Genomic DNA, 57,516 nt, shown 5'->3' with positions numbered 1-57,516 from the left:
TGATCATAGTTTGGCGGATCTTCATCTGTTGTATTTTTGTGTAATGAAAATTGAAGCGGTACAAAATCAATGCCACCACGAGCAAAAGGATTACAACGTAAAATTCTGGCAATTCCCATTAAAATACCCTTGAGAGTTCCATGCACTCGCAAAGCTTGAATCATGTAGCTTGAGCAAGATGGATAATAACGGCAGGACGGCTGAAACAACGGTGAGATAAATCGCTGATAGCCTCGCACAAGTAAAATCAAACCATTCTTAATCATATATATAGGTACTTCCTTTCGAAATAAGACAACAGTTGAAACTAACTATAACTAAAAAATCCAAACTATGGTCAATAAGTCCTTACAAATCGCAAACTGCGACGCGGACTGATTAGACCGCAAGAAGAACAAATACTAACATAGTTTGGATAATAAATATCAAGCAACAGATCGTTCATAGTGTAATCATTGAACAAAATCTAATATATGCCGCCATACTCCAGGGAGCAATACACCAAAAGGATTCCCGCCACCCATGACTCCATAGCCAATCATACTGCCGACAATAAACAGAATGACTCCTGCCAATAAAACGCCGACAATCTTTATTAAACTGCGTAAAATATGATCACTTGAACTCATAGTCTCACTCCTTAAGCAAATACAGCCGATTGTTCTACTGTGTCACCAGTTTCACTATCTACACGATCAACATCAGCACCTAGCAATTGTAGTTTACGATGAAATTGATAGTATCCACGATCTAGGTATTTTAAATTGCGCACTCGAGTGATCCCTTCAGAACGCAAACCAGCTAAGATTAAAGCTGCAGCTGCCCTTAAATCAGTTGCATAGACTTCTGCACCTTGTAATTTTGTATTTCCTTTAATAATCGCTACATTATTATCAATTTTCACATCGACATTCATGCGACGCATTTCTTCTAAATGTTGGAAACGATTCTCAAAGACTGTCTCTACAGTTGTACTGACTCCATCAGCTACTGTTTGAATAGCTGTCATTTGAGCCTGCATATCCGTTGGAAAACCAGGATGAGGCATCGTCTTCACATCAGTGGCCTTGATATATTTAGGACCTACTATACGTAATCCATTGGATTCTTCGGTAATTACCGCACCCATTTCCATTAATTTTGAAATCAATGGTCGATTGTGCTCAGAAATGGCTTCTTCAATTAACACATTTCCCTCAGTCATAGCAGCAGCTACCATGAATGTACCTGCTTCAATACGGTCTTGAACAATTGGATGTGAAACAGCATGCATTTGAGAAACACCTTCTATGCGCATCGTTTCTGTACCAGCACCGTAGACACGTGCTCCCATTTTATTTAAAAAGTTTGCTAAATCTACAATTTCAGGTTCGCGAGCAACGTTTTCAATAACAGTAGTTCCTTTAGCTTTTACTGCGGCCATCATAATGTTTTGAGTTGCGCCCACACTAGGAAAATCTAAATAAATGTTGCTTCCTGTTAATTCATCTGCAATTGCTTCGATATAGCCATTTTTTTGAATAATTTTAGCCCCTAAAGCCTGAAATCCTTTTAAGTGTAAGTCGATTGGTCGCTTGCCAATAGCGCATCCCCCAGGTAATGCGACTTTTGCATGTCCATTGCGGGCCAATAAAGGTCCCATTACTACAATAGATGCCCGCATTTTACTTACATATTCATATGGAGCTTCAACCTCTAGTTCTTTTGTCGCATCTATTGTGATTTCCTTAGTAACTTCGTCAAGTACAACTTCCGCATTTAAATAGCTAATCACCTGATTCATTGTGAAAACATCAGATAGTATCGGTACATTGCTTAATCTAGTTGTTCCTTCTTCAGCCAATAAACTAGCAGCTAAGATTGGTAATACCGCATTTTTTGCCCCTTCAATCTTCACTGTACCGTTTAATTTTCTTCCACCTCGAACGATGATCTCTTCCATTACGTTCCCTCCAAAAAATCGATATAACCGATTTACACATTTTATATGTAGTTAGTTGTTTTGTAATTATTGATAACTTAAAAATATATTTTTACACATAACGATGATTTCCAAAAAGAAAGTACTAAATGTAAATCCCAGTGCTACAGAAGCCATCATAATTGTCATACGAATTTGTGTTTCATGGAATGCTTTAAATAGTTTTTCTGTTCTTAACGAACGTAATGCCCAGAAAGCTAAATAGATAAAAGCAAAGTGTGAAACAATTCGAATAATTGCGTCTATACCATATACTTGCATTTATGTCTTCCTCTCAAAGAAAATCAACAAACGGATTATATCACAGTTTATAGGAAAGTAGAATGTTTTGCTATTCTATAAGACTTTAAAAAAACTTTTAGAAATTGAAAAACCTATATTATCAACTTGCTAGTACAAAAAATGGCTGTGACATAAAACGTCACAGCCACTGAAAACCGCATAATCGGTGTAACTGAAGCAGCTCTTTCGGAAATAAGCCGAACACTTCTGTCATAACCTCTCAATTCTACGTATGCTTTGAAACTTTAATTCGATTCATCGCTCGATGTAAGGCTACTTCCGCTCGACGAAGCTGATCTGCATCGTGTTGCTCTTTCGCTTCTTGAATTCGTTGTTCGGCACGTTGTTTCGCCCGTTCAGCACGCGAAACATCTATATCACGTTCACGTTCAGCTGAGTCAGCGATGATTGTAACAGTATTATCGCGAACTTCTAAAATCCCCCCGTTAACTGCTACCCAGTCAACATGAGTATCTGCATCCGTTCGTCTAATTCTTACTTCATCGATCGCTAGCGGCGCAATAATTGGTGCATGTTTTGGTAAAATCCCTAGCTCGCCTGAAACTGTTTTAGCAACTACGATTGTTGCATGATGATCATAGACTAAACCATTGGGCGTCACTACATTTACATTGAGCACTTCTTTATTTTCCATAGGGCACCTCTTTCTAGTAGCCTAAAGATTTTGCTTTTTCGACTACTTCTTCAATTTTCCCTACGTTGCGGAAAGCATCCTCTGGAAGGTCATCGTATTTCCCTTCCAAAATATCTTTGAACCCTCTTACTGTATCCTCAACTGGTACATAAGATCCTGGCTGACCAGTGAACTGTTCAGCTACATGGAAGTTTTGTGACAAGAAGAACTGAATCCGGCGTGCCCGAGACACGACGACCTTCTCTTGATCAGATAATTCATCCATCCCCAAAATAGCAATAATATCCTGCAATTCGCGGTAACGTTGTAAAAGACGTTGAACCTCAGTTGCTACTTGGTAATGTACATCTCCTACGATCTCTGGTGCTAAGGCACTGGAAGAAGAAGCCAATGGGTCCACCGCTGGATAAATCCCTTGTTCTGTCAATTTACGCTCCAAGTTGGTTGTCGCATCCAAATGGGCAAAAGCCGTAGCAGGAGCCGGGTCAGTGTAGTCATCAGCCGGCACGTAAATCGCCTGAATCGATGTAATTGAACCCTTTTTAGTAGAAGTAATCCGTTCTTGCAATTGTCCCATTTCTGTCGCTAACGTTGGTTGGTACCCAACGGCAGAAGGCATCCGGCCTAAAAGGGCTGATACTTCTGATCCAGCTTGAGTGAAACGGAAAATATTATCGATAAACAAAAGAACATCTTGTCCTTGTTCATCACGGAAATACTCAGCCAAAGTTAAACCAGTCAAGGCAACCCGCATCCGGGCACCTGGCGGCTCGTTCATTTGACCAAAAACCATGGCTGTTTTCTCAATAACGCCTGATTCCTTCATTTCAAAATACAGGTCGTTACCTTCACGGGTACGTTCACCAACACCGGTAAATACTGAAATACCACCGTGTTCTTGGGCAATATTGTGAATCAATTCTTGAATCAATACGGTTTTACCCACACCGGCACCACCGAACAAACCAACCTTACCACCTTTTAAATAGGGAGCTAAAAGGTCGATAACTTTGATTCCTGTTTCTAGAATTTCATTACTTGTGCTTAATTCATCAAAAGCAGGTGCTTTTTTATGAATCCCGCTCTTTTGGGCATTTTCAGGAAAGGGTGCTTCGTTGTCGATAGTTTCACCTAAGACATTGAAGACCCGACCGAGTGTTTCGGTTCCAACTGGGACTGAGATTGGTTTTTCGGTATCCACAACTTCCATGCCTCGTTGCAAACCATCAGTCGATTCCATTGCGATGGTCCGAATGACTCCGTCGCCAAGTTCTAATGCCGCTTCAAGTACGACTTTGCTTTTATCATTTTTATAGACGATCAACGCATTGTTGATGTCTGGTAAGGATTGATCTAATGAAAATTCCACGTCAACAACGGGACCAATTACTTGAACAATCTTGCCTGAACTCATGTTTTTTCCTCCAATCTCGAAATTATTCTAAGGCGGAAGCCCCGCCGACAATTTCTGTTATTTCTTGAGTGATCGCCGCTTGACGTGCCCGGTTATAAGAAATAGTTAAATCACCAATAATCGATTTGGCATTATCTGTCGCAGTTTTCATCGCAGTCATCCCTGCAGCGTGTTCTGCTGTCTTGGCATCGACAATCGCTCCATAAATCAAGCTCTCAGCATACTGCGGCAATAATTGATCCAAAATTGCTTCCTTAGAAGGTTCAAAAATATACTCTTGGGTATATGTTTCTGCTTCGTCAGGATCCAAGTCAGAAATCGGCAGCATTTTTTCCACACGAAATTGACTAGACAACGAATTCACATGGTGATTGTAACAAACGTATAGTTCATCAAATACTTCATTCTCATACATGCTGGTTGTCATAGATACAATCTTGCGTACTTCATCAAAGCTGGGTTGATCAGATAAATTTCGCAATTCGTAGGCTAATTTCACACCACGAGTTTTGAAAAAATCAGCTCCAGTGCCGCCAATTGCCAATAAAACATACTCATCTTGGGAGTCATGATCGTCTTCTAACATTGTCATTGTTTGTTTCAAAATAGAACTATTATAGCCCCCCACTAAACCACCGTCAGAAGTAATTACGATGTAGCCGGTTTTTTTTACTGGACGATTAATCAGCATACTATGGTAGTTAATCCCATTAATATCATGATCAGAAGTCGCAATTTCTTCTAGTTCACTGGCAGTTAAGTGTGTCAGTACTTCACGCACCTTTGAGGCATAAATTTGAAAACGGGCAGAATAGGCTTCCGATTTGGTTAATTTCGCAGCTGATACCATTTGCATCGCATTAGTGATCTGGCTGGTCTTTTTCGTTGACGCAATGCGCGTCTTGATTTCATTTAAGGATGCCATTTAGTTTTCTCACCTCGTTTATGCTGGGTTTTGTTGCATTGCTGCTGCATCAAAAATGTCTTTATAAGCTTGGATTGCTTGATCCAATTGATCCGTCTCAGGCAAATCCTTCGTTTCACGAATCGTAGCAAACAACTCTTGGTTGTTTGCATCCAAGTATTCAAACAATTGATCTTCAAAGTTCAAAATATTATTAACTGGAATACTGTCTAAGAAGCCATGAGTCAAGGCATACAGGATCACTACTTGTTTTTCAACGGGCAGTGGATCATGTAATTTTTGCTTTAATACTTCAACCGTTCGACGTCCACGATTTAATTTTGCTTGCGTAGCCGCATCCAAATCAGAACCAAATTGAGTAAAGGCTTCTAATTCACGGAAGCTGGCCAAGTCTAGACGCAAAGTACCGGCAACCTTCTTCATTGCTTTAATTTGCGCAGAACCACCAACCCGAGAAACAGACAATCCGGCATCAACCGCTGGGCGAATACCTGAATAAAACAAGTCGTTTTCAAGGAAGATTTGTCCATCGGTAATAGAGATTACGTTCGTTGGAATATACGCTGAAATATCGCCTGCCTGTGTTTCAACAAATGGTAAGGCAGTCAATGAACCACCGCCTAATTCATCAGATAATTTAGCTGCACGTTCTAATAGACGTGAGTGCAAATAAAAGACATCCCCTGGGTACGCTTCACGACCTGGCGGACGACGTAATAGTAAAGAAAGTTCACGGTAAGCCACAGCTTGTTTTGACAAATCGTCAAAAACAACTAATACGTGTTTGCCGTTGTACATAAATTCTTCACCCATCGCTGTTCCAGCGTAAGGTGCAATATACAACAGTGGTGCTGGTTGAGAAGCACCAGCTGTAACTACGATGGTGTAATCCAAAGCACCGTATTTTCGCAAAGTTTCAACTTGTGAACGAACAGTTGATTCTTTTTGACCGATTGCGACATAGATACAAATCATGTTTTGACCTTTTTGGTTAATGATTGTATCGATGGCGATAGATGTTTTACCTGTTTTACGGTCACCAATGATTAATTCCCGTTGGCCGCGGCCAATTGGAACTAGTGCATCAATCGCTTTTAAGCCGGTTTGCATTGGTTCGTTGACTGACTTACGCTGCATAACGCCGGGAGCTAATGCTTCCACTGGACGTGTTTTGCTGGTTTCGATTGGACCAAGTCCATCGACTGGTTGACCAAGCGGATTAACCACTCGTCCGATCATGCTATCGCCAACTGGGACTTCCATGATTTTACCTGTACGTTTTACTTTATCGCCTTCACGAATGGTTTCAAATTCTCCTAAAACAATAATACCGACATCATTGCTTTCCAAGTTTTGAGCCATTCCATATGAACCGTTGGAAAATTCCAACAGTTCTCCGCTCATTGCATTTTCTAGTCCGTGGGCACGAGCGATCCCGTCCCCTACGTATGTGACTGTGCCAATTTCTTCCACAGACAATTTATTATCATAGTTTTCGATCTGTTCTTTGATCAATGCACTGATTTCTTCTGCTTTGATGGCCATTCATTTCACCTCTTCTTACTTTTTGCTAAGTGCTGCTCGTAGGCCATTTAATTGGCTGGCGAGGCTGCCGTCGATCACTTGATGATCAGCTTCTACAATGACACCACCAATAATCGATTCATCGACTATAGGGGTTAGATTGGCCGTTTTGTAGCCAAAAATATCAGCGACTTTCGCTTCGATCTCTTGTTGTTTTTCTTCAGAGATAGGTACAGCTGTCGTAATGGTTCCTAAAGCAACTTGATTTAAGCTATCGTAACGGCGTTCGTATTCATCAATCATAAATAAAAGGTCGTCAACTCGATTATAGTCATAAACCACCCATAGGAAGTTGTTGACAACTCCTTCAAAACCTTGGGCAAATTGTTCCATAATCGCTGCTTTTTCATCTCCGGTCAAACGAACATCAGACAAAATATTTCCTAAGTCAGGTACTTCCTTGAAAACTTGACGAATGGTTAATAAATCTTGATAAATGTCATCGATCGCTTGTTTTTCGACCGCCAATTCAAACAAAGCTTTTCCATAACGTTTACCAACTGTATATTTATCAAGCTTCATGCTTGGTTGTTCCTAGTCTATCAATATATTGATTGATTAACTCTTCATGTGCATCGCCAGTCAACTCTTTATTTAAAAGTTTTTCTGCGATTTGCAAAGAAAGGTCTGCCACATCATCTTTTACTGCAGTTAAAGCATTTTCCCGCTCTTCTTTGATTTCAACTTTTGTTCGATCCTTCAAGCGAGTTGCTTCTTCCTTCGCATCCTTAATGATGTTTTGACGGCTCAGTTCACCGTTTTCTTTGGCATTTTTAATAATATCTGCTGCATCACTGCGGGAGCTTTGCAATTGCGTCTCACGTTCTTGCGCTAATTGAGCTGCTTTAATCCGCGATTGTTCAGCAGAGTCTAAATCGTTGGCGATCTTTTCTTCCCGTTTCTTTAAAATCTCGATAACGCTCTTCCAAGCGAATTTTTTTAATAGTAGCAACAGGATCAAAAACGATCCAGTAACAACGATTAAATTACCGAGCGTTGTGTTGGGAGCTTCAGCGATAACTAGATTCAGCATACTCGGTCTTCCTTTCTGAATAGATAGTATTCAAATGACTACATATAAAAGTAGCAACCAACTTCGTTACTCTTAGCCGTTAAAGACCATCAGCATCGCTAATACGACACCCAAGATTGGCACCGCTTCAATCAAACCAACACCGATAAACATCGTTGAACGAATTTGACCAGACATTTCTGGTTGACGTGCCATAGATTCAATTGCTTTTGAAATAACTTTCCCGTTACCATAGCCAGCTCCAATTGCTGCTCCTAAAATTGCGATTCCCGCACCGATATAGTTCATAATTAAAAATCCTCCTAAAGTGTTTGTTTTCTTGTTTACTCTTCGACTTCTATCTGATGACCAATGTACACCATTGATAAAGTGGTAAAGACAAATGCTTGGATACTGCCAATAAATAATGAAAATGCAATCCAGATCATTTCTAGCGGAATTGCAATCGGAATTGCAATCCAACCAAGACTGGTTATCATGCTGGCAATTAAAGACAGCAATACTTCACCAGCGTAAATGTTTCCATAAAGACGAAGGCCCAATGTAATAACATTCGTGAACTCTTCCATAATCTTGATTGGTAACAACATTGGCATCGGCGATAAGAACGAGTTCTTAATATATCCTGCTAAGCCAAATCGCTCTGATGCTAAGAGGTTTGATAGTACTAATACCATCATAGCAAGCCCCATTGTTACAAAAGGGTCAGCCGTTGGACTCTTCCATAAGGATATCTCATTGGGTGTAACAATTTTTGTAACCAATCCGATTTGGTTGGCAACAAAAATGAAAAGAAATAGCGTAAAAGATAAAAGACTAAAGTTACTCACTTCTTTTCGTGGCATATTGTCGCTAACTATTCCTGAGGTAAAATCAACCAACCACTCAATAGCATTTTGTTTCCCTGTTGGCTTCATAGATAGCTTTCTCGTGCAGAAAAACACAATAAAGAAGACAATCAGACAAGTCAATAGGATCATTGTTGTTACAGTCCCGTCAAACCATATTGGACCAATATGAAAAACCCAAGATTTTTCATCCAATCCATTTCACCTCTTTTCCTAGTAACCTAATGCTTGAATACGCCGTATTTGTCATCCCTGACAAAATACTAACGTATACTACCACCATCACTCGCAAATTTCAAAGGATTTTCATGAAAAAAATCGAATAATTCCTATTGCTTTTTCTAATAGAAATTGATCTGCAAAAAAAGGTGATAATATCAAGCATTTTAGCCCACAAAGAGCTATTATGATAATTACTAATCGTATCAAAATTCATAATTAAGTAAAGAAATTCTTTTCAAATATGCGAAAAAGGATATTTAATTATCGACTATAATTTTTTAATGTTCGACTAATTTGACGATCTACATCCTTACGTTTTAGAGTTTCCCGTTTATCATATTGATGTTTCCCTTTGGCTAGCCCAAGTAACACTTTCGCATAACCATCTTTTAAATAGACTTTAAGAGGTACAATAGTCACTCCAGTGTTTTTTGTTTCTCCAATAAATCGTTCGATTTGCTTTTTATGAAGTAGCAACTTCCTTGTTCTTAAAGGATCGTGGTTAAATATATTTCCCTGCTCATAAGGACTGATGTGTACATTATATAAGTACATCTCTCCATTACGAACCCTTGCAAAGCCATCCTTCAAATTGATTCGACTATTGCGAATCGATTTGATTTCTGTTCCTTGTAAAACAATCCCCGCCTCAACCGTATCGATTATTGTGTAATCGTGGCGAGCCTTTTTATTTTGTGCAATTAGTTTCCCTTCACCTTTCGGCATATTTATCCCTACTTTCTACCGCCTTTTTTCTTTTTGGCTACTGATTTATAAAAAGGCTTTTTCCCTTTTGTTTTTTTCTTGTTCTTACGTGGTTTATTTCGTTCTGTTTTTTCCTTGTTATCCTTGTTGTAGGAAGATTTTTCTCTTCTTCGATTGCGAACTGGTGCTTCTAAAGCTGGAATTTCTTCGGCTTCTAATAACTCAAAGTCGATTTCTCGCGTTTCTGGCTCCGCCTTGGCTACTTTAATTTTCACCTTTTGACCAATCTTGAAGGTTTGACGCGTACGTTCTCCCACTAGAGCCAGTTGATTTTCTATAAAATGGAAATAGTCCTGCTTCAATTCATTTAGATGAATCAAGCCTTCTACCGTATTTGGCAATTCAACAAAAATACCAAATTTCGTAATGGAACTGATAATCCCCTCAAACTCTTCACCGACTTTGTCAGCCATATATTGCGCCTTCTTCAAACTATCCACTTCACGTTCAGCGTTGACAGCTCGACGTTCCATATCCGAACTGTGCTTAGCAATTTCTGGTAAAGCCTCTGCCCATTTCTCCTGAACCTCTTCATTACGACTTTTTTCATATGTTCGAATTAGTCGATGGACGATCAAGTCAGGATAACGGCGAATTGGCGATGTAAAATGAGTATAATACTCAGCAGCTAATCCGTAGTGTCCATAGTTATCCTCAGAATAGCGAGCCTGTTGCATACTTCTTAATAGCATCGTATTGATAACAGCAGCTTCCGGCTTTTCTTCTACATCCAAAATTACTTGCTGCAAATCCTTAGGTGTAATACTTTCTTTCGTTCCTTTAACCAAAATACCTAATGCAGCAGCAAAATCGAAGAAACGTTGCATTTTTTCTTCTTTAGGTTGCTCATGAATCCGATAAATAAATGGCAGTTTCAAATCGTTATAATGCTTTGCAATAGTTTCGTTAGCAGCCAGCATGAAGGATTCAATCAGACGCTCTCCGACGCCGCGAGATCGTAGCTCGATCGCCAAAGGTGCTCCGTCTTCGTCAACTAATATTTTTGCCTCACGGTCTTCAAAATTAATTGCTCCACGATTAGTTCGCCGACTCTCTAAGATTTCATGAAGTTCTTTCATTAAAGTAAACATTGGCACTAATGATTCATAACGTTTAATTAACTCTGCATCGGCTTCTTCCAAAATGCCATTTACAGCTGAATAGGTCATACGCTCGGTTGTTTGGATGACACTAGGAAATATCTCATGAGATATTATCGTTCCACTCGTGTCTATCTCCATCTCACAGCTCATGGCTAACCGAGGTACGTGAGGATTTAAAGAACAAATACCGTTGGATAAACGCTGTGGGATCATCGGAATTACACGATCTGTTAAATACACACTCGTCCCACGTTCAAAGGCTTCTTGATCCAACACACTTCCTTCAGTAACATAGTAGGATACATCTGCGATATGAACCCCTAGAAAATAATTGCCGTTTGCTAATTTGCGAACAGTTACGGCGTCATCTAAATCTTTAGCATCAGCACCATCAATCGTTACAATCGTTTGGTCTCTTAAATCACGGCGTCCGACCAAGTCTTCTTCAGCAATTTGGTCAGGTATCGCATCAGCGGCATCTAAAACTTCTTCTGGAAAACTTGTTGGAATACCTTGAGCGACTACAACAGATAAGATATCCATCCCGGGATCATTCTTATGTCCAATTACTTTTTTCACTAAGCCTTCCAAACTGGAAGCGTAACCTTTTTCAGGATAATGCGTCACTTCGACCACAACGATACTTCCATCAACTGGCTGAATCCCTTCGGCAGCTACAAACACCTTAAATGGTGCATTTTTTTTGTCTTTTGGTGTAACCACTCCATACAGATCAGTTTCTTCAACTTCATCTGGTGTATAAGCGGAAAATTCACCAACTACTTGATGGATAGCGCGTTCTTTGATGGAAACTACTCGTCCCTCCGCACCTCTACTGCCAAACGGATCCGCATTTTTTACAATGTCGATTAAAACTGTATCGCCATTCATAGCGTAATTAGTAGCATCACTGGAGACATAAATATCTGGCTCTTCCGGATCGATCGTGACAAATCCAAAACCTCTTTCATTCATACGAAAAATCCCCTCAACCGTTGCCGGCTCAAAGGGTAATTTTATCTTTCCTTTGTTATTAAATTCAATACTTTTCTCTCGCTCCATTTGAGCAATTGTCTGCACCAACAATTTGTAATCAGTACTCTTTTGCATGCCCATATGTTGGGCTAATTCCTCCATGGAAAAGGTCTTCTTCTTAGTGTTTTTAAAGAAGCATAGAATCTCATCCTTAATTGTTTTTCTTGTCATTTTATTCTCTCCAATCAAGACTGGCTAAAAAATCAGCTACATCTTGTTCTAATTGTCTTCTTTCTGGCCCAACGGTAATCACATGACCGCTTTTGGGGTACCAATTTAATTGAAAACGAGTGCCTTTTAGTTTCTCAGCTGTTTTAAAAACTCCCATTGGCTCAATCATAAGATCCTTAGCGGCCTGAGCCATAAAGTAAGGCTGTTGCAGGTCAGGTAATTTCTCATAAGCAAGGCTCGCCTGCTCTTGAATTAAGCTAAACTGCTCTTGAATTAATTCCCGATATGAAGCGATTCGCTTGTCCACCGCTGTTGCCTCACTGCTTTCTAAAACTTGCTTAGCGTATAGTAGAAAGCTTTCCACTACCGTATTTTTTACTGGACTAATTGGTGAACAAAAAAAGCCGCCGCCTACAACTTCAGGCATTTGCTCGGTCAACAGACGGGTTGCAAAAATGCCACCCATTGATAGTCCAAATACTGCGATTTGTTCATAACCATGTTCCTGTAAAAACGAAAGTGCTTTTTTAGTTTCTTCCCACCAGATTATAGGTTTTTGAGTTAAAATATCTAACGGATCATTCGTACCATGTCCTGAGTACTTCGGTGCATAAACCGTATAATCCAACTTTTCCAATGACCGACTAAGCATTCTGACATCGTTGGGACTGCCTGAATAGGCGTGTAATAATAAAACTGCCCGCGATCCGTGTGGTAAAAAGATCGGTTTAGGTGTTTTCATTTGAACCATAGTCATCAACTCCTCGCTTCATTTTATCATATATTTGATAATACTAGAGTTTCACCGTCTAAGGAATAAAAATGCTGTACAACATTTTTATTACTGACAATTTTCACTTGTCATTTAATAAAACAATTGCGTATACTGAACTTTACCTTATAAGTTAGGAGGAATTCATTCTTATGAAACAAGTCTTTTTTCTGTTAGCAGCCTTGATCCTGCTGGCAGCTTGCAGTAACCCGGCTGAGGATCCAACAAGCAGTGTTACAGACGTTTCATCAACTAATCAAACAATGGAGAAAACAACGATGAGAACTATTTTTACAGGTGAAATAACTAATTCCATAATTAGTGATGCGGATTCAGCTATTCTGCAGCTTACTTTGCAGTCAATTCAAAAAATAGCTGATCCTGAAGATATTGTACCCGCTTTTGAAACAAACGGTGTAATTTTAAATGTTCCAATTGAAAAATTGTCTTCGAAACCAGAAACTTTGACTACGGGAAATACAGTTAACTGCACACTAAAAGGCTTACCTGTGATGACTATGTCAATTCCACCACAAATTCCAGGAAACTCGATTGAAAAAGTAGAATTACTGACTAACTAATTAACTACTTGTTAGTAAATAAAACTCCAAAAATTCTCTCAGATCACTACCTAAAAAAGTCAGTTTTTGCAGCCTAGTGTATTTAATTTTGCCCTAACAGACGTTTTAATCATAAAACTTATACTTTTCCACATGAAAAAAAAACCTCTCAATAAGCGAGAGGTTGTTTGCCTTATTTGCTTGATAAATACATCAATACGAATAAAAGTATCATCCAAACCGCACCTAAAATAGCAGTTGATCGTTGCATAACCGCTTCAAACCCACGTGCTTTCTGCTTACCAAATAGCTGGTCTGCTCCTCCGGTAAATGCACTTGCTGCACTGTTTTGTTTGCTTGGCTGCATCATGATCGTAATGATAATAATCACAGACAATACTAAAATCACGCCTAAAATAATATTATACAAAAAAAAGCTCCTCCTTTGTCACAAACTATCTCAGAATAACTTTAGCATAATTCTAAGCATTTGACTAGAGGGAGTCGCTTTTTGTTTATTTTCTTAATACATCATTATATTCATTTTTTTGTTCAAACTCTTTTTTTGCATAGGGGCACAGTGGGATAACTTTTTTATGGTCTCTACGGGCAATTTCTACACCTTGTCGTACTAAACCTTCAGCTAGTTTTTGTCCACGATAAGCCGGATCAACAAAAGTATGATCAATTATCATAATGTCTTCTCCTGCATCAGACCACGTCATTTCCCCTACTTCTTGACCTTCGTCGTTAATTAATACTAAACGATTTTTTTCTTCTCTCATTTCCATGATTATTCTTCCTTTCGAATGTATTTCAAAGCACCACTTGGACAAGTATCCACTACATATACGGCATTCTCTACGCTGCCGTTATCTGGAATAATCCATGGACGTCGCCCCACTTCAAAAATATCTGGGTTACCGCGAACGCAATTCCCAATATGCGCACAGATATCCTTATTATAATAAATATCAATGCCTTCACCATGGTATCTTTTGTAACCTTTTGTCTCTAACATTTCTTGAGTCACCGGCTCACCGTTCATTTTAGCACCATTCAATACGAACACCCCTTTTTTCAAAGTATAACAATGATTTCAAAAAATATACACTAAAGTGTCTCTGGAGTTATCAGCGAAAAATCTCTATTAAAGCAGTCATAACTTGGTATGCCTTAGATTGTTCTTCAAAAATTAATTTGTACTGCTGGCAGCCAATTGTTTCAATAATTAGTTGGAACTGGCCATCACAAGAATGAACGCTGCAAGGCTTCAATAATCGTGTAGGATAATAGCGAAAAGGTTTTTCGGCAGTATTTTCTAAGACATACATCCCTTTTTCATGGAAAACTAAGAAACGTTGTTGATGATCTAGATAAATAAGCAGCTCTCGTAAGTCGTCTTCTGAAAAGATTTTCTGTAATTCACAATAGAGGCGGAGAAATCCATCCTCTCTCATGATCTTTTCCCTTCATACGGTCGGAATTTACCCACCAAATAATCAGCGCCTTGCTCCTGATAATGAAGTGCATTTTGACGATTTTTTTCAATCTCCTCTGGTGTCAACGAGCGAACTACACGAGCAGGTGACCCAAAGGCTAGTGAATTTGGCGGAATTACTGTATTTTCAGTAACTAGCGAACCTGCACCTATTAAACTATTTTCCCCGATTACTGCATAATTTAGAATGGTGCTTCCCATTCCAATTAAGGCACCTGAACGGATTGTACAGCCATGAATAATACACGCATGTCCAACTGTTACATAGTCTTCAATGACTACAGGTGCATCATGGTCTACGTGGACTACTGTCCCATCTTGAATGTTAGTTACGTTGCCAATAGTAATAGAATTACTGTCTCCACGAATTACAGATTGAAACCATACTGTTGATCCCTCCCCCAGAGTCACATCCCCATATACATCGGCACTATTTGCTATAAATTGTGTCATTTTTCCACCCCCATTTATTTCTAATAAATTGTATTTCTCAACTGACCAATACCTTCGATTTCACAAATAACTTCATCACCAGCTTGTAAAAACTTAGGTGGTTGGAATCCCATCCCAACTCCTGCTGGCGTGCCGGTCAGCAGGATATCACCTGGCTCTAACGTGATTCCTTGAGACAACTCACTAATCATATAAGGTAAGTCAAAAATAAGATCTGATGTGTTACTGTTTTGTCGCAGCTCACCGTTTACATAAGTTTTTAGATTTACATGTGGCGGCTGAGAAAGCTCATCTTTCGTAACAATCCAAGGTCCCAAAGGTGCAAAACCATCCAAGCTCTTACCAAACATAAACTGTCCATAAGCCGCTTGCATATCTCTTGCGGATACATCATTACCTACTGTATAACCAAAAATAGCGTCGAAAACCTCATCAGGTGAAATCTTAGAACATGTTTTTCCGATAATAACAGCCAATTCAACTTCGTAATCCAACTTCTCAGTGATATCAGCATGTGCTTGGATCATACCATCAGGTTTAACTGTTTGGTTCACGCGTTTCGAAAAATATACCGGATGTTTCGGAGCAAGATATTCTCTACCAGCAAACTTCGCTGATTCGATTGCATGTAGACGATAATTAACCCCCACACACAATATGTCATGCTTTGGTCGAGGTATCGGTGATAATAGCTCAATCTCATCCATAGAAATAGGTGTTAGCTGATTTATTTTTTCAGCTAATGCTTCTTCAAGATCCGGGTACTTTTCAATCAGTATTTCCATCTTTGTAATCGACGCATCTACTTCCTTTAAATCAAAAACAACTTGTTCATCAGCTGACACTAATCCTACTAATTCATTTTCTAGGTAACGAAACGTACAAAATTTCATATCTTTTCTCCTTCTCTTATTGGATAAATTCAGTGTATTCGCTTACGATAAGCCTGTCAAACGGATTTTCGTCCCCGCTACCTAAAAAGGCTTGCGAGAAAACCCGCAAGCCTTTTCTCTATTCTGTTTCTTCAGAAAACTGACTATTGTACAATTTTTCGTAGAATCCACCTTGCTCCAACAAGCTGTTGTGAGTACCATGCTCAATAATCGAACCATTTTTCATAACCAAAATTAAATCGGCATCACGAATTGTTGATAGACGATGGGCAATAACAAAGCTTGTGCGCCCTTGCATCACCCGATCCATTGCTTTTTGGATCAATCCTTCTAGGCGAGTGTCTACCGAACTAGTAGCTTCATCTAGAATTAAAATCTTCGGATCAGAAATGATCGCTCGCGCAATCGTTAGTAACTGCTTTTGCCCCAGGGAGACATTGTCTCCTTCAGAATTAATGTACATTTCGTAACCGCCAGGCATTGTACGAATAAAATGATCCACATTTGCTGTTTTTGCTGCGTCAACAACTTCGTAATCAGTGGCATCTAAGCGACCAAAACGAATGTTATCAGCGATTGTTCCTTCATACAACCAAGCGTCCTGAAGAACCATCCCAAATTGCGCACGAACATCAGACCGATTCATATCCTGCGTATTCACACCATCAATCAAAATTCGACCACTGTCTATGTCATAAAAACGCATTAGCAGATTAATCAGAGTGGTCTTTCCAGCACCTGTAGGTCCAACAATCGCCACAGTTTCACCTGCCTTGACCTTAAAGCTCAAGTCTTCAATCAACGGTTTCTTTGGGTCGTAGCTGAATTTCACATGGTCAAAAACAACATCGCCAGAGACAGGCTCTGGAAGCTTTTCATCTACTGCATTTTCTGTTTCTTCTGCTTCATCTAAAATTTCAAATACTCGTTTAGCCGACGCCGACGCACTTTGAATCATAGAGGACAGCTGCGTTATTTCACCCATTGGCTGGCTGACTTGCCAAATGTATTGGATAAAGGCTTGCAACTGGCCCACTACAATAATTCCAGTGATCACATTCCAGCTTCCTAGCACAGCCATGGCAATGTAAGTAGCATAAGCTGTTAATTGAACCAGCGGCTGCATCAAACTGGATACGAACGATGCGCGGAATCCGTAACGGCGTAAAGTGTGATTCACTTTCTTAAAGCCGTTTAAAGTCTCCTCTTCTCGGCCATAAAGCTTCAATACACTAAATCCTGTCATATTCTCTTGCACAAAGCCATTCATATCTCCTAATGCATTTTGCATAGATTGAAAATCCTTTTGAGAGATGTGAACAATCTTACGGGAAATCCATAAAGAGGCTGGGATCATAATCATTGAGATCAGCGCCATCAGCGGATTGATGTAGAACATCATACTGACGGCAAAAATAATTCCCAGCACAGCGTTCACTAATTTGACGATAGCCTGCTGCAGCGCATTGCTGACGGCATCCACGTCGTTAGTAATCCGTGACAAAATATTTCCCTGCTGATTACGGTCAAAGTAAGAAACCGGCAAACGATTGATCTTTGTTTCGATATCTTCTCGCAAATCACGCATAGCTGATTGCACTACATTAGCCATTAACCAGCCGCTACCTAGCTGAGCCCCACAGTAAACAACCCCCACAATCATAATCGCAACTAGACATTTAAAAACGTAATCGAAATTAATCGCCTCGCCTTGCTGCAGATTGCGAGTAATTTCTGTCGTTGGTAAACCAGACAAATAAGGCATCATTGTATTCATGATTAATGTAAGCAGAGTTAGAATCAAAGTTAAGGCAAAGGTACCTTTATATGGATCAACATAATGCATCAAACGTTTCAAGGAAGAAATGGTTTTTTTCATGCTAATTCCTCCTCTGATAATTGAGATGCGGCAATATCATAATAAATTGGACAAGTTTCCAATAACTCACGGTGGGTACCAATACCAACCACATCACCTTCATTCAAGACAACAATTTTATCGGCATGCATAATGGTGCCTACACGTTGGGCCACAATCATAACCGTTGACTCAGTCGTTTCTTTTTTCAAACGTGCCCGCAGGTTCGCATCGGTTTGATAATCTAAAGCAGAGAAGCTGTCGTCAAAAATATAAATCTCCGGCCGGCGAATAACTGCCCGAGCAATTGCCAGACGCTGCTTTTGTCCTCCAGAGAAGTTACTACCACCTTCTGATAATAGCTCATCGTACCCATTTGGTTTTTGAGAGATAAATTCAGAGGCTTGCGCAATATCAGCTGCTTCGCGCATCTCCGCAGGCGTGGCATCCTCTTTCCCGTAACGCATATTTTCAGCAATAGTTCCTGTGAACAGCTGCGCTTTTTGAGGAATATAGCCTATTTTCGACCGTAAATCCTTCAGTTGATAAGAACGAACATCTACACCATCAACTAGTACTTGCCCCTCAGTCACGTCATAAAAACGTGGAATCAATTGAATCAGCGTTGACTTGCCTGAACCAGTACTTCCGATAAAAGCAACTGTTTCACCAGGGCTAGCTGTAAAGCTGACGTTGCGAATCACTGGACTTTCAGAATGCCCCGGATACGCAAAAGTCACATTTTTAAATTCAACATAGCCTTTCAACTCAGGCATAGTGATGCCTTCTGAATTGTCTTTAATTTCAGGATCACGATCGAAGACTTCTTGAATTCGTAAAGCAGAAACGTTGGCCCTTGGATACATCATAAATACTGTTGCAAACATCATAAATGAGAACAATGCATGGAAAATGTATTCAATAAATGCAATCAGTGTTCCAACTTCCAGTTGACCGCTGTCAATCTGAATAGTTCCATTCCAAATGATTAATACCATGACTATATTAAATAGGAAGAAAAATCCTGGTTGAGCCACAGCCATTAAATGAAACAGGCTCTTAGAACTGTTTGCATAGTCGTTATTTACTTTGCGGAAACGACTTTCTTCAAACTTTTCGTTTACAAAGGCACGGATTACGCGCAAGCCGGAAAGATTTTCCCGCAGAATACTATTAATATTATCTAGGTTTTTTTGCTGCTTAGTAGATAGGGGTTCAGAATATTTGGCAATTAAAGCAATTGCTAACATCAGAACCGGCAAAGCACCTAGCACATAAATACCTAAACTCGGACTCGTACGAACAACCAAGTACAAACTCATACCAAACATCATCGGTGTCATAAAACCCGCTGTTAAAATATTTTGCATAAAGAGCATAATTTGATAAGCATCATTGGTGGTACGAGTGATCAACGAAGATACTCCGATACTCTCATATTCAGTATGAGAAAAAGACTGAATTTTCGCGAACAAGTCGTCTCGAATTTCAGCTACCATCCGTGATGTAATTTGAGAACTGAAATAGCGCAGTGAAATGCTCATAGCAATTCCCACTACTGTGATCACAATCATCAAAATACCCATTCTTTTTACATAATCAAAGTCCTGATTTCCAATTCCTCGGTCAATCATTCTCGCCAAAATCGTTGGCAGTCCTAATTCAATGAGGATAAATCCGAAAACACTGATAAAATCAAAGAATAAGAGCTTTTTATAGCGCAACGTATAACGCCACATTAACTTCATTTAATCTCGCCTCTTTCTATACCATAATGTCTCCAATATAGCATAAATTAATAGGGTTTGCTCGTACTTCTATCGATTTTACTATCACTTTTTATTTAGTTTTCAGAAACTTTTTCAGATACGCAACATTTCTCATTTCTAGTTTCTATACTTCTTTCTTATTCTGTGATAAACTACAAGTAATTGTTGTACTCACAACACAACGTACGGTGAAAATAATTGTAAGCTCAGGAAGCAAAGTCGAGGCTTCCTCTCGTAAGACTAGATTAGCTAGTCCTCGAGCATAAATTTTCAGGTGGCACAGCCCCCTCATTTTGTTGTGGAAAAAAGGATAAAAACTGCACACGCAGATAAAGGAGATTTTTTATGATTTTTAAAGTTTATTATCAAGAAAGCAAAGAACGTAATCCAAAACGTGAACAGACTCTTTCTCTTTATGTAGAAGCAGAGAATGTAGAAGCAGTTCATACCTTGATGCGTGACAATACCCCATATAATGTCGAATACATTCAAGCATTGGACGGCAACCATTTAGCTTACGAAAAAGAAAATGCTGACTTCAAGCTAACGGAGTTTTAATATGAAACTCTCGCTGAAAAATAATGAAACCGGAGTATTTGCTCTTGGTGGCTTAGGCGAGATCGGGAAAAATATGTATGGGGTTCAATTCCAAGATGAGATCATCATCATCGATGCGGGGATCAAATTCCCAGAAGATGACCTTTTAGGAATTGATTACGTGATTCCCGATTACAGCTATGTCGTTCAAAACATTAATAAAGTAAAAGCCGTTGTCATTACTCATGGACATGAAGACCATATTGGAGGCGTTCCTTACTTATTAAAACAAGCCAATATTCCTGTCTATGCTGGCGCTTTAGCCTTGGCGCTGATTAAAAACAAACTAGATGAACACGGCTTATTACGGGATGCTGAATTACATGAAATCAATGAGGATACCGTTATTCGTTTCCGTAAAACATCTGTCAGCTTTTTCCGTACGACTCACAGTATTCCGGATCCACTAGGTGTAGTAGTCAAAACACCATCCGGAAATATTGTTGAAACAGGTGATTTCAAGTTTGACTTCACTCCTGTCGGTCAACCTGCAGATTTGCATAAGATGGCAAGAATTGGTGAAGAAGGAGTGCTTTGTCTTTTATCCGACAGTACCAATGCAGAAGTGCCAACATTTACTAAATCCGAAAAAAATATTGGAATATCTATTCAACGTATTGTTGAAAAAGTTGATGGTCGAATTATTTTCGCTACCTTTGCTTCCAATATATCCCGACTACAACAAGCCGCAGAAGCTGCTGTTGCAACTGGGCGAAAAATTGCTGTGTTTGGACGGAGCATGGAAAATGCGATTGTGAATGGCCGAAACTTAGGCTATATTACCGTTCCAGACGAAACTTTTGTGGATTCACGTGAGATCAACCGGATCCCAGCAAAGGAATTATTAATTTTATGTACTGGATCACAAGGTGAACCCATGGCGGCTTTGTCTCGCATTGCCAATGGTACTCATCGTCAAATTCAGATTCAACCAGATGACACGGTTATTTTCTCTAGCTCACCGATTCCCGGCAATACAACTAGTGTAAATCATTTGATCAATCAGTTGTCAGAAGCTGGTGCAAATGTCATTCATGGCAAAGTAAACAACATCCACACTTCTGGGCACGGTAGCCAACAAGAGCAAAAATTGATGCTACGTCTAATGAAGCCAAAATACTTTGTACCGATTCATGGTGAATTCCGGATGTTGAAAATCCACGCCGACTTAGCTCAAGATACAGGCGTCCCTGAAGAAAACTGCTTCATTATGGAAAATGGGGATATGCTGGCCTTAACAGCAGATAGCGCCCGTCCAGCTGGACACTTTAATGCCCATGATGTCTATGTTGATGGAAGCGGTGTTGGAGATATCGGGAATGTGGTGTTACGGGATCGTCGCATTCTTTCAGAAGAGGGATTAGTCTTAGCAGTCGCTACAATTGATATTGATAAAAAAGAAGTTTTAGCAGGACCAGATATTCTGTCACGAGGTTTCGTTTATATGCGAGAATCCGGTGACATGATTAGCGAAGGACAACGTATTTTATTCCACGCTTTGCGAGAAGCGTTAAATGATAAAACTTGTAACGAAGCTAAACTAAAAGATGCAATGGTCTCGGCGTTACAACCATTTTTATTTGATCAAACAGAGCGTCACCCGATGATTATCCCGATGATTATGACCCCTGACCAATAAGAAATGGACACTTGCTCTCTGTAGAGCAAGTGTTTTTTTGTATGTTTTGAAAACCACCTGCTATGCGGGTGGTTCCAGAAAGCTTCCAGCGTGGTATCAAAAAAGCCTCCTAAAATGATAAACTGATGTTGGTTTGCCGACCGCATCACAATCAAAATTAGGAGGTCCCTTTATGAAAAAGGATAGTGCAAGTTTAGCACATACAAGTTGGAGATGTAAGTATCATATTGTGTTTGCGCCGAAGTATCGCAGACAAATTATTTACGGGAAATACAAACAAAGTATTGGAACAATTATCCGAGAATTGTGTGAACGAAAAGGCGTTGAGATTCATGAAGCGAATGCGTGCAAAGATCATATTCATTTGTTAGTAAGTATTCCACCCAAATTGAGTGTTTCTCAATTTATGGGTTATTTGAAAGGGAAAAGTAGTTTAATGATTTTCGATCGTCATGCCAATCTAAAATATCGCTATGGGAATCGAAAGTTCTGGTGTCGTGGCTACTACGTGGACACGGTAGGAAGAAACAAGGAAAAGATTGCCGAATATATTCGTAATCAAATCCAAGATGATTATGTAGCAGATCAGCTAACATTGTTCGAAGAGTATGATCCGTTTACTGAAGAGAAAAACAGGAAAAAATAGCGAGAGATTCTTCAAGAATCAGTGAGTAAAAGTGGTGCGGGAGGAAGACCTTTCAGAGGGCCTTTTAGGCCGTGGCCGGTAAAAGAGGCTTTTAGCAGAAGAGCAAACCACCCGTTCACACGGGTGGTTTTGATTTGTGGGCCTAAACGCCCAGTTTCGGACGAATTTTGTCCGAAACAAAAAAACTACCCGCTATGCGGGTAGAGACAACTGGTTATACCATCAAAAATACCATTCCTTTACAATAAAAGTGTTCAGGCTCAAATAGAAAGGAATGGTATTTTTGGCAAAACAAAGCGAACAGTTTAGCACATACAAAATGGATGTGTAAATATCACATTGTGTTCACTCCAAAGTTTAGACGAAAAGTGATTTATAATCAAGTAAGACGAGACTTAATCGAAATCTTTCAACGGTTATGCAAGTATAAGAAAGTGGAGATTATAGAGGGTCATATGATGCCAGATCACGTGCATATTTTAGTAAGTATCCCGCCCAAAATGAGTGTCTCAAGTTTCATGGGATATTTAAAAGGAAAAAGTGCATTAATGATATTCGATAAACATGCTAATCTGAAGTATAAATATGGGAATCGAAAGTTCTGGCCAGAAGGATATTATGTAAGTACAGTGGGATTGAATGAGAAAACAATCGCAAAATATATTCGAGAGCAGGAGCAACACGACCAAGCAATTGATAAGTTGAGTGTAAGGGAGTATGAGGATCCATTTTCAGATGGAGGATTCCGAAAAAAATAACCCAGTTTAACTGGTAGTGAAAGTGGCAAAGACAATGAGCCTGAACAAAGTGAAGGGTAGCGTCTTGAGGCGTAGTCATAGCAACAAGGGGTTTCACCCACAGAGCAAACCACCCGTTTTCACGGGTGGTCATGATTTTCAAAAAAATAACCACTAATTGTTTTCTCTGATCAAAGCAAAATATTCGATAATTTGTAGTAAATAATTATTTTTATCGATTTTTTTCAGTTATTTTGAATATTTTATTTTGGAAAATCGATTGACAAACATAAGATAAATTTGCACAATAGGGATAATAAAATCCACGCTTTAATCACTATTGTTATTTATAGTATGAAAACTGGTACAAATTTAAATTAGGGGAAGATTATTATGGTAAGAAGTATCCGTATCCAAAGGGAACATCTCATTGAGGGTAGTTATCGTCTGATTATCGAACAAGGCTTTTCAAAGTTTAACGCTCGTAATATTGCCAAGCAAATTAATTGTTCTACACAGCCTATTTATCGCGAATTTGAAAATATGACTAATTTTAAAACAGTGATGGTTAACCGAGTTATTGCTAAGTACAAGGATTTTCTTGAAGATCAAAATCCTGAAACCGTTGAGCAATTGACCCATCTAATTATTGGCTATGCAACTGATTATCCTGAAGAATTTCATCGTTTTTTCTTACAAGATACGGAAACAATTGAACTAGCCAAAGAAGTCACTTCACAAGTTTTCAGCACATTAAAACAGGTAGATACAGCTGAACTTTATGATGTATACTGGCCATATTGTCTTGGTAAAGCGGTTTTAGCAATTCTTGTTCCTAAAGACCACCAAACTACAGATAATTTTCAACAATTACTGGAAAAGTAAATATATTCAAAAAAGTCCTAGAACCGCTGGTTCTAGGACTTTTAGGATTCGGAATTATTGCTTAACTACATTTGTAGCTTGAGGTCCGCGATCACTTTCTTCAACATCGAATGTGACAGCTTGACCTTCTTCAAGCGTTTTGAAGCCGTCGCCTTGAATAGCTGAGAAATGTACGAATACATCGCTACCGTCTTCGCGAGTGATGAAGCCAAATCCTTTTTCTGCGTTAAACCATTTTACTGTTCCGTTTTCCATGAATCTTTTCCTCCTCGTGCGAATAGCACATTATAAATTGTAACATTGCTCGTACGATCGAGGTGACACATATGTTTCAACTCCAACAAACAAAATTACATAAATAGTTTACCATTTGTCTAATAAAATATGCAAGGGTTGTCATTTGTCTAGTCCCAGTAATTTTCCTCTCGCAAACTAATGTATTCATTTTCACCTATAATCACGTGATCCAACACTTCGATTCCCATCATTTCACCGCATTTTCTAACTCGTGAAGTAAAATCTAAATCATTACGAGAAGGCTGCGGGTTTCCACTTGGATGATTGTGGGCTAGAGCAACTCGAGCCGCACTGACACGAACCGCTTCCCTAAAAATCTCACGAGGATGTGCGATCGATTGATTCAGCGATCCGACAAATATCGTTTTTTGTTGAATAATTTCATTTTTAGTATTCAAAAAAAGTGCAATAAGATTCTCCTGTTGTAACCCTTTCATCTCTTCCATTAAATGGCTCCCTAAAGCGAAGCTAGAACTTACTCTTCCTAGCTTAGGCTGCGTCGCACGATGGATACGAGCTCCTAATTCCATCACAGCCTTTAATTCGACTGCCTTTGTTTGACCGATCCCTTTGAATTGCATCCACTCTTCAATGGTTAATTGCTTCAACTCATATAAATGTTGGACTTCCTTCAAGATTAGGCCAGCTAAATCCATCACATGTTGTGAGCGAGATCCATTACGTAAAATAATAGCCAGCAGTTCTTGATCTGTTAGATGCTTCTCCCCTTCTTTTAACAAACGCTCTCGTGGCCATGAACTTTCAGGTAACTCTTGCAGCAACAATGATTTTTCCATAAAAAAACTCCTTTGCATCTTTTATATAAGATACGCAAAGGAGTCTAAATCATTCTTGTATATAATTAATTACTTCATGCAAACTTGGTAAAACAGCAGCCGTCTGTTTTACTAAGACTTCTTCAGGTTCAATCATGTCTGGGACCATAATGACTGGAATTCCCGCACTAATTGCTGCCATAACGCCATGCTGAGCATCTTCTAAAACTAAGGTTTGTTCCGCTGAGGTACCTAAAAGCTCACGAGCAATATTGAAAATTTCTGGATCAGGTTTTGCTAAGGTTACGTCTTCAGCTGAAACAATTGCTTGAAATTTATCACGAATTCCCGCATGTTCCAACAAGGTCTCGATAACTGGACGCACATTGCTAGAGGCAACTACCTTAGGAATTCCCTGCTCATCTAAAAACTGTAAAAGCTCTAATGCACCTGGTTTTAAATCAACTTCTCCCGAACGAAATATCTGATGGGCATCTCCCCAACTGTCATCAATAAACTTTTGAACTGTTTCTTTACCGTGTTCAGCAAAGCGTTCATGCAAACTTACCCACGCTTCCTCATCAGCGATTCCAATGTACTCTTGATACAGCTCCTTATCAAATGGAATATTGTAATTATCGGCTGCTTTTTGCTGTGCTTGATAATAGATCGCTTCAGTATCAAAGATCAAGCCATCCATATCAAAAATTACTCCCTTAATTTCTTTCATCGTTTCCCCCCACATTTAATAATAATTGACGTACTTCAGAAACAAAGTACAAAGAGCCAGTAACTAAAAGTAAATCACTATCATCCATCGCTTCCAATATTTCAGCTAAACCAAATTGCCACAATGAAACGACTGAAAAACGATCGGTTTCCTGATCGTCAAATCGACTGAGGTTTAACGACTTAGGATAGTCAAAGGTGGTGATATACAGATGTGCGTGTGGAATCTTGCGCAAATCTTTCAGCATGCTGTCAATATCTTTAGTTTCTAATGCCGAAAATAAGATATGAATGTTGTATTCGCTAAATTCCCGTTTCATATTTTCTACCAATCGCTTAATCGCATGGTCATTGTGGGCTCCGTCTAAAATGACTAACGGCTCGTCACTAATTTTTTCCATCCGAGCCGGCCATTGAGCCGCCAGTAACCCATTTCGTACTGCTTTTTCTTCAAAAATTAATTGCTTTTGTTGGCAATATAGCTGATAAAGCTTGATGGCAACTCCAGCATTTTCGATTTGATGACGACCCAACAAACTAATTTTCAATTTGCTTATGCGTCCAACATCAGAAGTATAGTTAAAACGTTCTCCCCAACTGCCATCTGGTTTTAGATAGTCGACTTGATAATCTTTGCCATATTGGTAGAGAGCGGCTTGTTCATTTTCAGCTTTTTGCTTAATAACAGTTAATGCTTCAGCCGTAATATTGCCGGTGACTATCGGAACATCTTTTTTGATAATACCAGCTTTTTGCATGGCAATTTCCGGCAAAGTTTCTCCTAAAATATCAGTATGGTCATAACCAATCGTGGTAATCGCAGTCAACAGCGGTTGAACTACATTTGTAGAATCTAATAACCCACCTAAGCCGACTTCAATAATTGCGATATCAACCTTTTGCTCAAGAAAAAAGTCTAAAGCTAACGAGGTTAACACTTCGAATTCTGTAATACCGTTAATAGCGGCATCTTGATCCAACTCTGCCACTAGTGGTTGATAACGCTCCACCCAAGTGATTAGATCTTCATCCGCAATCGATTTACCATTGATTGCGATTCGTTCATTAAACTCTTCAATATAGGGAGAAGTGAAACTACCTACCGTTAAACCGGCTGCTGCTAATATACTTCGTAAGTAAGCCACTGTTGACCCTTTACCGTTGGTTCCAGCTATATGAATGACTGGTACTTGTTTTTCAGGATTTCCGGCTTTATTTAATAGGGCTTGTACACGTTCTAAACCAGGTCGAGAACCAAATTTTTTGCGACTGTGAATCCAGTCGACTGCTTCTTCAATTGTCACTACTTACCACCTCGTTACTAGTATACCAGAGATTTCAACTGGTTAAAGAAAAAGTGACTAGTCTCTTTTGACTAGCCACTTTACCTACTACTGAATGGTACGCAAGCTTTCAATCCGTTCATTAACGGCAGCTTGTTTTTCTAAATAATCTTTTTCTTTTGCTCGTTCTTCTTCAACCACTTTTTCAGGAGCATTAGCGACAAAACGTTCGTTGGCTAATTTTCCTTGTACTCGTTTGACTTCACCAGTCCATTTAGTTAATTCTTTTTCCAAGCGTTGAATTTCTTCTTCGATGTTAATTAAGCCAGCTAATGGCAGATAAATTTCAGCCCCGGTTAGAACAGCCGACATGGCTAAATCAGGTGCTGTGATTTCGCTGTCGATCACCAATTCTTCTGGATTACAGAAGCGTTCAATGTAGCTAGTGTTTTCCAACAGGAAGTCATTTACAGCTGGATCGCTGGTTTTGATCAGCAAGGTAATTGGTTTCGACAATGGTGTATTCACTTCTGAACGGATGTTGCGTACTGAACGGATTAATTCCTTCAATACTTCCATTCCTTTAGCAGCACTTTCATCATTGTAGACTGGTTGTACGGTAGGATATTCGGCTACCACTAAAGACTGACCTTCATGAGGTAACTTTTCCCAAATAGTTTCCGTTACAAACGGCATAATTGGGTGCAATAGACGCAAGGTTTGATCCAACACGTGAATCAAGATGCTTTTCGTTGTTTTCTTGGCTGCTTCATCTTCACCGTAAAGAATTTCTTTACTCATTTCGATGTACCAGTCACAGAAATCATCCCACATAAAGTTGTACAGCTGACGACCTGCTTCACCAAATTCGAATTGATCGAATAATTTGGTTACTTTCTCCGTCGTTTCATTTAAACGAGTCAAAATCCAACGATCGGCTACCGTTTTTTCGCCAGTCAAATCAATGTCTTCCAGCGTAAAGCCTTCAATGTTCATGATAACAAAACGAGAAGCATTCCAGATTTTGTTAATGAAGTTCCAGGCTGCGTCCATTTTTTCATAGCTGAAACGCACGTCTTGCCCAGGTGCTGAACCTGTGGATAAGAACCAACGCAAAGCATCGGCACCATATTGATCAATGACATCCATCGGATCAATCCCATTGCCCAGAGATTTACTCATTTTACGGCCTTGTTCGTCGCGAATCAAACCGTGAATCAAGACATTTTCAAAAGGACGTTCGCCCGTGAATTCCAAGCTTTGGAAAATCATGCGGCTAACCCAGAAGAAAATAATGTCATAACCCGTCACCAAAGTGTTGGTCGGGAAGTAACGCTTAAAGTCTTCGCTGTCGGTATCTGGCCAGCCCATCGTTGAAAACGGCCATAGCGCTGAACTAAACCACGTATCTAAGACATCTGGATCTTGTTCCCAGTTTTCCGCATCTGCTGGTGCTTCCATACCAACATACATTTCTCCAGTTTGTTTGTTGTACCAAGCTGGAATGCGGTGGCCCCACCATAATTGGCGAGAAATTACCCAATCATGCACATTATCCATCCAGCTCAAGAACGTCTGATTAAAGCGTGACGGGAAGAAATTCACCGCATCATCGGTATCTTGATTTTGAATCGCTTGCTCAGCTAAAGGCGCCATTTTAACGAACCATTGCGTCGACAAGCGTGGTTCAACTACGACACCTGTACGCTCAGAGTGACCAACACTGTGGACCATTTTTTCGATTTTGATCAAACGGCCGATTTCTTTTAAGTCGCTGACAATGGCTTTACGAGCGGCGAAACGATCCATGCCAGCATATTTGCCAGCTAAATCATTCATGCTGCCATCCTCATTCATGACATTTACTCGTGGCAGGTCATGACGATTGCCGACTTCAAAGTCATTTGGGTCATGAGCAGGGGTAATTTTTACCACCCCAGTTCCAAATTCGCGATCCACATATTCATCCGCAATAACCGGAATTTCTTTATCCATTAATGGCAGAATAACGGTTTTTCCGATGAAGTCTTGGTAACGTTCATCTTCTGGGTGAACTGCCACCGCAGTATCTCCCAGCATCGTTTCCGGACGAGTCGTTGCTAATTCCAAGGCACCGCTGCCGTCAGCCAATGGATAAGAAAGATGATAAAAGGCACCTTCCACGTCTTTATGAATAACTTCGATATCCGATAAAGCTGTTTTGGCTTGCGGGTCCCAGTTGATGATGTATTCGCCGCGATAGATCAACTCTTTTTCGTATAATTTCACGAAAACCTTGCGAACGGCATCAGACAGACCATCATCCAAGGTAAAACGTTCCCGTTTGTAATCTAAAGACAAGCCCAGCTTGCTCCATTGCTCCCGGATGTGACCCGCGTATTCTTCTTTCCATTCCCAGACTTGATCAACAAATTTTTCGCGACCAAGATCATAACGGGTAATGCCTTGCTCCCGCAGTTTTTCTTCAACCTTTGCTTGCGTAGCAATCCCAGCATGGTCCATTCCCGGCAGCCATAAAGTGTCAAAGCCTTGCATCCGTTTTTGACGAATAATCATGTCCTGCAGCGTTGTATCCCACGCATGCCCCAAGTGAAGTTTCCCAGTAACATTTGGGGGTGGAATAACGATTGAATAAGGTTTGGCTTTTTTATCTTCTGACGGCTTGAATAAATCTTCATCTAACCACTTTTGGTAACGACCCGCTTCGACTTCCTGCGGGTTGAATTTGGTTGCTAAATTTTCAGGCATTGCGTTTCCTCCTTGTTTGTATGTACTTAGTTGTGGCAAAATAAAAAAAGTCCTAAAACACGAATGTGTTTTAGGACGTAAACTACGCGGTACCACCTAAATTGCAGAAAAGTTTTCTGCCTCTTAAACATGAGTTAACGGTCATGACGCGTGCTTTTCTACTGGTTTCAAAAAGCAGGACTCCCAAGCTACCTTCCGATTTTCACTGTAAGAATGTTCCACCACTCATTCTCTCTCTATCACAGGAAAAAAATCGTACTCCTCTTGATCTTCGTATGAGTCATTGTACAATGAAGCGCACAACTTGTAAAGTCCTACCCTCGCCGGGATTGCGCCAGCTCATCAAAATAAATCAACGTCTGCAGCTCAGTAGTCAAATCAATATAATGAACCGTTATCCCTTCAGGCACTTTAATCGGATCAGGTGCAAAGCTCAAAATAGCCGTCACCCCATTTTTCACCACATTTTCCACTGCTGCTTGAGAATACTGGCTAGGAACTGTCGAAATTGCAATAGTTACCTTTTCTTTGGATAAGATTTCGTCTAGGCGATCCATCGAATACACTTCAACATTGTTAAATACCGATCCAATTTTGTCAGCGTCCGTATCAAACGCACAAACAATATTCAGATTTTCATTGCGACGAAAATTATTATTTAATAATGCTTGGCCCAAATTCCCACAGCCGATTAAAGCAATCCGTTTTTCTTCAATGGTATCCAAAATACTGCTGAAAACACTGATCAGATAGCTGACATCATAACCATAGCCGCTGCGACCTAGTTCCCCTAACTGAGAAAAATCCCGACGGATCGTCGCAGAGCCGACATGGGTCAGTTGACTGAATTCCGAGGATTTAATTCGTTGGACGCCTTCCTTATGCAATTCTTTTAGGCAACGCAAATACAGCGACAAGCGCTTAGTAGTAGCCTTTGATAATTTTGGTTTTTCAATTAAGCGATCCATAGTAGATCTCCTTTGTTAATTTTTTCACATATTCATTCTAACATGAATAGTCCACCGTTTCAATGTAAAAAACAGGAAAGAATTAATTCTTTCCTGCTCTGCTATTTAAGCTAACCAAAGTTTCCTAATAAATCACTAATGTTTGCTCACCAATGATCTTTTATGTGTATAAAAAAGCTGTAGGGCTTAGCTAATGATTGTTGCTGCAATAATTACAAACATCGTATCAATATCGTCAAACATCTGTTTAGTCTGCATCAATACATCCGATTTCTTAAACTGCTTCAATGTTTGCTTGCGCTCTGTTTGTTCCTGAATTGATAAATACTTGGGCGCTATCCGAGCTTTTTGCACCAGAATTGCCAACGCAATGGATTCCATTGATGGTTGGAGCTTACGGTCCCCGATTGATCCCTCGCCAATAGAAAAAAACGTTCAGAGATCGATAGCAATTGCATCTAATCACCCTTTCTGACTTTTCTTCATTGTTGCTTGAGTTTAAGTACGAGAGGACCAGATTCCTTAAATGGATCGTTTTTGGCCCTATTTAGTGTTTTAGGTTGCTTTTGCATCACCTATACACAACTTGCATAAATCTTACTTGTTCCCTATTTCACAATACTTGTAGCACCCTCTATAATTAACTCAGTAAAGATAATCTTCCAGCCAACTCGTAAATAATTTTAAACTTGGATTGTCATTGTCTTCGCGATAGCCGAAAACCGTTTGAATCGCTGGCACATGCTGGATGGGAATCAGCTTAATGTTGTCTGGGGTGGAACTTCGGCAGCCTTCGGTTAACACACTGATCCCTTTACCTAAAGCAACCTGCATCAGCAACGTTTTGACACTGGAACAGCTGTCATTCACCCGCGGATAGTATCCTTGACTTAAAAATAGGCTGACCACGTAATCGTACCAAGCTTTAGTTTGCTGCTTTTGTACACATAAGTAAGGCTCTTTGGCAAAGTCAGCAAAGGTGACTGAGGTGGTCTCAGCTAAAGGATGCCCTTCTGGAACCACTAGAACAAGCGCTAATTTACTGACTGATCGCATTTTAATCTGTTCGATGCCGATTAAAGTCGTAGCCATAGTCATGCACAAGTCGTGCTTTCCAGCTCGAAGATCAGTTACCAGCTCTTCATGAGTCCCGTCTTGCAGCTGCAGTTCAACTTTAGGATAGGCTTGTGTAAAGGCCTGAAGCAACGGCAGCAAATAAGCATCCGTCCCGCCTCTTAAGAAACTGATTGCTAGTTGATAGCCCAGCTCATGGTTGCGTTCTTTTAACTGATGGGTAGCTCGATTGTAGTCAAAAATCATATTGGTGGCGTAGCTTAAAAATACTTTTCCCTCCTCTGTCAGCTGGACTTGGCGGGTATTGCGTGCAACCAGCGTGCAGCCTAATTCAGCCTCCAGCAGCTGAATATGCCGACTTAATGTAGGTTGGGTGATATATAGACTCTCTGCTGCTTTTGTATAGTTTAGAGTATTGGATAAGGTAACAAATGATTGAAGATATTCAATTTTCATTTTGTGCTTCACCTCTTGCTCTTGATTATAACGCAACGCCTCGATGATCGGGAGAAATTCCGATAAGAGAGGCTCGCAAATTCGCTCAGCTTTAAAGCTGAGCACTGTTCCTATCGTTTTAATAAAATTTTGTTTGTAAAAAAAAGCATATGCTTTAAAAAAAAGAAGGAAACATAGATGATTTTAGTAACAGCAGCCGCCGGCGGTGTTGGCCGGCAAGTAGTGGCCGAATTGGCTAAACGCGGTTTGGCGATTCGTGCTTTTGATATTAATCCCAAAGTAGGGGAATTAAAGGAGCTGGGTGTCGCAGAAACGATGGTTGGCGATGGTCGCCTAGTCAAAGATGTGAAAAAAGCCTTGGATGGATGTGACAAAGTCCTTTACATTCCACCAATGTTTATTTACGATGAGGCAGAAATTGCAATCGGTTTGTTGATGAAGCAATAAATGCCGGAACTCAACAGTTTGTTATGATGACAGTGACTCACCCTAACATGTCGACGCTACCTCAGCATACTCAAAAATTGAAGGCGGAAGAACATCTAGTTTACAAGGGTTTATCCGATGACTTAAACTATACGATCCTGCAGCCAATGCATTACATGCATAATTTTTCAGTACCAATGGTTTGGTCCACTAACGCTTACCAGTGCTTTTACACCAAAACGACGAAATTAAGTTACGTAGATGTTGTAGACGTGGCCGAGGTAGCTGCTAAAGTGTTAATGGAAACTACCCATGCCAATGCGACCTATGAATTAGTAGGGACCGATTTCCTATCCCCAGTTGATATGGTTGAAAAATTCAATCAACTGAATGGACGGGAAGCAGTTTGTCAGCAAATTCCGGTAGAAACCATCATCAACTTTTTTCCAACAGCCAAATACGATAGCTATTTTGTCAAAACCTTCCAAGAATTAGCCAAAACTTACGGCGACTACGGTATTGCCGGCAATGCTAATGTATTAACTTGGTTATTGGGAAGACAGCCTACGACATTTGACGAATACATCAAACGAGAAATCGTAGCCAACCAACTTTCTTAAACAAAAAAAGGTGATCCCTCTCTGCTACAGAAAGGAATCACCTTTTTTTCTTACTATAGTAAATCAGCAAACTCTTCTACTTGGGCTTGGCTATGAGCGGCTGAAATAGCTTCAACTTTTAAGCCGGCTAAGCATCGTTCAATCATGCCGTCGATATCCAAGCGTTTTTCCAGCTCTAACACTTTGTCCATTTTCGGACGGGTTTTTGGTTGTGGTGGTGCAAAAATAGTACAACAATCTTCAAAAGGCTGAATCGCCAACTCAAAGGTGTCGATTTTTTCCGCCAGTTCAATAATTTCCGTTTTATCCATCGTTACCACTGGACGAATAATCGGTGTAGTGGTTACTTCATTGATGGCCACCATGCTATGCAAGGTTTGAGAAGCCACCTGCCCTAGAGATTCACCGTTGATAATCACTAAGCCGTGGCGCATCTCGCGAATCGCATCGGTAATCCGCAGCATCATTCGGCGAGTCAAGGTCATCCAATAACCTTGTGGGGTATGCTGTTTGATCTCTTCTTGAATTTCCGTAAAAGGCACTTCGATAAATTGAATGCTACCCACATACGGCGTCAATTTTTCCGTTAAGTCTTTCGCCTTTTGCAGCGATTGTTCACTCGTATAAGGGGGACTGGCAAAATGGACTGCTTCTATTTCTACCCCGCGCTTCATGGACAAGTAGCCGGCTACCGGCGAATCGATCCCACCAGAAAGCATCAGCATGCCTTTGCCGCTCGTTCCAACTGGCAGTCCGCCAGCACCTTTAATCGTTTCATAAGAAAGGTACGCACTATCACGACGAATTTCTACCCGCAAGTTAATATCCGGGCGCTTCATCTGAGCCTGAATATCCGGAAAACGATCCACTACCGCATTACCTAAGAACTGTTGGATTTCATTGCTGTCCATTTCAAAGGAATGATCACTGCGCTTGGCAGTAATCTTGAAGCTTTCTTTGCCGGTATAGATGGCTTCCATAATTTCTTCTGTTGTTGCTTTTAGCGCTATCGGATTTTTTTCTATCCGAATACTTGGGGAAAAATTTTGAATACCAAAAACTTTCGTTAATTTAGGAATTACCTTCGTGCTGTCTTCCCCGTTTAAAATCAAATGCATGCGGTCACGATCAGCATGAATTTTGAGTGCCGGAAAATCAATCAATGCTCCCCGTACATTTTGGGCCAATTGCATAATGAAGCTGCGTCGATTTTTCCCTTTAGTGGAAAGCTCACCGTAGCGAACCATAATTTCTGTATATTGCACAGTCATTCTCCTCGTTAGTCTAATTTTTTATTATGAACTGATTTTTGCAAATTTCTCGTATAAATGATTGAAAACTATCATGAATTGCTCCGCTTCAGCCATCGTATTCGCTTCGTCTAAACTCACTCGAACGGCAGTTGTCGCCTTGTCCTGGGGTACACCCATGGCATGCAAAGTGGAGCTGTCCGTTTTTTTGCGACTGGAGCAAGCGCTGGTAGTAGAAATATAAATTTGTTTTTCCTCGAAAGCGTGAACCATCACCTCGCCGCGAATCCCTTGCACGCCAAAGCACAAAATATGGGGAGCAAACTGCGCATCTCCGGAAAACACGGTGACCTTTTCATAACTTGCCAGAGCTTCCATCAAATATTTACGAATCGTTTGCGTATGGTTCGGCCGTTCCTGAATTTTCTCCATGTATATTCTTAATGCCTTACTCATGGCTACAATTCCAGGAACATTCTCTGTGCTACTACGCTGGCCATTTTCTTGTCCACCACCAGTTAACAATGGATCAAGCTTTTTGCCACTTTTCCAGTAAATGAATCCGACACCGCGAGGACCGTGGAATTTATGCGCTGAAAAAGTCGCGAAATCCACTCGTGGGGTTAACCAAATGGAATGATCTACCTTGCCAATCGCCTGAACAGCATCCACATGGAAATGAATCGTTGGATAAGCTGCTAATAGCTCGCTGATGGCAACAATTGGCTGGATCGCACCCATTTCATTGTTCACCGCCATCACGGAAACTAAGATGGTTTCAGGACGAATGAGAGCTGCCAGCTTATCCACATCAACAAATCCTCGTTTATCCACAGGTGCTTCACTGACTTCATAGCCTAGTACCTCTAACTGATGAGCAGCCCGACTAACCGCCGGATGCTCGACACTTGAGATAATTACGTGATGGCCAAACTCCTTTTTTGCCAAAGCCGTTCCTTTGATCACCCAGTTATCACCTTCAGTTCCGCCACTGGTAAAATAAATCTCATTAGACTGGACGTTCAATAAATCAGCCACTTGCTTACGTGCCTGTTGCAACAAGCGTTGCGCCTGAGTGCCCAAGTCATGCAGACTAGAGGGATTGCCAATAATACGTTGGCTTGTTTTTACATATGTATCAAGTGCTTGGGGGAAAATACTAGTTGTCGCACTATTATCGAAATAAATCATTACAAAACTTCCCTTCAAAAATTCCTACTTATTATAACGGGAATACCCTTGCGCTTCAAGCGACTTTACCAATTTAAAAGTATTCGCAAAAAAGATGAACCTTTTATTTCCAAGGCACAATTGGAGAAATAAAAAAGAAGTTCACTTTTTGTCGAATTATCGTGAATATTTTCTAATCTGTGAAAAAGGCTAGGTAAGATGTGCTAAAATGAAAAAAATAAAAAATGATATGAATGGAGTGAATCTGTGGTAAAAAGAGTTTTCGCAGTTTTGATGTTTTTTAGTTTGATCAATTGGACTGTCCCCGCATTTGCTCAAGAGGATATTTTAACCATCACTAGAGATGCTGGATATACCGACGTATTAGAGATAAATAAACCTAAAGCTTCCATCATCATTGAAGGAAACAACGGTCAAATTCTTTGGGGAGACAATATTGATATCCCTAGAGAACCTGCAAGTATTTCAAAAATGATGACCGTCTTTTTAGTTTTTGATGCTATTAAGGAGGGTAAACTGACCTTAGATACCACAATAAAGGCAACAGAAAATGACCAGGCAATTAGTCAAGTTTATGCTATCAGCAATAGTAAAATTGTGGCTGGGGTTGACTATCCCGTACGAGAACTTTTAAAAATGGTCACCGTTCCTTCTTCCAATGTCGCTACAGTCATGCTGGCAAACGCAGTTTCTAACAACGACGCTGGGGCTTTTATACGAAGCATGAATGAGAAAGCACAGAAAATTGGCATGAAGCAAACTGCCTTTTACAACTGTAGCGGGGCTTCTGCTGCCAGTTTTGATGGCCTTTACAATCCAGAGGGTTATGACCCTTACGCAAGCAATCTTTCGACAGCCCGCGATTTGGCAACAATGGTGTTTCACCTAGTGAATGATCATCCAGAAGTTCTCGAATTTACTAGTCAGCCAACGGTCACTACGATGGCGGACACTCCTTATGAAGAAACCTTTGAAACGTATAATTACTCATTGCCAGGGGCAAAATATGGTCTTGACGGGGTAGATGGGTTGAAAACTGGTTCCGGACCTTCAAGTGCGTTTAATTATATTGCTACTGCTAAACGAGGAGAAACACGACTAATTGAAGTTATTTTAGGGGTAGGCGACTGGGCAGATCAAGATGGTGAATATTATCGGCATCCTTTTGGTAATGCACTACTGGAAAGAGCCTTCAATGACTACGAATATCAGCGTATCCTGTCAAAAGGTCAACATTTGATTGATGGTGAAGATATCCAATTAACAGAAGATTTCTACGGTGTAGCAAGAAAAGATGCACAACCTACGCTAACCATTCAAGAAGATCAGTTGGTTTTAGCCGACCCACTGGAGCAAGTAAGTGATACATTGCCGAGACTGGCTACGACTTACAAATCGATTGAAAAAGTAAAGCCATCAAAGGAAAAACTGAACGCCGTCCAAAAGCCTCTACGACCAAAAACTTTAAGAGAAACCATTGTAGGCTTAAATGATCCGATCAATTTAATAGTGATAGGGGCTACTGGGATGATTATTCTCGTACTTTCTCTATTGACTAGTAGGATAAGAAGACGAACTACCATCCTTAACATAGTCTTCCGTATTATCGGTATTTTATGTCTGCTTTCAGCAGCCAGCTTATTTATAGTTAATTTTATACTATAGAAAAACGACCTTTGTATGGGTCGTTTTTTTAGACAAAAATTTAAATTACTAAAAAATTATATAGAAAAAAACCAGACGATAATCGTCTGGTTAAGCAAGTTCTCGGTTATTAAAGTAGAAATCTTCGATACGTTTAAACGCACCTGGTTCGACACGTTCTAAAGCTGTGCCTATTTCATCCAATGCATCTTGATAACGATACTCCTTGTTAAATAGTTCAAGACTATTCTCAATCGCTGTTCTAATCTCTGAATGAGTGTGACGATAACGGTTCGCATATTGCATCATTTGTTCCGTTAATGCTGCAGCATCTACTAAATCATTGGTTTTTTGATCCAATAGTTCCATATCTTCATCACAAAGACTAACTAACTTATTAATTTCTTGCATATTGATACGAATTCGGTTTAATGATTGGCTTAGTTCTTCTACTCGATCAGTTGCGATAAAGAAAAATTCTAAATAGTCACCTGGAAGTCCTGGCAAACGTTGCTTCTCTACGTAACGTTTTAAGTTGCGCAATTTAAACTCATAGGTATCGATCCGTTCAAGGGCAATACGTTCCCCTTTTCTCAAATCTTGCAAGTCGTTATCAATTTCTACTTGTTTCGTTTCAATGTCGTCTAAAACCTTGAAAGCGTCTTGGTAGAAGTTTTGAATATCAGAATATGGCATATCGTGTTTATCAATCAATGGTTCCATATTACGATTACGACGTTCCAATTCCTCAATTTCAGTTTGGAATCCACGGGCACGTCCCAACTCATTGTTGTTCAATGTGTAGCTTTGGGATGTGTGATCCAATTCGATCATTAATTGATGATTATTGCGTGAAGCGTGTTGAATGTACTCACTGACTGTTTTGCGATTAGTTAAGACGTATTTTTTCGCTTCGAACTCTTTTTCTAACGTGTCGTATAAGGCGTCGATTAAATTAGCGGTCTCTTTGTTAGCCGCTTCAACTGTATCTAGCTCTACTTTTTCTAAATCTTCTGCAGAAAGCTTCATGCGCTTTTTCACATGTTCAATGCGGCCTTCAAAATTCTCTTCCGGCAACACATAATCATCATCCAGCATTTTGTTGTAGGTTTTTTCAATTTCTGCAACTTGAGCTGGGAAAGTTTTTTCCAGATCTTCATAAAGAGTTGGAACTTTTTGCATGATGGCTTGAACATCGTAAACGTGTTTTTCAGCATCGTCTAGCACTTCTCTAGCTTCCACAGGATCACCGGAGGTATTTAATGTAACAAATTGAGTGAATTCAATTTCTACATTTTTCACTTGCTTTTCAATCTCTGGCAAAGCGTGTCCGAAGTTTTCGCGATTATCCTTTAAGTCCTTTTTCAATTCCTCAAAGACATCTAATGCTTGTTGTACGGCTAAAGAATTACGTTCTTCAGTTTCCCGTAGCTCTTTCAGACCTTCACGGATTTCTGTAACTTCCTCTTCCATTTCTTTCATGGTCCGTTCAGCACTTTCGATCGCTGATTTGCCCTTCATGAAACGGAACGTTTCATTCTGGCTCTCAACTTCAAAAATCTGACTTTCCAATTCAGCAAATGATTTAGTCGAAACATCCGTCCATTTCTGGTTCCATTCACGAAAAGTATTTTGGCTTTGACCTACGAGATGCATTTTTTTCACTTCATCGACTTCTTCAACTACTGGAAGATCGAACAGTGCTTCTTTGCGAGTCTCTAGCTCTTTTAACCGTTCTTGATTCTTCTTTCTCATTAAATAGCCAATCAAACACAGTATTGCCACTAAAATGATGATTCCAATGACTATACCAATGATAACATTACTTCCCATGTATGATTTTCCTTTCGACGTTTAGAATAAGTTCGTTTGCTATTTACAGTTCGATTATTCATCCGTTTTTTCGCAAAAACATCTAACCTAGATTATAGCACAAACAATCCGTTCCTACACTAAATAGTTCGTAAAACTTGGATTTTCTTACGTAAAAAAATTTGTACTTCATTCAGGGATTCCGTTGAATGTTCTTCTCAATATTTTTACAAAAAACTACTTTCTACTCATCTAATTAGAAACAACGCTTGAAGTTCCGATCAATTTCAGATATTATTAGATTCACATTAAAATAAGAGGTGATCAGAGTGAAAGTAATCAAATTCGGAGGAAGTTCAGTGGCTTCAGCCGAGCAATTAAAAAAAGTCTTAGCCATCGTTAAAGACGATCCGAAAAGACGCTTTGTTGTGGTGTCTGCCCCTGGTAAGCGTCATTCCGAGGATAAAAAGGTCACCGACTTATTAATTGCTTATTATGAAAAAGCATCAAATAATCAAGAGACTACTTCACTCATTGAAGAAATCACTGAGCGTTATGGGAACATTGCTCAGGAGTTAGGCTTGGATGACCGTGTTTGTGAAGCCTTTGCTTCAGAAATCACTACCTTACAAGAAAACTTTGATGAGAATAATCCATATATTTTGGATCGTTTCTTAGCAACAGGAGAAAATTTGAATGCTCAGCTGATTGCAGCCTATTTTCAGCATGAAGGATTGAAGGCGCGTTATATTAATCCTAAAGATTTAGGTATCATTGTTTCTGATGAGCCACATAATGCTCGGATCTTGGAAGAATCCTATGAAAAAATGTATCAATGGCACGACACTGAAGAAATTTTGGTGATTCCTGGCTTCTTTGGATATACCAAAGATGGGCAGTTATGCACTTTTTCACGTGGTGGTTCAGATATTACTGGATCGATTGTAGCTGCTGGCGTAAAGGCTGAAATATATGAGAACTTTACAGACGTTGATGGTATTTTTGCTGCAACACCGAAGTACATTCACGAACCTGCTTTAATTGAACAATTAACTTATCGGGAAATGCGTGAGCTATCCTATGCCGGATTCACCGTCTTTCATGACGAAGCACTAATGCCATCCTTCAAGGCAAAAATACCAGTAGTTATTAAAAATACAAATAATCCATCTTGTACCGGAACAATGATCAAAGAGTCCTATGATCGAGAAAATCCGAATCGTGTAGTGGGTGTGGCCAGTGATAGTGGATTCTGCAGTATTACCATCAATAAATATTTGCTAAACCGAGAAGTAGGATTTGTCCGTCGGGTGTTGCAAATTTTAGAAGAACTAAATATCAGCTTTGAGCATATGCCTTCTGGAATCGATACAGTTTCGCTGATTTTGCGAGAATCTCAACTAACTCCAGAGTTAGAAAAAACCTTACTAAAAGAAATTGAAGAACGCATTTGTCCAGATGAATTGGAAGTCGAACATGATATTTCTGTTATCGCATTAGTAGGTGAAGGAATGAAATTCCATACGGGGATTACTGCTGAAAGCTCTGCGGCGCTGGCACGTAAAAATATTAACCTACGCATGATCAGCCAAGGCGCTGATGAGCGAAGCATTATCTTTGCTATTTGTGGAGAGCAAGAACGCTTAGCAGTTCGCTCTTTGTACTATACTTTCTTCGACTAATAAATGAGGAAAGGTTCTAAGAGAAAGGGCTATAATATCGAGCATTTCTTTGGTAGAACTTGAATGAGACATCTTGAAGCACTCCTTTTGATCGGTTTTTGTCGACTTTATTCTGGGGTATTTCAAGGTGTCTATTTATTTTTTCGAAAAAAATAAAAAAGTGTTAACGACAGTTCTGCCGCTAACACTAGCTATTATAAAGCCAAAAACGCCAGCTGTGATTAAGAAGCTTGGCATTTTTGCTTGTCCAATTCAACTTGAATTGCGTTTTCTGGCGCATAGTCTGCGGCCCAATTATCTGGTTTTAACACTTTGTGAGTGACTGGATGGTAATGAGGTTTGCCGTCTGGAAATAGCTTGCCCATGTTAGCACGGTGCACAATCTCGAAAATCGGTTGCGGATTAACCCCAATTAATGCAAATGATCCATAGGTGAAATAAAGCAAATCCGTTAAGGCGTCTACTTCTGCCGTCAATAAATCTTTTACAGGTTCATGCTTAGATAAAATCTTCGCCTTGGCTTGCTCAATATTTTCATGTAGTTGAGTTACCGTTTGATCAAATCGAGTCAAATCCCCTTCAACAGCACCATACATAAACTCAACAATTTCTTCGACCTTGAAACCAGCGCGAAAAGCTGCTTGTTCAGCTGTGAAAGGCGTCGGTGCTTCAGGCGGCTGCGGTTCAAAAACTCGGTGGAACTCTTGGGTCATCTTGTAAGGATTAAACTCTTTTTCCATACTGCCTCCTAAATAATTTCAAAATACTTAAGTGCTTTATAAATTCCGTCATTTTCATTGGTATCTGTGACATAATCGGCATATTCTTTCGTCTCGTCTTGTCCATTTCCCATCGCTACACCAATCCCCACACCTTCCAACATTTCTAAATCATTTAAATGATCGCCAAATGCTATTACTTCGCTAGGATCTATGTTATTCGCCTCTAAAAATTTGTGTATCCCTAACAGTTTCGAACCACCCTTGGGGATAATATCAACCGAGTACGGATTGGAGCGCTGGAAGGTTACATTAGGTAAATGGTGTGACAATTTTTCAGTCTCTGACTCGGCGCTGAATAAAACACATTGGTAAATTGGTTCTTCCAATATGCTCAATCTGCTGTAACGACCTTTACTTCGATTGGGACTGAAAGATTGCAACAATCCTTTTGTTGTCCTTACTGGAAACCATCGAGGCATTATGGCAGCAATTCGTTTCACCCATCCTACCTGAGACAGTCGCATAATATAGCTGCCATCAACACGGCGGCGTGCACCAAAAATAATTTGTCGATGCTCCTGATCAGCAAACGTTACGATTTCTTTTAATACCTCTGGTTCAAAAGGATGTTGATAAATATCTTCATTTCCCTGATAGACCAATTGTCCGTTGTAGGTCACGTACATATCCACCACTAAATGATCCATCCGTTCGGCTAAGTGCACTGGACCTCTTCCAGTAGCGACACCGACTAAAATTCCCTTTTCGCGCGCTTTTTGAATTGCTAAACGAGTGCTGTAGAGGGCTTTTGATTGTTTAGTGACTAGTGTTCCATCAATATCAAAAAAAATCGCTTTGATCATGATTGCTCCTTTTTAGAATAATCCTAATTGACTAGGATTGAGTCCTTCATCCTGAATATCTAGTAGTTCTCTTAATCTTAAAGCATTTTCCGCCGCATCGCCACCTGAATTATTATTAAAAATGACTGCAACCTCTTGACTGTTCTCAGCTACCAGTTTGATTGATTCAGCCAATTCGATCAATTCATCCTGACTATAGCGATACAAAGTTCGCTTTTTTCGCCACTGTGGATCTCGACTTTTCCAATAGGCTTGGTTTCGCCCATGAAATCGAAATAAACTAAAGGCTGGATTGGTGACAGTTAAATCCAGAGGGACTGTATCGGGTAGCTCTGGCTCATCAATCATCGCTAAGCTAAATTTTAGTTTTTTCATAAACTGATGGGTTTTTTCTTTAAACTCAGGACTATACCAACTGTAATCTCTTAATTCAACAGCAATTGGTAAATCAGGAAATAATTCCCGTAATGATTGTAGATAAGCCACGTTTTCTTTCGTACACTTAAATTGTGCCGGAAATTGCGCTAAAAAACAATAGATTTTTGAACTTTCGATCAAAGGTTGCATCACATCTAAGAAATGTTCTTTCATTTCGGTAATGGAATTGTAGTGATCTTGCCATTTTTCTTGGCATGTAAAGCCAGCATAAAACTTTACGACAAAGCGAAATGAATCTGGGACCTGAGCCAACCAATTTTCCACTGTTTTACGACTAGGAAGTCCGTAGTAGGCTGTGTCCAGTTCAACCAATGGTAAAAAGCCAGCATATTCAAACAATGTTGTGCGAGGTTTGCCAGTTAAAGACTGATGTTCATTAAAAGAAGTTAGTCCAATTCGAATCATAGGAACCTCCAATTCTTTTTTTCCTAGTATACAATAATCGTAGTAAAAAAAGAGAGAAAATAGTATTCTAGTGAAAAAGGCTTTAAAGCTGCTTAAAAATTAAAAGTGGTTTATTGTCTTACTAGAATCATCCAATAAATAAAGCAGGTGAACGTAATGAAACGAATTTTAATTTTACATACTGGTGGTACCATTTCTATGAGCGAAGACGAAACCGGTGCCGTACGGCCGGATGAAAAAAACCCCTTGTTAGCCGCCGGTCAAAAATTAGATGTACCAAAAAACGTAGAACTAGTCGTCGAAGATTTTACTAACCTTCCTTCGCCACACATTACAGTTGAAATCATGTTCGAGCTGAAGGAACGAATCAAGCAAGCTAAATCTGACGGAATCGATTGTGTCGTTATCACTCACGGTACAGATACTCTGGAAGAGACTGCCTATTTCTTAGATGTCACAATTGGTGATTTGCTGCCGATCGTTTTAACTGGTGCCATGCGCTCAATTAATGAATTAGGTAGCGACGGATTGTACAACTTCCAAAGTGCCATTCGCGTAGCTGCTTGTCAAGATGCCATCGGCCAAGGCGTACTGGTGGTAATGAATGATGAGATTCATAGCGCTCGCTACGTGACTAAGACTCATACAACCAATGTTGCAACCTTCCGAACACCGACTTTAGGTCCTGTTGGTTTAGTAACTAAATCGAAAATTCTCTTTATGCAAGAACTGCCGGAAACCACTCGTTACGATGTTGCTTCGATTAAGGCAATGATTCCAATCATCAAAGCCTTTGCCGGTATGCAGGGAACTTTTTTTGAATTACTAGAGCAAGCAGTTGGCGTGGACGGCGTCGTGGTCGAAGCACTAGGAGCAGGAAATCTTCCACCAACTACGCTGCCTTCACTACAAAACCTATTAAATAAAGGAATGCCCATCGTACTTGTCTCACGTTGTTTTAATGGGATCGCTGAACCAGTGTATGACTACCACGGTGGCGGTGTCGAACTAGCACAAAAAGGTGTCATTTTCTGCCGAGGTATTAATAGTCAAAAAGCTCGCATTAAACTTTTGATCGCTTTAAATGCCGACTTATCTAAAGAACAATTAAAACATTTTATGGAAGAATAAAATAGACTTGGAGGAGAACTCACTTAACAGTGAATCAATCCTTCAAGTCTATTTTTAGTCTTTTTTACGCCACTGGATATTGGCTTCGCAAGCTAACTGATCTCCTACTCGAATTTCGTGCAAGGTTTTGCTGCTTGTTTCATCGTACTGGTAAACACTTGTAATATCGTTGCCGTAAAGAATCTCTTTATCAAACTTCACATTCACGGAAACAGGTGTATGCTCTACCATAAAGTCGTAGCCCAGCACGTCAATTATCCAATTGAAATACATGGCATTATTCACATGATGATTACTATCTAAGTCATAGAAACGAACATGGTACAGACGGCTTTGTCCATCAGTCACTGGTTCAATTTTTTCCCAGCGCTGAATTTTTTTCACTTGCGGTGCTTCGTAAGGTGCCATCAGTTCTGGAGAGACGCTGCTCATCTTCCGTTCCTTGATCTTCATCAATACAAACGCCATATCAATTTTCACCAATTCAGCACCTTCTGCATCATACAGCCAAAAACTACGATAGCAAAAGAATTTGTTAAAAGCGGTCGGTTCGGTAACGACTGTTATTTTTTCTCCGACATGAGGCAATCGGTTAATTGTAATTTCTGTTTGAGTAATTACCCAAGTAATTCCCAGCTCATTAACCGCTTCGGTTCCCCGTTCCAGTTGATCGCTCTGATCAGAGGAAGCTTTAATGACCACACTCAACATTGCTGGAAAGGTCATCGTCTGATTAATGTCGCATTCATAATAAGTGACTTCGTGATCCATTGAATATTTCTTGCCCAACTACTTTCCTCCTAAAATCCGATCCACCGCTCCGCCATAGCTTTCGCCAAACAGATTCAAATGAACCAGTAAATAATACAATTGATAAACAGGTACCCGCTCTTGCCAGCCTTCATCTAAAGGATAAATTTCTTGATATGCATCAAACAATGTCTGTCTGAAACCGCCAAATAATTGCTCCATTGCAATATCTAGTTCCCGGTGACCATAATAAATTGCCGGATCAACAAAAACTGGTTCACCATCCGTATTAAAGAAAGTATTGCCGCTCCAAAAATCTCCATGCAGCAAAGATGGCTTGAAGGTTAAATTCTCCCAGCGCAAAAGGACCTGTTCCTTTAACGAATAATACCTTTCTTCCCGTTGTCTTGTCCAACGATTACGTTGCTTAGCGATTTCAATTTGGACCTCGAGACGATTGCCAAAATAAAAGGACCACCAGTCATTACTCTTGGTGTTGATTTGCGGGAACAATCCTAGATAGTTATCTTTTCTATACCCAAAACTCTCCTGTTTTTGTCCATGAATTTTTGCGAGTGCATTGCCAATATCCCGCTGATCACCTTGTCCAGGTTCGATCCACTCCATCAGTAAATAAGCATCATTTTCGTACACTCCGCTGGTAAAGGTTTTGGGCACACGCACCACTTCGCTCAACACCTGCAGTCCATCCACTTCGGCTTGAAAGAAAGCTTCACTCATATTGGGATGGACCTTTAAAAAGTAATCCTTACTGCCGTCAGTTACCCGATACGCTTGATTGATGTCTCCGCCACCAATCGGCAACTGGCGATTTTCCAGCTGTAAATGTTTTAATAAGCTTTCCATCACTCCTCAACTCCTAAACAAGATATAGTTGACGCAAATCTTTGATGTCTTGTTTTCCTAACCCAATTCCCACTCGTAAATACTGATTCACATCGCCGTACTGCTCAGCAATTAGATCAAAGCTTGTTTGTAGATATTCTTGTTTCGCTCGCATCATGTCATCAATCCCATACAGCATCTCTTCAGATACACCTGCTTGACGAGCTTGTTGTCGAATTTCTTCGGTTTTCTTAGCTAAATAATAATTAGTTTTGAGATAATCCTCAAAAATAATTGCTCGATTGACACCTAATGCACTTAGCATCATCGCAGCACCAAAACCTGTTCGGTCTTTGCCGGCAGTACAATGAAACAAGACACTTTCATCTGGCTTCTCGTTTTCTAGTAGAATCCCAAAGAATTGATTGTACTGCTTATGAATATGGGGCATAGTGATGAATTTGCGGTACACATCCAGCATTTGTTCATGAGCAGAAAAGCCTTCTTTCATCTTGTTCATCACTTCAAAAGGCGAAGCAGAGACCTTTTTTTCCTCCACAGGGAAAATCGGTAACGCAATATTCTCAGCAGATGGAACCGCTTGATCAGGCTGTTCTTCACGTTCCCTTGGTGAGCGAAAATCAACAATGGTTCGGAGGCCATAATCGGCTAAATAGCTAGTATCTTCCTCATCCAATGTATTGAGGGTAGCCGCTCGAATTAATTTACGTTCGGCAACTTCTCGACCATCTTGCGTTTGATAGCCCCCTAACTCCCGCATATTCTCCGCATGCTGCACTTCTAGCTGTTTTCCCATTTTACGTCCTCCTTTTTTATCAACGCACCTACTTTTACTTTCATTGCATGCCTTCATTGTACTTACCTTCAATAAACTTAATCAACGTTATAATCAATTAAAAGTATAGCACAGAAAGGCTTGTTTCGTAGCGGATTCGCTGGAATCTATAGTAAATTATTAACGAGAAATCTAGTTATTTCTGCAAGATTTCTAGGAATGCTTCACCGTATTTATCTAATTTGTTTTGACCAACACCTTTAATTTGCAACATTTCCAAGGTGGTCTGAGGTTGTTTTTCCGCCAATTCCTGCAAGGTTTTGTCAGAGAAAATAATATATGGAGGAAGATTTTGCTCCTGAGCCAGTTGGGTTCGCAGACTTCTTAATTTCTCGAATAGCTCGTCGTCTACCTGTAAGGTCTTGACTGCATTTTGTTTACGAGTTACCTTTTGTTTTCCTAAAAGCACATTGATACCAGAAGGAGAAATTGTTAATAAGGGAAATTGTCCTTCAGTTAATGTAAAATAGCCTTCCGCTGTTAAATAATCAATCAGTTGAGAAACTTCCTTTTGGCTCCAATCCCGCATCAGTCCATAGGTAGACAGCTTATCAAACTGCCACTGTGTAATTTTTTGATCCTTGGAAGCTGTTAAGACCTTTGCAACTAAGCCTTTGCCAAAGCGTTCTCCCATGCGTTTAACACAAGACAAAACTTTTTGGGCCTCTGTCGTGATATCGATTACTTCACGAGAGTCTGTACAGTTGCTGCAACGTCCGCAATCTTGACTGTCTTCACCGAAATAGCGCAAAATGTAGCGCTGTAAACACATTTGGGTATGGGCATACTGATCCATTTCTCGCACTTTATTGTATTCGTTTCTCTTATATTCCTCATTGCCTTCTGATTGATCAATAAAATATTTCTGCACCTGTAAATCCTTTGGTGCATAAAATAAAATCGCCTCACTAGGCAATCCGTCTCGACCAGCTCGTCCAGCTTCCTGATAATAGGATTCTAAGTTTCCCGGAATTTGAGCATGGATCACAAAGCGAACGTTACTCTTATTGATTCCCATCCCAAACGCATTAGTTGCCACCATTACCTGAACCCGATCAAAGAGAAAGTCCTCTTGATTTTTCGAACGATCTTTTTCACTCATACCACCATGATAGCTAGCAACGGCGATCTTCTGATCCTTCAGCAGATGATGCAGGCGTTCTACTTCTTTACGGGTACTGGCATAAATAATGCCTGCTTGCCCTTTGTTCAGCTTCAAATATTCTAGCAAATAGCTTTCTTTAGCATCCTTCACTACTTGGAAGGTTAAATTTTCTCGGGCAAAGCCGGTATTGATTTGATTATCATTAGGAATTTGCAGTAATCGCAAAATATCGTCAGCCACATGCACAGTAGCCGTAGCAGTCAACGCAATAATTGTTGGCTTTTGTTCCAGTATTTCGATCGTGTCTGCTAGCTTTAAATAACTAGGTCGAAAATCATGGCCCCATTGAGAAATACAGTGTGCTTCATCTACCGCCAACAGTTCGATCGGAACATATTGCAGCAATTGACGAAAAGAAGCAGACTCCAAGCGTTCCGGTGCCACGTACAATAGCTTAATTTTCCCGTCTACGGCTAAGCGAATTCGCTGCTGAATCTCAGGGTTCGACAGGGAACTGTTAATAAAAGCCGCTGGAATCCCCATTTCATTTAAACTGTCCACTTGATCCTTCATCAAAGAAATCAACGGCGAAATGACCAAAGTCAAGCCATCCAAAACCAATGCTGGTAATTGGTAACAGACTGATTTACCGCCACCGGTTGGCATAATTCCTAATACATTTTCATGATTTAAAATTTTCTCTATAATTTCTGCCTGACCTGTTCTAAAACTGTCGTAGCCGAATTTTTCTTTTAGCAGTGCCTGTATTCTATTCATCTTGATTCCTCACATTCCTACGCTTTATTATACGCAATGAATAGTCAATTTTGTTAAAAAAATAGACTCACCCTAGAGGAATGAGTCTATTACAAATAGTTGCTTTAAGCAAGAGCTCCCATTGGATCCCAAGGAGCTAAAACAATCGGTTCAGCTTCAAAAGCTGCCAACTGTTCCTTCGTTAAATACTCTTTGCGAACCACGATCTGGTAAGTGTACTCATCCATCCAAGCGTCACTCATCACAAAGAAGCCTTTTTCACCAACTTTTTCGCCCCAACTATTTTCTACTTTCCATTTCGTACTTTTTCCTTCAATCAAATCAACACCGGTCAGCACCATCGCATGAGTCATCAAACTGTCGCCATGATCCAAACGTTCAGCTTTGGTCATCGAAAAATCTGCTTCAAACAAATCATCCATGTCAAAGGCATTTAAAGCCATGATCCCTGAATCACGAGTGGATGATTGACCCACATCACAGCCGAACCAGACAGACTCCCCATCTTCTAATTGTTTCACTGCCAGTTGTTTGAAGGTCTCCATTTCAAGGTTCAAATATTTCACTGGTGTGCCACCTACTACATTACCTAACATTGAAACAGTGTAGCTTTGGTTGTACGGCTTGTCATCAGTTGGAGCGTTGATGATACTAACATAGTCATCTAGATTTACGCCGATATATTTATCATAGAAGCTTTGAGGTGTTAATTCTTGATCCAAATGATAGTTCTTTTCTTCATCACGGTATTCAAAATCAAATACTTCCGGTGGTGTACCTAAGGCTGTCGCTAGCAATGTATAAACTTCCTGAAGCATAGCCGAACGTTTTGCAGCGACCTCTGTCTCACCCTTTTTATCGGCTACCAATTTCCGCAACATAACAGCGTGCTTACGCAGTAATTTGTTCAGATATTTATTTAAATCCCGAGAGTTTGAGCTGTTGCTGCTTTCCGGCATGACCACCTTTGGTACCACTCCGTATTTCTTAAATAAAGAAACAATCATGTCCCACTGTCCACCATCTTGTTGCGGCGTTTGCAATAAGAAAGCTACTTCTCTGCTAGATACTTCCTGATCTGCTGTAGCTAAAATATTTTCGTAAAAATAATTAGCCTTTTCATACTTGTCCCAGAAAAAAGTGTAATTTTGAGAAAGCTCGAATTCCTTCAATTTAAACTGCTGCAACATCTTATGGCGAAAAGTATTCAATGCAGCAAACATCCAACAACGGCCTGATTGTTTTTGATTGGATACTTTACCAGTTGCTAGATCAATCGAAAAAACTGGTGTATTTTCTACATGAGCAACAACATTTTCTGCCGAGGCAGTGATACCATTTTTGACAACGCTTCGCTGTAAAGCCACCTGTTTATTATTTGCTAAAAAATTTTCTCTAAATTCCTTAGTTTTTTCTTTTGTAATTTCAGTCATAAAAAAAGCCCCCTTCCGCATCTATTTTACGCTTCGAGGACTTCGTTGACAATCAATTTAAAACCGGTCGTAAGAGTTTTCGTTTGCCGCGTTCTAACCATTGGCAAAAATGTTCATTGGATAAAGCCGCTGTTAATAGAATACTAAAGGCAAAAATCAATACTACACCCCAATTTCCCATTTCTACATCATCTACTCCCAAGGCACGTAATCCTTTGACTAAAAAACCATGTAAGAGATAAACAGTTAAAGTATTTTTTCCCCATTTAGAGAAAAAATATTGGCCTTTGGGTACTAACATAAAGAAGGCTGCAATACCCGCCAGACCTAAAACGAAAAAGATCATCCGCTGGGGGCCACCTAATAAGGGATGATTCAAATAATCTTCGTAAGGCTTTGAACCAAAAACCCAATATTTGTTAATCCAATCGTTGGCCTTAATCAGCACGAAAATTCCTGTAAACACACCAATTGCCATCAATTTTTTCGGGGCAGTTTTCATCTTAGCCATCCAACTAGCCGGCAACGCATACCCTACCATAAAATAGGGGAAGAACGTCAGTGTCCGTTGAACCGCTAAAAAACGGCCAAAGAAAGGAATATATCCTACCACTAATGCCACAACGACACTTCCAATTAAAATCTGCTTCGTCGAAAAGCGCTGGCGTAAATACAGCATGCAGTTCCAACAGAATAAACTCAATAGAAACCATAAAGACCATTGTGGTGTAGTGATACTAAAGCTGAAGGATTCCTGCAATCCAATCAACGTATAATAGGCCGAATATAATAGTTGGAAAAAAATATAAGGCAACAACAATTTTTTTATCAGCTTTTTCAGCGGCTTTGGTTTGCCTTTAGCAAAATAGCCTGAAATCAGAATAAAAGCTGGCATGTGGAAAGTAAAAATAAAATAATACAGATCACTATATATGCCCTTTGTTTCAATAAAAGGTTGAAAAAGATGTCCAAAAACTACCAGTATCATTAAGAATAATTTCGCATTATCAAAATAGGCGTCTCGCTTTGCCATCTACCTCGCCTCCTCTTTAAACAGTATAAGAGGTTTCATCGCTATGTCAAAGAAATATGGAAAACAATCGAAAAACTTCTTATTTTCGTCACAAAAAAAAGAGACAATCTTAATGAATTGTCTCATACAACTCCGGCAGTAGGACTCGAACCTACGACATCATGATTAACAGTCATGCGCTACTACCAACTGAGCTATGCCGGAAAAAGAATACTTGTTTATGATACCAATTTTTATTTTAGATGGCAATAGGTTGCACTCATTTTTTTACCCTTTGTTTGTTAAAAGTAACCAAAGTATTTTTGTGTGCTTTTTCATTGAATAGCGATAGTCTCTTAACCAGTCGTCTCCTGCACAGACAACAAAATTCTGAGTACACCTAGTGCCGAAAAAGCAGGCATGGTAGGATAGTAGTAACAAAAATGAGCAGGAGGTTCCTTCTATGCTAGACAAATCAGTACCACTTATTCCCTTTACCATGATTCGCAAAACTAATGCTCCCTCTTTACCTGAACACCAGCTGCCAAAAGGTTACCACTTCGTCTTTTATCAACCCGGTGATGAGCATGCTTGGGCTGAAATTGAAACTAGCGTTGGCGAATTTGACACAACCGACGATGCGCTTACCTACTTTAAACGTTCCTTTGGTCCATATTCTGAGGAATTGCAACAGCGAATGCTTTTTATCGAAAATGCGAAAAATCAAAAAGTCGCTACCTTCACCGCTTGGCGCAACGATGATACGCGTCAGCCTCGGCTTCACTGGTTAGCCGTACTTCCTACTGAACAAGGACAAGGTTTAGCAAAAGCACTAGCCATTCGCATCACTCAGCTTTTAACAGAACTTCATCCTGAAGCTGAATTGTATCTAACTACTCAGACTTGGAGTCATCCAGCCGTTAAAATGTATCAAAAATTGGGCTATGAAATCCTGCGCGACGAAAACTATTCACAAATTATTGAGATATTGGAGAACATCTAAGCTGCTTTTTCTAAGTAGCTTTTTTGTAATTTATTCCTAACAAATTAGTCAGTTTTTGGTTTATACATGAATCGAAAAAAAATATTGACAACCAATAAGATATTCGGTATTCTATATCTTGTGTTCAACAGATGCCGCCTTAGCTCAGCAGGTAGAGCGCAGCCATGGTAAGGCTGAGGTCGTCGGTTCAAGCCCGACAGGTGGCTTAATGAATTTCCTCTAAATGCTATTACATCAGCATCTAGAGGTTTTTTTGTACCTTGATTACCCAAGAATTACACATTCCGTATTTTTTTGCCTTCTTTTTCTATCAAACGATAGATAGTGAAGGCAATTTTTTCTTTACAAAAACGAACAGATAACGGTTTAAAAACTGAGTACTCAGTAAAAAAAGTTATCGAACATATTAAAGGTCCGAAACAGTTAAAACTTGATTTTGAGGAAGAGGAGAAATGAGTCCTAGTCGTAAAGCTGGGGCTTATTTTTTATAAAAAACTTGATTTATCAGTAAAAACCTATTGACTTTATATACTCTAGGGTATATAATATAAGTATAGAGAGGGAGGTGAAAATGATGAAGTTAGATGAAATAGGAAAAGCCGTTGCAATCGTTTTAGGAATTCTACAATCCGCTAAGATCTTAAAAGAATTACTAAAAGACGAAAACAACGACTAGCTACTTCCTAATAAGGGTGAGGTAACACTCACCCTTCATCTAAATTTTATCATGATCGTTATGAAAAGAAAAGTTTATTTACTGTTGCTGCTACTCCTCATAATTATCGGCTTGGTTTTGGTTTTGACAGACAAGATAAGTTGGCTTGCCTACATTATTTTGATTGTCGTAATTAATTCAACAGCGTATTTTTCAAAAAGTAAGGAGCGAAAAATTTAATGAAGTATAATCTGACAGAAATTAGAAAAGACTTGTACACCTTTAAAGATGCGAGTTTGAAGCTAGAAAAGCAGTCAAATTATTTTAATCAAATGTTCAAGTTGCATCCTGATTGGTTTCATAAAGATACCGTTATGCACATCGGTAGAGAAAACATAATCAGTGAAGAAGGCATCGAATTCTATCTTGAGAAAGCTTCTCTTAGAACGCCAAAAAAGACCCCAACCGATTAGGCTGGGGTTTGTTTATTCGTCTTTCATCCTCAATATAAAACCTGATAAATATTAGAAAAATCACTTTTAATAAACACCTTGGTATAGCCTTTTTCTTCACTTTTAGATAAGACTGATAAAACCGAATAAAAAATCGATGCAACTTTTATGCAACCTATTTATCGGTATTCTCTTTACAAAAATGGTGGAGACTGTTTCCTATATCACCGACTTATCATACACATAAGTGACGTTCCCTTTATGTGCAGCTATCCCTCTGAAATACTTCTTATCCTCTTGCTTGATCCACGCTTCTCGCCAAAGAAAAAAGTTGTCTCGTGTTACCTCTATTTTATCTATTTCTCCGTTACGCAATTTCTCAATCTGTATTTCATATGATTCCATGTGTATCACCTCGTTATCATTGTACCACGTTAATTTTATAATTTGTTCCCCTTTACAAAAACGAACGTATGTTTGTATAATGTTTTTGAGGTGATCGTTATGCTTACAGATAGTAACGCAGAATTGACTTTTAAATCACTAAAAGTGTTCGAAATCGATTTTTACAAATATCAGGATTTGCGACAGTACGATTTTTATTTTCTAGCAGTTGAGATAATACCCGAAATTGTGTTGCTGATGGAAACGCAGCATATTGATTATTTTCGTTTACCTGCTGTTTCTTGCAAGATCAGAAAAGACGTGAAGTTTTATTTTAAAAAGCTCGATACCGATCTCTACGATTATCTATATTGCGAGGTTTTGCAATGAATCTTATTAGACAGTATGAATTTGGAATAATTACTATAGAAGAATTAATTAATGAATTATGGAACTTCGGTCCAAACGCAATTAACGAAGTCGATGAAAACTGCTTTCAATTTTATATCGATCGAGCATGTGGGTATCACGAATTAGATTACTATGTAGAGGAGCGGTCAAATGGAATCAAAAACAGGAACTGTAAGTAAAATTCGTGTATTAAAAATGACAGAACGTCCGCTTGTGTACTTTAAGCTGAATGATGAAAACTGCTTGATTGCTTTTCACTCATTGAACTTTCTTGCTGAGGTAGACGAAGGAATGAGAATTACAATTGCAGGTACTTATAATAGTAGAAAACAGTTCGTGGTAAAGAAATATGCTGTTATAGGAAAGACTAGAATCATGCTAGAATTTGATTCAAGTAGATTGCCACTGAAAAATTTAAGATGAGATACATCTAAAACTGGCATGTTGCTTTATAAAATTTAATATTTATTTACTGGAAAAACGTGAGAACACTGTCGCAGATTTATTTGTAAATTTTCTTTTCAAACAGTTTACTAAGTAGAGTTTTAAAGATATACTTGAATTGTAACATGCTAAAAGGGAGGTTGGTAAAATTGACGATGAGAAATTTAGCCACGCATATTATTGCACGAGCACAAAACAATTCTAACGGTATAACTAACCTACAACTTCAAAAAATCCTTTACTTTACAGTTGTTAACGGCCTAAAAAAAGACTTGATCGATTCCCAGTGGTTGACTGACCAATATGATGAAAATTTTTTAGTTTGGAGATATGGCCCCGTAATAGAATCAATTTATGAAAATTATAGTATTTTTGGTGCATCTAAAATATTCTTACCTCAAAGTGAAAGAGAAGAATATACCTCATTAAACAGCATTATTGATCCACTACTAAATGAGAATGTTTTCGACCTAGTTAATGCTAGTCATCAACATAAAAAGTGGAAATCAAATGAGGATAAAATTGTTTATGGCAGAAGCGATATAACATACACGATGGAGGACCTTCTAGATGCAGCAAGAACCGCATGATACACTGCTAAGCAGTAATCAAATAAAAAAACTTGAGCAGGATTACATAAATAGTAATTCTGCTTCTTTCATTGGAGAAATACAAACAATGCTCCATTCTGCCAGTAATGACATTAAGTATTATGAACATGATTTCGCAATCAGCTGTGAAAAACTCTATGATCTAGCTTCACACATCACTCCAGCAGCTCTTCCCTATGCAAATCTCACAACTCTTATGTTTGACTCTGAGGACGAAGGAGAATCCGCAGCAATTTTCATACAGCATTTAAGTGATTTTTTAAAAGAAAAATTTGAGTCGCTAAAAGCAGCTAAAACTCTTACTGTAAAAGATGAATGCTCAATTTCAGTGATATCTAAAGCAATTGAACATTTGAACTTAGCCTTAAGCCAGAAAAGTAGCCTGTATCTTAAGCAAAAGCAAGAACTTATAGTTTTAGACAACAGTCTAAAGGCAGAAAGAAACAATTTAATCAAGTTAAGCGACGATTTGACGAAGGAAAAATCGGACCTCGATATACTAAAAAAAGATACTAAAGATTATAAAGAAAAATATGAAAAAATTACTACGGATTTTCTAAGTATGATGGGCATTTTCTCGACTATTATATTTGCAGTTTTCGGGGGGCTATCTCAAATTGGAGCAATAGGAGATAACCTGTCCGAAACACCTATATATAAAGTTCTAATGTATATTTCTCTATCTTCAATCACATTACTTTTCGTTGTATTTTTATCATTTAATGCCATCTCTAAACTAACTAATATGAAATTAAGGAGTTGTCCTTGCGATAACTCCACTGAATGTAACCATAAGATATACGAAAAACACCCTTCCCTTTGTTTCGCTTTATTCTTTTTTGTTGATCTTTTTGTTTTTTCAGTAATATTAAGAGTTACTCAATACTCAGATTGGACTAATCCAATCAACGAACTATTGGCCTCTTCTTTTACAAATCTAAGCAGTGCATTAAAAATAAGATATGCTCTTATACTCGTTTTTCTATTTACAAACATCTGTATTGGTTGGAAAATTTATTCTTCTAATTTCAAAAAAGATAAAAACGATAATAAAGACAAAAAGTCTGGGAATGAAAAAGAGGTTAATAAAGATAAAAAAGCTGAGATCGACACAGACAGTAATGAAGACAAAAAAGCTGAGAATGATACAGACGTTAGTGAAAATAAAAAAGTCGAAAAAGATACAACCAATAGTAAAAATAAAGAAGCCGAGAACAATAAAGAGGTTAGTGAAGACAAAAAAACAAAAAACAATACAAACAACAGTGCAGACGAAAAAAATAAAAAACGATGTTTGTGTGCCTTACTTCCTAAAATATGCAAAAAAGAGGAAAACAAATCACCTGAGAATAGTGAAGCCCCAACCGATGAAGGTTAGGGCTTGTTTATTCGTCTACCATCCGATTTCTTCGGTAGTTTTTTCAATTCCAAGTACACCAAAGTTATCGTAATTATAACGGAACTCTTTATCAGCTGTCCACGTAGGGTCACTGTGTCGTTTAATTACCTCGCGCATTTCGTTTACCCAAGTCTGGTTAGGTAGGTGGAACCGTTTATTCCCGTTAACAAAGAATGCGTCGAATACCTCGTTATTATTTTTAGATCGTTTCCAATAAATGAACATGTTTTTTTCCTCCTCTATTTGTGGTAATTCTGGTTTTTCGTTGTTTCCAGGATTGCTTGTTGACGTTCCTTCACAAACATCTTTTCTAAACTGTGCTATGCTGATTCCCCATTTTGCTAAATAAGGGTTAGGGTCAATGTGATCAGAATTGTTGTTCGGTTGGTGATACGTGCAATAATTATGAGTTTTAATGCCTGCTAGATTTCCATCATCAACTGTTAATGGGATACCGCCTTGTTTTGCAAGGTCGCGCAGTAGTTCGCAATAAATCTTGTAATCTCGCTCAAACTCAGCACGTGTCGCATGACTC

General features: G+C 39.4%; 62 protein-coding genes, 2 tRNA genes, 1 pseudogene and 1 other annotated feature (2 of these 66 running past the window's edge). Of the genes and pseudogenes, 19 read left to right on the top strand and 46 right to left on the bottom strand.

Annotated features, from left to right (window positions below; genetic code table 11):
• From yidD to IGI42_RS13600, 15 genes are all read right to left on the bottom strand, one after another.
• Positions 1–266, bottom strand: the 5' portion of a protein-coding gene (gene yidD / locus IGI42_RS13670; protein WP_438716416.1) for a membrane protein insertion efficiency factor YidD. Its footprint begins 13 nt before the window's first position; the window shows 266 of its 279 coding nt (coding positions 1–266); the start codon lies at positions 264–266; the stop codon falls past the left edge of the window.
• 186 nt (positions 267–452) lie between these two features.
• Positions 453–629: a DNA-directed RNA polymerase subunit beta gene (locus IGI42_RS13665; protein ID WP_438716415.1), complete on the bottom strand. Its 177-nt coding sequence runs from the start codon at positions 627–629 to the stop codon at positions 453–455.
• Between the two features lie 11 nt (positions 630–640).
• On the bottom strand, positions 641–1,942 hold the full coding sequence (gene murA / locus IGI42_RS13660; protein WP_438716414.1) for a UDP-N-acetylglucosamine 1-carboxyvinyltransferase: 1,302 nt from the start codon (positions 1,940–1,942) through the stop codon (positions 641–643).
• Between the two features lie 66 nt (positions 1,943–2,008).
• Positions 2,009–2,242, bottom strand: a complete 234-nt coding sequence (locus IGI42_RS13655) for a DUF1146 family protein (RefSeq protein ID WP_438716413.1) — start codon at positions 2,240–2,242, stop codon at positions 2,009–2,011.
• 247 nt (positions 2,243–2,489) lie between these two features.
• Positions 2,490–2,918, bottom strand: a complete 429-nt coding sequence (locus tag IGI42_RS13650) for a F0F1 ATP synthase subunit epsilon (RefSeq protein ID WP_438716412.1) — start codon at positions 2,916–2,918, stop codon at positions 2,490–2,492.
• Positions 2,919–2,931: 13 nt separating this feature from the next.
• Positions 2,932–4,332: a F0F1 ATP synthase subunit beta gene (gene atpD, locus IGI42_RS13645; RefSeq protein WP_438716411.1), complete on the bottom strand. Its 1,401-nt coding sequence runs from the start codon at positions 4,330–4,332 to the stop codon at positions 2,932–2,934.
• A 22-nt stretch (positions 4,333–4,354) separates the two neighbouring features.
• A complete protein-coding gene (locus IGI42_RS13640) occupies positions 4,355–5,257 on the bottom strand; it encodes a F0F1 ATP synthase subunit gamma (RefSeq protein WP_207674488.1) in 903 nt (300 codons plus the stop codon).
• An 18-nt stretch (positions 5,258–5,275) separates the two neighbouring features.
• On the bottom strand, positions 5,276–6,802 hold the full coding sequence (gene atpA, locus IGI42_RS13635; protein ID WP_438716410.1) for a F0F1 ATP synthase subunit alpha: 1,527 nt from the start codon (positions 6,800–6,802) through the stop codon (positions 5,276–5,278).
• 15 nt (positions 6,803–6,817) lie between these two features.
• Positions 6,818–7,363: an ATP synthase F1 subunit delta gene (gene atpH / locus IGI42_RS13630; protein WP_438716409.1), complete on the bottom strand. Its 546-nt coding sequence runs from the start codon at positions 7,361–7,363 to the stop codon at positions 6,818–6,820.
• A complete protein-coding gene (gene atpF / locus IGI42_RS13625; protein WP_438716408.1) occupies positions 7,353–7,874 on the bottom strand; it encodes a F0F1 ATP synthase subunit B in 522 nt (173 codons plus the stop codon). Before atpF ends, atpH begins: the two co-directional genes overlap by 11 nt.
• A 72-nt stretch (positions 7,875–7,946) precedes the next feature.
• The gene (gene atpE / locus IGI42_RS13620; protein ID WP_438716407.1) at positions 7,947–8,162 is read right to left on the bottom strand and encodes an ATP synthase F0 subunit C; all 216 of its coding nucleotides are present in this window, start codon (positions 8,160–8,162) and stop codon (positions 7,947–7,949) included.
• A gap of 35 nt (positions 8,163–8,197) precedes the next feature.
• On the bottom strand, positions 8,198–8,917 hold the full coding sequence (gene atpB, locus IGI42_RS13615) for a F0F1 ATP synthase subunit A (protein ID WP_438716406.1): 720 nt from the start codon (positions 8,915–8,917) through the stop codon (positions 8,198–8,200).
• A gap of 288 nt (positions 8,918–9,205) precedes the next feature.
• Complete coding sequence (gene smpB / locus IGI42_RS13610; RefSeq protein WP_438716405.1) at positions 9,206–9,670, bottom strand: SsrA-binding protein SmpB; 465 nt, start codon at positions 9,668–9,670, stop codon at positions 9,206–9,208.
• Positions 9,671–9,678: 8 nt separating this feature from the next.
• Entirely contained in the window at positions 9,679–12,018 is a 2,340-nt protein-coding gene (rnr, locus tag IGI42_RS13605) for a ribonuclease R (protein ID WP_438716404.1), read from the bottom strand.
• Position 12,019: 1 nt separating this feature from the next.
• Complete coding sequence (locus tag IGI42_RS13600) at positions 12,020–12,769, bottom strand: alpha/beta hydrolase (protein ID WP_438716403.1); 750 nt, start codon at positions 12,767–12,769, stop codon at positions 12,020–12,022.
• 173 nt (positions 12,770–12,942) lie between these two features.
• Between IGI42_RS13600 and IGI42_RS13595 the strand changes: the two genes are divergently transcribed.
• Complete coding sequence (locus IGI42_RS13595; RefSeq protein ID WP_438716402.1) at positions 12,943–13,371, top strand: hypothetical protein; 429 nt, start codon at positions 12,943–12,945, stop codon at positions 13,369–13,371.
• Positions 13,372–13,543: 172 nt separating this feature from the next.
• Here IGI42_RS13595 and secG read toward each other — a convergent pair whose 3' ends face one another.
• From secG to IGI42_RS13555, 8 genes are all read right to left on the bottom strand, one after another.
• A complete protein-coding gene (gene secG / locus IGI42_RS13590) occupies positions 13,544–13,780 on the bottom strand; it encodes a preprotein translocase subunit SecG (RefSeq protein ID WP_010760007.1) in 237 nt (78 codons plus the stop codon).
• An 85-nt stretch (positions 13,781–13,865) separates the two neighbouring features.
• Positions 13,866–14,141, bottom strand: a complete 276-nt coding sequence (locus tag IGI42_RS13585) for a GNAT family N-acetyltransferase (RefSeq protein ID WP_438716401.1) — start codon at positions 14,139–14,141, stop codon at positions 13,866–13,868.
• Positions 14,142–14,143: 2 nt separating this feature from the next.
• Positions 14,144–14,398 carry a (4Fe-4S)-binding protein gene (locus tag IGI42_RS13580; RefSeq protein WP_438717049.1) on the bottom strand — a complete coding sequence of 85 codons (255 nt, stop codon included), beginning with the start codon at positions 14,396–14,398 and terminating at the stop codon, positions 14,144–14,146.
• Between the two features lie 85 nt (positions 14,399–14,483).
• Complete coding sequence (locus IGI42_RS13575) at positions 14,484–14,810, bottom strand: hypothetical protein (protein WP_438716400.1); 327 nt, start codon at positions 14,808–14,810, stop codon at positions 14,484–14,486.
• Complete coding sequence (locus tag IGI42_RS13570) at positions 14,807–15,304, bottom strand: gamma carbonic anhydrase family protein (RefSeq protein ID WP_438716399.1); 498 nt, start codon at positions 15,302–15,304, stop codon at positions 14,807–14,809. The genes IGI42_RS13575 and IGI42_RS13570 overlap by 4 nt, the downstream gene beginning before the upstream one ends.
• Positions 15,305–15,324: 20 nt before the next feature.
• Positions 15,325–16,197 (bottom strand): fumarylacetoacetate hydrolase family protein, encoded by an 873-nt coding sequence (locus IGI42_RS13565; RefSeq protein WP_438716398.1) that lies wholly within the window; start codon positions 16,195–16,197, stop codon positions 15,325–15,327.
• Between the two features lie 118 nt (positions 16,198–16,315).
• Positions 16,316–18,076: an ABC transporter ATP-binding protein gene (locus IGI42_RS13560; protein WP_438716397.1), complete on the bottom strand. Its 1,761-nt coding sequence runs from the start codon at positions 18,074–18,076 to the stop codon at positions 16,316–16,318.
• A complete protein-coding gene (locus tag IGI42_RS13555; RefSeq protein WP_438716396.1) occupies positions 18,073–19,803 on the bottom strand; it encodes an ABC transporter ATP-binding protein in 1,731 nt (576 codons plus the stop codon). The genes IGI42_RS13560 and IGI42_RS13555 overlap by 4 nt, the downstream gene beginning before the upstream one ends.
• 366 nt (positions 19,804–20,169) lie before the next feature.
• On the opposite strand from IGI42_RS13555, the gene IGI42_RS13550 reads away from it, so the two are divergent.
• The 5 genes and pseudogenes from IGI42_RS13550 to IGI42_RS13530 all read left to right on the top strand — a co-directional run bounded on the left by IGI42_RS13550 (position 20,170) and on the right by IGI42_RS13530 (position 24,328).
• Positions 20,170–20,382, top strand: coding sequence for a DNA-directed RNA polymerase subunit epsilon (locus IGI42_RS13550; RefSeq protein WP_438716395.1), 213 nt, complete (start codon positions 20,170–20,172; stop codon positions 20,380–20,382).
• Position 20,383: 1 nt separating this feature from the next.
• Positions 20,384–22,060, top strand: coding sequence for a ribonuclease J1 (gene rnjA / locus IGI42_RS13545; protein ID WP_438716394.1), 1,677 nt, complete (start codon positions 20,384–20,386; stop codon positions 22,058–22,060).
• 172 nt (positions 22,061–22,232) lie between these two features.
• The gene (gene tnpA / locus IGI42_RS13540) at positions 22,233–22,706 is read left to right on the top strand and encodes an IS200/IS605 family transposase (RefSeq protein WP_438716393.1); all 474 of its coding nucleotides are present in this window, start codon (positions 22,233–22,235) and stop codon (positions 22,704–22,706) included.
• A gap of 296 nt (positions 22,707–23,002) precedes the next feature.
• A pseudogene (gene tnpA / locus IGI42_RS13535) lies at positions 23,003–23,464 on the top strand (IS200/IS605 family transposase); the annotation flags it as partial.
• Positions 23,465–23,836: 372 nt separating this feature from the next.
• Positions 23,837–24,328: a TetR/AcrR family transcriptional regulator gene (locus tag IGI42_RS13530; RefSeq protein WP_438716392.1), complete on the top strand. Its 492-nt coding sequence runs from the start codon at positions 23,837–23,839 to the stop codon at positions 24,326–24,328.
• Positions 24,329–24,382: 54 nt separating this feature from the next.
• Here the strand turns inward: IGI42_RS13530 and IGI42_RS13525 are convergent, their stop codons facing one another.
• From IGI42_RS13525 to IGI42_RS13490, 8 genes are all read right to left on the bottom strand, one after another.
• Positions 24,383–24,583, bottom strand: a complete 201-nt coding sequence (locus IGI42_RS13525) for a cold-shock protein (RefSeq protein WP_010760018.1) — start codon at positions 24,581–24,583, stop codon at positions 24,383–24,385.
• A gap of 149 nt (positions 24,584–24,732) precedes the next feature.
• Entirely contained in the window at positions 24,733–25,422 is a 690-nt protein-coding gene (gene radC, locus IGI42_RS13520; protein WP_438716391.1) for a RadC family protein, read from the bottom strand.
• Positions 25,423–25,471: 49 nt separating this feature from the next.
• The gene (locus IGI42_RS13515; RefSeq protein ID WP_438716390.1) at positions 25,472–26,131 is read right to left on the bottom strand and encodes an HAD family hydrolase; all 660 of its coding nucleotides are present in this window, start codon (positions 26,129–26,131) and stop codon (positions 25,472–25,474) included.
• Positions 26,118–27,434: a bifunctional folylpolyglutamate synthase/dihydrofolate synthase gene (locus IGI42_RS13510; protein ID WP_438716389.1), complete on the bottom strand. Its 1,317-nt coding sequence runs from the start codon at positions 27,432–27,434 to the stop codon at positions 26,118–26,120. Before IGI42_RS13510 ends, IGI42_RS13515 begins: the two co-directional genes overlap by 14 nt.
• Positions 27,435–27,521: 87 nt before the next feature.
• Entirely contained in the window at positions 27,522–30,161 is a 2,640-nt protein-coding gene (locus tag IGI42_RS13505) for a valine--tRNA ligase (protein ID WP_438716388.1), read from the bottom strand.
• 68 nt (positions 30,162–30,229) lie between these two features.
• Positions 30,230–30,442: a binding site (T-box leader), on the bottom strand.
• A gap of 33 nt (positions 30,443–30,475) precedes the next feature.
• On the bottom strand, positions 30,476–31,129 hold the full coding sequence (locus IGI42_RS13500) for a redox-sensing transcriptional repressor Rex (protein WP_438716387.1): 654 nt from the start codon (positions 31,127–31,129) through the stop codon (positions 30,476–30,478).
• A gap of 186 nt (positions 31,130–31,315) precedes the next feature.
• The gene (locus tag IGI42_RS13495) at positions 31,316–31,495 is read right to left on the bottom strand and encodes a hypothetical protein (protein ID WP_438716386.1); all 180 of its coding nucleotides are present in this window, start codon (positions 31,493–31,495) and stop codon (positions 31,316–31,318) included.
• Between the two features lie 279 nt (positions 31,496–31,774).
• On the bottom strand, positions 31,775–32,659 hold the full coding sequence (locus IGI42_RS13490) for a LysR substrate-binding domain-containing protein (RefSeq protein WP_438716385.1): 885 nt from the start codon (positions 32,657–32,659) through the stop codon (positions 31,775–31,777).
• Between the two features lie 177 nt (positions 32,660–32,836).
• Here IGI42_RS13490 and IGI42_RS13485 point away from each other — a divergent pair, with 177 nt between their 5' ends.
• Positions 32,837–33,106: an NAD(P)H-binding protein gene (locus IGI42_RS13485; RefSeq protein WP_438716384.1), complete on the top strand. Its 270-nt coding sequence runs from the start codon at positions 32,837–32,839 to the stop codon at positions 33,104–33,106.
• A 23-nt stretch (positions 33,107–33,129) separates the two neighbouring features.
• Positions 33,130–33,705, top strand: a complete 576-nt coding sequence (locus IGI42_RS13480; RefSeq protein WP_438716383.1) for an NmrA family NAD(P)-binding protein — start codon at positions 33,130–33,132, stop codon at positions 33,703–33,705.
• 53 nt (positions 33,706–33,758) lie between these two features.
• Here the strand turns inward: IGI42_RS13480 and thiI are convergent, their stop codons facing one another.
• Positions 33,759–34,970, bottom strand: a complete 1,212-nt coding sequence (gene thiI, locus IGI42_RS13475; protein ID WP_438716382.1) for a tRNA uracil 4-sulfurtransferase ThiI — start codon at positions 34,968–34,970, stop codon at positions 33,759–33,761.
• A gap of 30 nt (positions 34,971–35,000) precedes the next feature.
• Positions 35,001–36,146 carry a cysteine desulfurase family protein gene (locus IGI42_RS13470; protein ID WP_438716381.1) on the bottom strand — a complete coding sequence of 382 codons (1,146 nt, stop codon included), beginning with the start codon at positions 36,144–36,146 and terminating at the stop codon, positions 35,001–35,003.
• 246 nt (positions 36,147–36,392) lie between these two features.
• Here IGI42_RS13470 and IGI42_RS13465 point away from each other — a divergent pair, with 246 nt between their 5' ends.
• Positions 36,393–37,811 carry a DUF1958 domain-containing protein gene (locus IGI42_RS13465; RefSeq protein WP_438716380.1) on the top strand — a complete coding sequence of 473 codons (1,419 nt, stop codon included), beginning with the start codon at positions 36,393–36,395 and terminating at the stop codon, positions 37,809–37,811.
• A gap of 90 nt (positions 37,812–37,901) precedes the next feature.
• Here IGI42_RS13465 and IGI42_RS13460 read toward each other — a convergent pair whose 3' ends face one another.
• The gene (locus IGI42_RS13460; protein ID WP_438716379.1) at positions 37,902–39,623 is read right to left on the bottom strand and encodes a septation ring formation regulator EzrA; all 1,722 of its coding nucleotides are present in this window, start codon (positions 39,621–39,623) and stop codon (positions 37,902–37,904) included.
• A 308-nt stretch (positions 39,624–39,931) separates the two neighbouring features.
• Between IGI42_RS13460 and IGI42_RS13455 the strand changes: the two genes are divergently transcribed.
• A complete protein-coding gene (locus tag IGI42_RS13455; protein ID WP_438716378.1) occupies positions 39,932–41,284 on the top strand; it encodes an aspartate kinase in 1,353 nt (450 codons plus the stop codon).
• Between the two features lie 221 nt (positions 41,285–41,505).
• On the opposite strand, the gene IGI42_RS13450 is transcribed toward IGI42_RS13455, so the two are convergent.
• From IGI42_RS13450 to IGI42_RS13440, 3 genes are read right to left on the bottom strand one after another with little or no spacing between them, the layout of a single operon-like run.
• Positions 41,506–42,024 carry an HAD family hydrolase gene (locus tag IGI42_RS13450; RefSeq protein WP_438716377.1) on the bottom strand — a complete coding sequence of 173 codons (519 nt, stop codon included), beginning with the start codon at positions 42,022–42,024 and terminating at the stop codon, positions 41,506–41,508.
• Between the two features lie 8 nt (positions 42,025–42,032).
• Positions 42,033–42,869: a Cof-type HAD-IIB family hydrolase gene (locus IGI42_RS13445; RefSeq protein ID WP_438716376.1), complete on the bottom strand. Its 837-nt coding sequence runs from the start codon at positions 42,867–42,869 to the stop codon at positions 42,033–42,035.
• Positions 42,870–42,881: 12 nt separating this feature from the next.
• The gene (locus tag IGI42_RS13440; RefSeq protein ID WP_438716375.1) at positions 42,882–43,712 is read right to left on the bottom strand and encodes a DUF72 domain-containing protein; all 831 of its coding nucleotides are present in this window, start codon (positions 43,710–43,712) and stop codon (positions 42,882–42,884) included.
• A 156-nt stretch (positions 43,713–43,868) separates the two neighbouring features.
• On the opposite strand from IGI42_RS13440, the gene IGI42_RS13435 reads away from it, so the two are divergent.
• Positions 43,869–44,843, top strand: coding sequence for an asparaginase (locus tag IGI42_RS13435; RefSeq protein ID WP_438716374.1), 975 nt, complete (start codon positions 43,869–43,871; stop codon positions 44,841–44,843).
• 54 nt (positions 44,844–44,897) lie between these two features.
• On the opposite strand, the gene IGI42_RS13430 is transcribed toward IGI42_RS13435, so the two are convergent.
• The 7 genes from IGI42_RS13430 to IGI42_RS13400 form a co-directional block, all read right to left on the bottom strand.
• Complete coding sequence (locus IGI42_RS13430; protein ID WP_438716373.1) at positions 44,898–45,632, bottom strand: acyl-[acyl-carrier-protein] thioesterase; 735 nt, start codon at positions 45,630–45,632, stop codon at positions 44,898–44,900.
• Positions 45,633–46,460, bottom strand: a complete 828-nt coding sequence (locus IGI42_RS13425; RefSeq protein WP_438716372.1) for a fructosamine kinase family protein — start codon at positions 46,458–46,460, stop codon at positions 45,633–45,635.
• A gap of 13 nt (positions 46,461–46,473) precedes the next feature.
• A complete protein-coding gene (locus tag IGI42_RS13420; protein WP_438716371.1) occupies positions 46,474–47,256 on the bottom strand; it encodes a tyrosine-protein phosphatase in 783 nt (260 codons plus the stop codon).
• Between the two features lie 175 nt (positions 47,257–47,431).
• Complete coding sequence (gene recQ, locus IGI42_RS13415) at positions 47,432–49,177, bottom strand: DNA helicase RecQ (RefSeq protein ID WP_438716370.1); 1,746 nt, start codon at positions 49,175–49,177, stop codon at positions 47,432–47,434.
• Positions 49,178–49,281: 104 nt separating this feature from the next.
• The gene (locus IGI42_RS13410) at positions 49,282–50,610 is read right to left on the bottom strand and encodes an aminopeptidase C (RefSeq protein ID WP_438716369.1); all 1,329 of its coding nucleotides are present in this window, start codon (positions 50,608–50,610) and stop codon (positions 49,282–49,284) included.
• Positions 50,611–50,662: 52 nt separating this feature from the next.
• On the bottom strand, positions 50,663–51,643 hold the full coding sequence (locus IGI42_RS13405; protein WP_438716368.1) for an acyltransferase family protein: 981 nt from the start codon (positions 51,641–51,643) through the stop codon (positions 50,663–50,665).
• 130 nt (positions 51,644–51,773) lie between these two features.
• A tRNA-Asn gene (locus IGI42_RS13400) sits at positions 51,774–51,847 on the bottom strand.
• Positions 51,848–52,085: 238 nt separating this feature from the next.
• Between IGI42_RS13400 and IGI42_RS13395 the strand changes: the two genes are divergently transcribed.
• The 3 genes from IGI42_RS13395 (at position 52,086) to IGI42_RS13385 (ending at position 53,753) form a co-directional block, all read left to right on the top strand.
• On the top strand, positions 52,086–52,625 hold the full coding sequence (locus IGI42_RS13395; RefSeq protein ID WP_438716367.1) for a GNAT family N-acetyltransferase: 540 nt from the start codon (positions 52,086–52,088) through the stop codon (positions 52,623–52,625).
• Between the two features lie 133 nt (positions 52,626–52,758).
• A tRNA-Thr gene (locus tag IGI42_RS13390) sits at positions 52,759–52,831 on the top strand.
• A 688-nt stretch (positions 52,832–53,519) separates the two neighbouring features.
• Entirely contained in the window at positions 53,520–53,753 is a 234-nt protein-coding gene (locus IGI42_RS13385; protein WP_438716366.1) for a hypothetical protein, read from the top strand.
• A gap of 198 nt (positions 53,754–53,951) precedes the next feature.
• Here IGI42_RS13385 and IGI42_RS13380 read toward each other — a convergent pair whose 3' ends face one another.
• Positions 53,952–54,137 (bottom strand): hypothetical protein, encoded by a 186-nt coding sequence (locus tag IGI42_RS13380; RefSeq protein ID WP_438716365.1) that lies wholly within the window; start codon positions 54,135–54,137, stop codon positions 53,952–53,954.
• Positions 54,138–54,236: 99 nt separating this feature from the next.
• Between IGI42_RS13380 and IGI42_RS13375 the strand changes: the two genes are divergently transcribed.
• The 5 genes from IGI42_RS13375 (at position 54,237) to IGI42_RS13355 (ending at position 56,960) form a co-directional block, all read left to right on the top strand.
• Positions 54,237–54,506, top strand: a complete 270-nt coding sequence (locus IGI42_RS13375; protein ID WP_438716364.1) for a DUF5960 family protein — start codon at positions 54,237–54,239, stop codon at positions 54,504–54,506.
• Positions 54,503–54,706 carry a hypothetical protein gene (locus tag IGI42_RS13370; RefSeq protein ID WP_438716363.1) on the top strand — a complete coding sequence of 68 codons (204 nt, stop codon included), beginning with the start codon at positions 54,503–54,505 and terminating at the stop codon, positions 54,704–54,706. The genes IGI42_RS13375 and IGI42_RS13370 overlap by 4 nt, the downstream gene beginning before the upstream one ends.
• Positions 54,678–54,950 (top strand): hypothetical protein, encoded by a 273-nt coding sequence (locus tag IGI42_RS13365; protein WP_438716362.1) that lies wholly within the window; start codon positions 54,678–54,680, stop codon positions 54,948–54,950. Before IGI42_RS13370 ends, IGI42_RS13365 begins: the two co-directional genes overlap by 29 nt.
• A 176-nt stretch (positions 54,951–55,126) precedes the next feature.
• Positions 55,127–55,561, top strand: a complete 435-nt coding sequence (locus tag IGI42_RS13360; protein ID WP_438717048.1) for a Panacea domain-containing protein — start codon at positions 55,127–55,129, stop codon at positions 55,559–55,561.
• Positions 55,542–56,960 (top strand): hypothetical protein, encoded by a 1,419-nt coding sequence (locus IGI42_RS13355; protein ID WP_438716361.1) that lies wholly within the window; start codon positions 55,542–55,544, stop codon positions 56,958–56,960. The genes IGI42_RS13360 and IGI42_RS13355 overlap by 20 nt, the downstream gene beginning before the upstream one ends.
• 15 nt (positions 56,961–56,975) lie before the next feature.
• On the opposite strand, the gene IGI42_RS13350 is transcribed toward IGI42_RS13355, so the two are convergent.
• Positions 56,976–57,516 carry the 3' portion of an N-acetylmuramoyl-L-alanine amidase gene (locus IGI42_RS13350; protein ID WP_438716360.1) on the bottom strand. The gene runs 269 nt beyond the window's last position, so 541 of the gene's 810 nt are visible here — the last part of the coding sequence; the start codon falls outside the window, past its right edge; the stop codon is at positions 56,976–56,978.

It is taken from the genome of Enterococcus sp. AZ109 (genome assembly GCF_051714625.1).
Classification (GTDB): Bacteria; Bacillota; Bacilli; order Lactobacillales; family Enterococcaceae; genus Enterococcus_A.
Note: the sequence above shows the minus strand (reverse complement) of the source record. Positions and strands in the feature narration are given on the sequence as shown.

Excerpts from the sequence above, each read along its gene's own strand:
- IGI42_RS13440 (WP_438716375.1), bottom strand. The coding sequence starts at position 43,712 with ATGATTCGAATTGGACTAACTTCTTTTAATGAACATCAGTCTTTAACT.
- atpE (WP_438716407.1), bottom strand. The coding sequence starts at position 8,162 with ATGAACTATATCGGTGCGGGAATCGCAATTTTAGGAGCAGCAATTGGA.
- IGI42_RS13580 (WP_438717049.1), bottom strand. The coding sequence starts at position 14,398 with ATGAACGGTGAGCCGGTGACTCAAGAAATGTTAGAGACAAAAGGTTAC.
- IGI42_RS13375 (WP_438716364.1), top strand. The coding sequence starts at position 54,237 with ATGCTTACAGATAGTAACGCAGAATTGACTTTTAAATCACTAAAAGTG.
- atpF (WP_438716408.1), bottom strand. The coding sequence starts at position 7,874 with ATGCTGAATCTAGTTATCGCTGAAGCTCCCAACACAACGCTCGGTAAT.
- IGI42_RS13365 (WP_438716362.1), top strand. The coding sequence starts at position 54,678 with ATGGAATCAAAAACAGGAACTGTAAGTAAAATTCGTGTATTAAAAATG.
- IGI42_RS13425 (WP_438716372.1), bottom strand. The coding sequence starts at position 46,460 with ATGGAAAGCTTATTAAAACATTTACAGCTGGAAAATCGCCAGTTGCCG.
- atpA (WP_438716410.1), bottom strand. The coding sequence starts at position 6,802 with ATGGCCATCAAAGCAGAAGAAATCAGTGCATTGATCAAAGAACAGATC.
- IGI42_RS13565 (WP_438716398.1), bottom strand. The coding sequence starts at position 16,197 with ATGAAATTTTGTACGTTTCGTTACCTAGAAAATGAATTAGTAGGATTA.
- IGI42_RS13445 (WP_438716376.1), bottom strand. The coding sequence starts at position 42,869 with ATGATCAAAGCGATTTTTTTTGATATTGATGGAACACTAGTCACTAAA.
- IGI42_RS13570 (WP_438716399.1), bottom strand. The coding sequence starts at position 15,304 with ATGACACAATTTATAGCAAATAGTGCCGATGTATATGGGGATGTGACT.
- rnr (WP_438716404.1), bottom strand. The coding sequence starts at position 12,018 with ATGACAAGAAAAACAATTAAGGATGAGATTCTATGCTTCTTTAAAAAC.
- IGI42_RS13485 (WP_438716384.1), top strand. The coding sequence starts at position 32,837 with ATGATTTTAGTAACAGCAGCCGCCGGCGGTGTTGGCCGGCAAGTAGTG.
- IGI42_RS13505 (WP_438716388.1), bottom strand. The coding sequence starts at position 30,161 with ATGCCTGAAAATTTAGCAACCAAATTCAACCCGCAGGAAGTCGAAGCG.
- IGI42_RS13655 (WP_438716413.1), bottom strand. The coding sequence starts at position 2,242 with ATGCAAGTATATGGTATAGACGCAATTATTCGAATTGTTTCACACTTT.
- atpD (WP_438716411.1), bottom strand. The coding sequence starts at position 4,332 with ATGAGTTCAGGCAAGATTGTTCAAGTAATTGGTCCCGTTGTTGACGTG.
- recQ (WP_438716370.1), bottom strand. The coding sequence starts at position 49,177 with ATGAATAGAATACAGGCACTGCTAAAAGAAAAATTCGGCTACGACAGT.
- IGI42_RS13370 (WP_438716363.1), top strand. The coding sequence starts at position 54,503 with ATGAATCTTATTAGACAGTATGAATTTGGAATAATTACTATAGAAGAA.
- IGI42_RS13410 (WP_438716369.1), bottom strand. The coding sequence starts at position 50,610 with ATGACTGAAATTACAAAAGAAAAAACTAAGGAATTTAGAGAAAATTTT.
- IGI42_RS13595 (WP_438716402.1), top strand. The coding sequence starts at position 12,943 with ATGAAACAAGTCTTTTTTCTGTTAGCAGCCTTGATCCTGCTGGCAGCT.
- IGI42_RS13450 (WP_438716377.1), bottom strand. The coding sequence starts at position 42,024 with ATGGAAAAAGAGTTTAATCCTTACAAGATGACCCAAGAGTTCCACCGA.
- murA (WP_438716414.1), bottom strand. The coding sequence starts at position 1,942 with ATGGAAGAGATCATCGTTCGAGGTGGAAGAAAATTAAACGGTACAGTG.
- rnjA (WP_438716394.1), top strand. The coding sequence starts at position 20,384 with ATGAAACTCTCGCTGAAAAATAATGAAACCGGAGTATTTGCTCTTGGT.
- smpB (WP_438716405.1), bottom strand. The coding sequence starts at position 9,670 with ATGCCGAAAGGTGAAGGGAAACTAATTGCACAAAATAAAAAGGCTCGC.
- IGI42_RS13575 (WP_438716400.1), bottom strand. The coding sequence starts at position 14,810 with ATGAGAGAGGATGGATTTCTCCGCCTCTATTGTGAATTACAGAAAATC.
- IGI42_RS13530 (WP_438716392.1), top strand. The coding sequence starts at position 23,837 with ATGGTAAGAAGTATCCGTATCCAAAGGGAACATCTCATTGAGGGTAGT.
- IGI42_RS13435 (WP_438716374.1), top strand. The coding sequence starts at position 43,869 with ATGAAACGAATTTTAATTTTACATACTGGTGGTACCATTTCTATGAGC.
- IGI42_RS13560 (WP_438716397.1), bottom strand. The coding sequence starts at position 18,076 with ATGAAAAAAACCATTTCTTCCTTGAAACGTTTGATGCATTATGTTGAT.
- IGI42_RS13405 (WP_438716368.1), bottom strand. The coding sequence starts at position 51,643 with ATGGCAAAGCGAGACGCCTATTTTGATAATGCGAAATTATTCTTAATG.
- IGI42_RS13555 (WP_438716396.1), bottom strand. The coding sequence starts at position 19,803 with ATGAAGTTAATGTGGCGTTATACGTTGCGCTATAAAAAGCTCTTATTC.
- IGI42_RS13525 (WP_010760018.1), bottom strand. The coding sequence starts at position 24,583 with ATGGAAAACGGAACAGTAAAATGGTTTAACGCAGAAAAAGGATTTGGC.
- IGI42_RS13395 (WP_438716367.1), top strand. The coding sequence starts at position 52,086 with ATGCTAGACAAATCAGTACCACTTATTCCCTTTACCATGATTCGCAAA.
- IGI42_RS13490 (WP_438716385.1), bottom strand. The coding sequence starts at position 32,659 with ATGAAAATTGAATATCTTCAATCATTTGTTACCTTATCCAATACTCTA.
- IGI42_RS13420 (WP_438716371.1), bottom strand. The coding sequence starts at position 47,256 with ATGGGAAAACAGCTAGAAGTGCAGCATGCGGAGAATATGCGGGAGTTA.
- IGI42_RS13355 (WP_438716361.1), top strand. The coding sequence starts at position 55,542 with ATGCAGCAAGAACCGCATGATACACTGCTAAGCAGTAATCAAATAAAA.
- IGI42_RS13460 (WP_438716379.1), bottom strand. The coding sequence starts at position 39,623 with ATGGGAAGTAATGTTATCATTGGTATAGTCATTGGAATCATCATTTTA.
- atpH (WP_438716409.1), bottom strand. The coding sequence starts at position 7,363 with ATGAAGCTTGATAAATATACAGTTGGTAAACGTTATGGAAAAGCTTTG.
- IGI42_RS13640 (WP_207674488.1), bottom strand. The coding sequence starts at position 5,257 with ATGGCATCCTTAAATGAAATCAAGACGCGCATTGCGTCAACGAAAAAG.
- IGI42_RS13480 (WP_438716383.1), top strand. The coding sequence starts at position 33,130 with ATGATGACAGTGACTCACCCTAACATGTCGACGCTACCTCAGCATACT.
- IGI42_RS13500 (WP_438716387.1), bottom strand. The coding sequence starts at position 31,129 with ATGGATCGCTTAATTGAAAAACCAAAATTATCAAAGGCTACTACTAAG.
- IGI42_RS13585 (WP_438716401.1), bottom strand. The coding sequence starts at position 14,141 with ATGGAAATGAGAGAAGAAAAAAATCGTTTAGTATTAATTAACGACGAA.
- IGI42_RS13600 (WP_438716403.1), bottom strand. The coding sequence starts at position 12,769 with ATGGTTCAAATGAAAACACCTAAACCGATCTTTTTACCACACGGATCG.
- IGI42_RS13360 (WP_438717048.1), top strand. The coding sequence starts at position 55,127 with ATGAGAAATTTAGCCACGCATATTATTGCACGAGCACAAAACAATTCT.
- radC (WP_438716391.1), bottom strand. The coding sequence starts at position 25,422 with ATGGAAAAATCATTGTTGCTGCAAGAGTTACCTGAAAGTTCATGGCCA.
- IGI42_RS13550 (WP_438716395.1), top strand. The coding sequence starts at position 20,170 with ATGATTTTTAAAGTTTATTATCAAGAAAGCAAAGAACGTAATCCAAAA.
- tnpA (WP_438716393.1), top strand. The coding sequence starts at position 22,233 with ATGAAAAAGGATAGTGCAAGTTTAGCACATACAAGTTGGAGATGTAAG.
- IGI42_RS13385 (WP_438716366.1), top strand. The coding sequence starts at position 53,520 with ATGAAGTATAATCTGACAGAAATTAGAAAAGACTTGTACACCTTTAAA.
- IGI42_RS13470 (WP_438716381.1), bottom strand. The coding sequence starts at position 36,146 with ATGATTTATTTCGATAATAGTGCGACAACTAGTATTTTCCCCCAAGCA.
- IGI42_RS13665 (WP_438716415.1), bottom strand. The coding sequence starts at position 629 with ATGAGTTCAAGTGATCATATTTTACGCAGTTTAATAAAGATTGTCGGC.
- IGI42_RS13515 (WP_438716390.1), bottom strand. The coding sequence starts at position 26,131 with ATGAAAGAAATTAAGGGAGTAATTTTTGATATGGATGGCTTGATCTTT.
- IGI42_RS13380 (WP_438716365.1), bottom strand. The coding sequence starts at position 54,137 with ATGGAATCATATGAAATACAGATTGAGAAATTGCGTAACGGAGAAATA.
- IGI42_RS13650 (WP_438716412.1), bottom strand. The coding sequence starts at position 2,918 with ATGGAAAATAAAGAAGTGCTCAATGTAAATGTAGTGACGCCCAATGGT.